General features: G+C 71.5%; 56 protein-coding genes (2 of these 56 running past the window's edge). 28 read left to right on the top strand and 28 right to left on the bottom strand.

Annotated elements, in window-relative coordinates:
- The 4 genes in view from FS532_RS05685 to FS532_RS05670 are tightly spaced (each overlapping or abutting the next) and all read right to left on the bottom strand, a layout consistent with a single transcriptional unit that may run on beyond the window.
- A protein-coding gene (locus FS532_RS05685) for an ABC transporter permease (protein WP_144751228.1) crosses the window boundary here: on the bottom strand, positions 1-328 show its 5' end (the start). 464 nt of this gene lie to the left of the window's left edge; only the first 328 of its 792 coding nucleotides appear in the window; the start codon lies at positions 326-328; the stop codon falls past the left edge of the window.
- Positions 325-1,146, bottom strand: coding sequence for a molybdate ABC transporter substrate-binding protein (gene modA / locus FS532_RS05680; RefSeq protein WP_144751226.1), 822 nt, complete (start codon positions 1,144-1,146; stop codon positions 325-327). Before modA ends, FS532_RS05685 begins: the two co-directional genes overlap by 4 nt.
- The gene (locus tag FS532_RS05675; protein WP_144751224.1) at positions 1,143-2,198 is read right to left on the bottom strand and encodes a HesA/MoeB/ThiF family protein; all 1,056 of its coding nucleotides are present in this window, start codon (positions 2,196-2,198) and stop codon (positions 1,143-1,145) included. Before FS532_RS05675 ends, modA begins: the two co-directional genes overlap by 4 nt.
- Positions 2,195-2,602 carry a TOBE domain-containing protein gene (locus FS532_RS05670; protein WP_144751222.1) on the bottom strand — a complete coding sequence of 136 codons (408 nt, stop codon included), beginning with the start codon at positions 2,600-2,602 and terminating at the stop codon, positions 2,195-2,197. Before FS532_RS05670 ends, FS532_RS05675 begins: the two co-directional genes overlap by 4 nt.
- A gap of 91 nt (positions 2,603-2,693) precedes the next feature.
- Here FS532_RS05670 and FS532_RS05665 point away from each other — a divergent pair, with 91 nt between their 5' ends.
- Positions 2,694-4,355 (top strand): glycosyltransferase family 39 protein, encoded by a 1,662-nt coding sequence (locus tag FS532_RS05665; RefSeq protein WP_186321929.1) that lies wholly within the window; start codon positions 2,694-2,696, stop codon positions 4,353-4,355.
- 20 nt (positions 4,356-4,375) lie between these two features.
- Here FS532_RS05665 and FS532_RS05660 read toward each other — a convergent pair whose 3' ends face one another.
- The 5 genes from FS532_RS05660 to FS532_RS05640 form a co-directional block, all read right to left on the bottom strand.
- A complete protein-coding gene (locus FS532_RS05660; protein WP_144751219.1) occupies positions 4,376-5,308 on the bottom strand; it encodes a 4-(cytidine 5'-diphospho)-2-C-methyl-D-erythritol kinase in 933 nt (310 codons plus the stop codon).
- 9 nt (positions 5,309-5,317) lie between these two features.
- Positions 5,318-6,667 (bottom strand): O-acetylhomoserine aminocarboxypropyltransferase/cysteine synthase family protein, encoded by a 1,350-nt coding sequence (locus FS532_RS05655; protein ID WP_144751217.1) that lies wholly within the window; start codon positions 6,665-6,667, stop codon positions 5,318-5,320.
- On the bottom strand, positions 6,667-7,719 hold the full coding sequence (locus FS532_RS05650) for an LLM class flavin-dependent oxidoreductase (protein ID WP_144751215.1): 1,053 nt from the start codon (positions 7,717-7,719) through the stop codon (positions 6,667-6,669). The genes FS532_RS05655 and FS532_RS05650 overlap by 1 nt, the downstream gene beginning before the upstream one ends.
- A gap of 108 nt (positions 7,720-7,827) precedes the next feature.
- Positions 7,828-8,817 (bottom strand): ATP-grasp domain-containing protein, encoded by a 990-nt coding sequence (locus tag FS532_RS05645; RefSeq protein WP_144751213.1) that lies wholly within the window; start codon positions 8,815-8,817, stop codon positions 7,828-7,830.
- A 67-nt stretch (positions 8,818-8,884) separates the two neighbouring features.
- Positions 8,885-9,727: a helix-turn-helix transcriptional regulator gene (locus FS532_RS05640; protein WP_144751211.1), complete on the bottom strand. Its 843-nt coding sequence runs from the start codon at positions 9,725-9,727 to the stop codon at positions 8,885-8,887.
- Positions 9,728-9,781: 54 nt separating this feature from the next.
- Between FS532_RS05640 and FS532_RS05635 the strand changes: the two genes are divergently transcribed.
- Positions 9,782-10,573: an SDR family oxidoreductase gene (locus FS532_RS05635; protein ID WP_260852581.1), complete on the top strand. Its 792-nt coding sequence runs from the start codon at positions 9,782-9,784 to the stop codon at positions 10,571-10,573.
- Between the two features lie 37 nt (positions 10,574-10,610).
- Here the strand turns inward: FS532_RS05635 and FS532_RS05630 are convergent, their stop codons facing one another.
- The 3 genes from FS532_RS05630 to FS532_RS05620 form a co-directional block, all read right to left on the bottom strand.
- On the bottom strand, positions 10,611-11,024 hold the full coding sequence (locus FS532_RS05630) for a hypothetical protein (RefSeq protein WP_144751207.1): 414 nt from the start codon (positions 11,022-11,024) through the stop codon (positions 10,611-10,613).
- A 64-nt stretch (positions 11,025-11,088) separates the two neighbouring features.
- Positions 11,089-11,628, bottom strand: a complete 540-nt coding sequence (locus FS532_RS05625; RefSeq protein ID WP_144751205.1) for a hypothetical protein — start codon at positions 11,626-11,628, stop codon at positions 11,089-11,091.
- Between the two features lie 46 nt (positions 11,629-11,674).
- Complete coding sequence (locus tag FS532_RS05620; protein ID WP_144751203.1) at positions 11,675-12,262, bottom strand: hypothetical protein; 588 nt, start codon at positions 12,260-12,262, stop codon at positions 11,675-11,677.
- A 336-nt stretch (positions 12,263-12,598) separates the two neighbouring features.
- Here FS532_RS05620 and FS532_RS05615 point away from each other — a divergent pair, with 336 nt between their 5' ends.
- Together FS532_RS05615 and FS532_RS05610 are read left to right on the top strand one after the other, a co-directional pair.
- On the top strand, positions 12,599-13,069 hold the full coding sequence (locus FS532_RS05615) for a YbaK/EbsC family protein (protein WP_144751201.1): 471 nt from the start codon (positions 12,599-12,601) through the stop codon (positions 13,067-13,069).
- Entirely contained in the window at positions 13,069-13,905 is an 837-nt protein-coding gene (locus tag FS532_RS05610; RefSeq protein ID WP_144751199.1) for a pentapeptide repeat-containing protein, read from the top strand. Before FS532_RS05615 ends, FS532_RS05610 begins: the two co-directional genes overlap by 1 nt.
- A 2-nt stretch (positions 13,906-13,907) precedes the next feature.
- On the opposite strand, the gene rsmA is transcribed toward FS532_RS05610, so the two are convergent.
- From rsmA to rsmI, 4 genes are all read right to left on the bottom strand, one after another.
- Positions 13,908-14,759 carry a 16S rRNA (adenine(1518)-N(6)/adenine(1519)-N(6))-dimethyltransferase RsmA gene (rsmA, locus tag FS532_RS05605; protein WP_144751197.1) on the bottom strand — a complete coding sequence of 284 codons (852 nt, stop codon included), beginning with the start codon at positions 14,757-14,759 and terminating at the stop codon, positions 13,908-13,910.
- A 2-nt stretch (positions 14,760-14,761) separates the two neighbouring features.
- On the bottom strand, positions 14,762-15,670 hold the full coding sequence (locus tag FS532_RS05600; RefSeq protein ID WP_144751195.1) for a TatD family hydrolase: 909 nt from the start codon (positions 15,668-15,670) through the stop codon (positions 14,762-14,764).
- On the bottom strand, positions 15,667-17,244 hold the full coding sequence (gene metG / locus FS532_RS05595; RefSeq protein ID WP_144751193.1) for a methionine--tRNA ligase: 1,578 nt from the start codon (positions 17,242-17,244) through the stop codon (positions 15,667-15,669). Before metG ends, FS532_RS05600 begins: the two co-directional genes overlap by 4 nt.
- 120 nt (positions 17,245-17,364) lie before the next feature.
- Positions 17,365-18,186 (bottom strand): 16S rRNA (cytidine(1402)-2'-O)-methyltransferase, encoded by an 822-nt coding sequence (gene rsmI / locus FS532_RS05590; RefSeq protein WP_144751191.1) that lies wholly within the window; start codon positions 18,184-18,186, stop codon positions 17,365-17,367.
- Between the two features lie 53 nt (positions 18,187-18,239).
- Between rsmI and FS532_RS05585 the strand changes: the two genes are divergently transcribed.
- Positions 18,240-19,871, top strand: a complete 1,632-nt coding sequence (locus FS532_RS05585; RefSeq protein ID WP_144751189.1) for a dolichyl-phosphate-mannose--protein mannosyltransferase — start codon at positions 18,240-18,242, stop codon at positions 19,869-19,871.
- Positions 19,872-19,877: 6 nt separating this feature from the next.
- On the opposite strand, the gene FS532_RS18640 is transcribed toward FS532_RS05585, so the two are convergent.
- Positions 19,878-20,525 carry a TetR/AcrR family transcriptional regulator gene (locus FS532_RS18640; RefSeq protein WP_186321928.1) on the bottom strand — a complete coding sequence of 216 codons (648 nt, stop codon included), beginning with the start codon at positions 20,523-20,525 and terminating at the stop codon, positions 19,878-19,880.
- Positions 20,526-20,705: 180 nt separating this feature from the next.
- Here FS532_RS18640 and FS532_RS05575 point away from each other — a divergent pair, with 180 nt between their 5' ends.
- The 8 genes from FS532_RS05575 to FS532_RS05540 all read left to right on the top strand — a co-directional run bounded on the left by FS532_RS05575 (position 20,706) and on the right by FS532_RS05540 (position 31,981).
- The gene (locus FS532_RS05575; RefSeq protein WP_079236916.1) at positions 20,706-22,247 is read left to right on the top strand and encodes an MFS transporter; all 1,542 of its coding nucleotides are present in this window, start codon (positions 20,706-20,708) and stop codon (positions 22,245-22,247) included.
- Positions 22,248-22,715: 468 nt separating this feature from the next.
- Complete coding sequence (locus FS532_RS05570) at positions 22,716-23,582, top strand: sulfurtransferase (protein ID WP_144751185.1); 867 nt, start codon at positions 22,716-22,718, stop codon at positions 23,580-23,582.
- A gap of 45 nt (positions 23,583-23,627) precedes the next feature.
- Positions 23,628-24,695 (top strand): NAD-dependent epimerase/dehydratase family protein, encoded by a 1,068-nt coding sequence (locus FS532_RS05565; RefSeq protein ID WP_144751183.1) that lies wholly within the window; start codon positions 23,628-23,630, stop codon positions 24,693-24,695.
- A 4-nt stretch (positions 24,696-24,699) separates the two neighbouring features.
- Positions 24,700-25,230: an ATPase gene (locus FS532_RS05560; protein ID WP_144751181.1), complete on the top strand. Its 531-nt coding sequence runs from the start codon at positions 24,700-24,702 to the stop codon at positions 25,228-25,230.
- Positions 25,227-27,059: a thioredoxin domain-containing protein gene (locus FS532_RS05555; protein ID WP_144751179.1), complete on the top strand. Its 1,833-nt coding sequence runs from the start codon at positions 25,227-25,229 to the stop codon at positions 27,057-27,059. Before FS532_RS05560 ends, FS532_RS05555 begins: the two co-directional genes overlap by 4 nt.
- A gap of 34 nt (positions 27,060-27,093) precedes the next feature.
- Entirely contained in the window at positions 27,094-30,957 is a 3,864-nt protein-coding gene (gene hrpA / locus FS532_RS05550) for an ATP-dependent RNA helicase HrpA (protein ID WP_144751177.1), read from the top strand.
- A gap of 19 nt (positions 30,958-30,976) precedes the next feature.
- Entirely contained in the window at positions 30,977-31,345 is a 369-nt protein-coding gene (locus FS532_RS05545; protein ID WP_186321927.1) for a VOC family protein, read from the top strand.
- 15 nt (positions 31,346-31,360) lie between these two features.
- Positions 31,361-31,981, top strand: a complete 621-nt coding sequence (locus FS532_RS05540) for an HAD family hydrolase (RefSeq protein WP_144751174.1) — start codon at positions 31,361-31,363, stop codon at positions 31,979-31,981.
- On the opposite strand, the gene FS532_RS05535 is transcribed toward FS532_RS05540, so the two are convergent.
- Positions 31,947-32,297: a hypothetical protein gene (locus tag FS532_RS05535; RefSeq protein WP_144751173.1), complete on the bottom strand. Its 351-nt coding sequence runs from the start codon at positions 32,295-32,297 to the stop codon at positions 31,947-31,949. The two genes, FS532_RS05540 and FS532_RS05535, sit on opposite strands and share 35 nt — an antisense overlap.
- Entirely contained in the window at positions 32,294-32,836 is a 543-nt protein-coding gene (locus FS532_RS05530) for a YbaK/EbsC family protein (protein WP_144751172.1), read from the bottom strand. The genes FS532_RS05535 and FS532_RS05530 overlap by 4 nt, the downstream gene beginning before the upstream one ends.
- 41 nt (positions 32,837-32,877) lie before the next feature.
- Here FS532_RS05530 and FS532_RS05525 point away from each other — a divergent pair, with 41 nt between their 5' ends.
- The 4 genes from FS532_RS05525 (at position 32,878) to FS532_RS05510 (ending at position 35,335) form a co-directional block, all read left to right on the top strand.
- A complete protein-coding gene (locus FS532_RS05525) occupies positions 32,878-33,561 on the top strand; it encodes a maleylpyruvate isomerase family mycothiol-dependent enzyme (protein WP_144751171.1) in 684 nt (227 codons plus the stop codon).
- Positions 33,558-34,214 (top strand): CatA-like O-acetyltransferase, encoded by a 657-nt coding sequence (locus FS532_RS05520; RefSeq protein ID WP_144751170.1) that lies wholly within the window; start codon positions 33,558-33,560, stop codon positions 34,212-34,214. The genes FS532_RS05525 and FS532_RS05520 overlap by 4 nt, the downstream gene beginning before the upstream one ends.
- Positions 34,211-34,729, top strand: a complete 519-nt coding sequence (locus FS532_RS05515; RefSeq protein WP_260852580.1) for a GNAT family N-acetyltransferase — start codon at positions 34,211-34,213, stop codon at positions 34,727-34,729. Before FS532_RS05520 ends, FS532_RS05515 begins: the two co-directional genes overlap by 4 nt.
- A gap of 132 nt (positions 34,730-34,861) precedes the next feature.
- Positions 34,862-35,335 (top strand): nucleoside deaminase, encoded by a 474-nt coding sequence (locus FS532_RS05510; protein WP_144751169.1) that lies wholly within the window; start codon positions 34,862-34,864, stop codon positions 35,333-35,335.
- 81 nt (positions 35,336-35,416) lie between these two features.
- Here FS532_RS05510 and FS532_RS05505 read toward each other — a convergent pair whose 3' ends face one another.
- From FS532_RS05505 to FS532_RS05495, 3 genes are read right to left on the bottom strand one after another with little or no spacing between them, the layout of a single operon-like run.
- Entirely contained in the window at positions 35,417-37,036 is a 1,620-nt protein-coding gene (locus tag FS532_RS05505) for a hypothetical protein (protein WP_144751168.1), read from the bottom strand.
- 2 nt (positions 37,037-37,038) lie between these two features.
- Positions 37,039-37,965, bottom strand: a complete 927-nt coding sequence (locus FS532_RS05500; protein ID WP_097180167.1) for a carbohydrate ABC transporter permease — start codon at positions 37,963-37,965, stop codon at positions 37,039-37,041.
- Positions 37,962-38,951 (bottom strand): ABC transporter permease, encoded by a 990-nt coding sequence (locus tag FS532_RS05495; RefSeq protein WP_260852579.1) that lies wholly within the window; start codon positions 38,949-38,951, stop codon positions 37,962-37,964. The genes FS532_RS05500 and FS532_RS05495 overlap by 4 nt, the downstream gene beginning before the upstream one ends.
- A gap of 284 nt (positions 38,952-39,235) precedes the next feature.
- Between FS532_RS05495 and FS532_RS05490 the strand changes: the two genes are divergently transcribed.
- From FS532_RS05490 to FS532_RS05475, 4 genes are read left to right on the top strand one after another with little or no spacing between them, the layout of a single operon-like run.
- Complete coding sequence (locus FS532_RS05490; RefSeq protein ID WP_186321926.1) at positions 39,236-41,401, top strand: acyltransferase family protein; 2,166 nt, start codon at positions 39,236-39,238, stop codon at positions 41,399-41,401.
- Positions 41,402-41,443: 42 nt separating this feature from the next.
- Complete coding sequence (locus FS532_RS05485; protein ID WP_144751166.1) at positions 41,444-42,175, top strand: class I SAM-dependent methyltransferase; 732 nt, start codon at positions 41,444-41,446, stop codon at positions 42,173-42,175.
- Positions 42,176-42,199: 24 nt separating this feature from the next.
- A complete protein-coding gene (locus FS532_RS05480; protein WP_144751165.1) occupies positions 42,200-43,207 on the top strand; it encodes a LacI family DNA-binding transcriptional regulator in 1,008 nt (335 codons plus the stop codon).
- 53 nt (positions 43,208-43,260) lie between these two features.
- Positions 43,261-43,647 (top strand): VOC family protein, encoded by a 387-nt coding sequence (locus FS532_RS05475; protein ID WP_260852578.1) that lies wholly within the window; start codon positions 43,261-43,263, stop codon positions 43,645-43,647.
- A 235-nt stretch (positions 43,648-43,882) separates the two neighbouring features.
- On the opposite strand, the gene FS532_RS05470 is transcribed toward FS532_RS05475, so the two are convergent.
- Positions 43,883-44,623 (bottom strand): esterase/lipase family protein, encoded by a 741-nt coding sequence (locus tag FS532_RS05470; RefSeq protein WP_260852577.1) that lies wholly within the window; start codon positions 44,621-44,623, stop codon positions 43,883-43,885.
- Positions 44,624-44,754: 131 nt separating this feature from the next.
- On the opposite strand from FS532_RS05470, the gene FS532_RS05465 reads away from it, so the two are divergent.
- The 3 genes from FS532_RS05465 to FS532_RS05455 all read left to right on the top strand — a co-directional run bounded on the left by FS532_RS05465 (position 44,755) and on the right by FS532_RS05455 (position 47,222).
- Entirely contained in the window at positions 44,755-45,264 is a 510-nt protein-coding gene (locus tag FS532_RS05465; RefSeq protein WP_144751163.1) for a hypothetical protein, read from the top strand.
- A 16-nt stretch (positions 45,265-45,280) separates the two neighbouring features.
- The gene (locus FS532_RS05460; RefSeq protein ID WP_144751161.1) at positions 45,281-45,829 is read left to right on the top strand and encodes a dihydrofolate reductase family protein; all 549 of its coding nucleotides are present in this window, start codon (positions 45,281-45,283) and stop codon (positions 45,827-45,829) included.
- Between the two features lie 94 nt (positions 45,830-45,923).
- Complete coding sequence (locus FS532_RS05455) at positions 45,924-47,222, top strand: NAD(P)/FAD-dependent oxidoreductase (RefSeq protein WP_144751159.1); 1,299 nt, start codon at positions 45,924-45,926, stop codon at positions 47,220-47,222.
- Positions 47,223-47,530: 308 nt separating this feature from the next.
- On the opposite strand, the gene FS532_RS05450 is transcribed toward FS532_RS05455, so the two are convergent.
- A complete protein-coding gene (locus FS532_RS05450) occupies positions 47,531-48,439 on the bottom strand; it encodes an SDR family oxidoreductase (protein ID WP_144751157.1) in 909 nt (302 codons plus the stop codon).
- Positions 48,440-48,534: 95 nt separating this feature from the next.
- Between FS532_RS05450 and FS532_RS05445 the strand changes: the two genes are divergently transcribed.
- The 3 genes from FS532_RS05445 to FS532_RS05435 all read left to right on the top strand — a co-directional run bounded on the left by FS532_RS05445 (position 48,535) and on the right by FS532_RS05435 (position 51,688).
- Positions 48,535-49,107, top strand: a complete 573-nt coding sequence (locus FS532_RS05445; protein WP_144751155.1) for a TetR/AcrR family transcriptional regulator — start codon at positions 48,535-48,537, stop codon at positions 49,105-49,107.
- 92 nt (positions 49,108-49,199) lie between these two features.
- Positions 49,200-50,411 (top strand): acyltransferase family protein, encoded by a 1,212-nt coding sequence (locus tag FS532_RS05440; RefSeq protein ID WP_186321925.1) that lies wholly within the window; start codon positions 49,200-49,202, stop codon positions 50,409-50,411.
- 125 nt (positions 50,412-50,536) lie between these two features.
- Positions 50,537-51,688: an FAD-dependent oxidoreductase gene (locus FS532_RS05435; RefSeq protein ID WP_144751150.1), complete on the top strand. Its 1,152-nt coding sequence runs from the start codon at positions 50,537-50,539 to the stop codon at positions 51,686-51,688.
- A 60-nt stretch (positions 51,689-51,748) separates the two neighbouring features.
- On the opposite strand, the gene FS532_RS05430 is transcribed toward FS532_RS05435, so the two are convergent.
- The 4 genes from FS532_RS05430 to FS532_RS05415 all read right to left on the bottom strand — a co-directional run bounded on the left by FS532_RS05430 (position 51,749) and on the right by FS532_RS05415 (position 56,116).
- Positions 51,749-52,618 (bottom strand): UbiA family prenyltransferase, encoded by an 870-nt coding sequence (locus tag FS532_RS05430; protein ID WP_144751148.1) that lies wholly within the window; start codon positions 52,616-52,618, stop codon positions 51,749-51,751.
- A 52-nt stretch (positions 52,619-52,670) separates the two neighbouring features.
- Positions 52,671-52,991 carry a GNAT family N-acetyltransferase gene (locus FS532_RS19020; RefSeq protein ID WP_260852576.1) on the bottom strand — a complete coding sequence of 107 codons (321 nt, stop codon included), beginning with the start codon at positions 52,989-52,991 and terminating at the stop codon, positions 52,671-52,673.
- A gap of 552 nt (positions 52,992-53,543) precedes the next feature.
- A complete protein-coding gene (locus tag FS532_RS05420) occupies positions 53,544-55,124 on the bottom strand; it encodes a long-chain-fatty-acid--CoA ligase (RefSeq protein WP_144752537.1) in 1,581 nt (526 codons plus the stop codon).
- A 59-nt stretch (positions 55,125-55,183) separates the two neighbouring features.
- Complete coding sequence (locus FS532_RS05415) at positions 55,184-56,116, bottom strand: DMT family transporter (RefSeq protein ID WP_144751146.1); 933 nt, start codon at positions 56,114-56,116, stop codon at positions 55,184-55,186.
- Positions 56,117-56,186: 70 nt separating this feature from the next.
- Between FS532_RS05415 and FS532_RS05410 the strand changes: the two genes are divergently transcribed.
- A protein-coding gene (locus FS532_RS05410; protein WP_144751144.1) for a LysR family transcriptional regulator crosses the window boundary here: on the top strand, positions 56,187-56,305 show its start. Its footprint extends 730 nt past the window's final position; the window shows 119 of its 849 coding nt (coding positions 1-119); the start codon lies at positions 56,187-56,189; its stop codon lies off the right edge, out of view.

Below are 56,305 nucleotides of genomic sequence, written 5' to 3'. Positions count from 1 at the left end.
CCGCGAGGAGCGCCAGCCCGCCCACGACCGGCGGCAGCACCAGGGGCAGCAGGACGAGCGCCCGGGCGACACCGACCCACCGCGAGGTCGAGCGCGCGAAGAGGACGGCGAGCGGGTAGCCGAGCACGAACGCGATGCCCGTCGCGGCCGCCGCGGTGCCCAGGCTCAGGCCGAGGGCGCTCAGGGACGCGGGCGACGTGACGAGCGCACCGAACGAACGCCAGTCGACGCGGCCGACCATCGCGAGCACGGGCACCACGACGAACAGGCCGCCGAGCACCGCCGGGACCGGGAGCCACCACGGCACCGGGGCCCGGCCACGGGTCACGGCGCCCCGAAGCCCGCGTCGGCGAGCACCTTCTGGCCGGCGTCCGACCGGACGTAGGCCGTGAACGCCGCCGCGAGCTCAGGGTTGCCCGCGTCCTTCAGCACGCCGATCGGGTAGGTGTTGACGGCCTTGCTCGAGGCGTCGAACGGGACACCGTCGACCTTGCCGTCGGCGCCCTTCACGTCCGTGACGTAGACGAGCCCGGCGTCGGCCTGCCCCGACTCGACCTTGCCGAGGACGTCGGTCACCGACTGCTCCTCGCTGACCGGTTTGAGGTCCACGCCGCTGGCCTGCTCCACCTTGGCGGTCGCGGCGCCGCACGGCACCGGTGCGGCGCACGTCACGAGCTGCACGTCGGACGACGTCAGGTCGTCGAGGTCGGTGATCCCCTTCGGATTGCCGGGAGCGACCGCGATCTCGAGGACGTTCGTGGCGAAGTCCTTCGGTGATCCCGGCGCGACGTCGGTCTTCACGATCTTGTCCATGTTCGCCTCGTCGGCGGAGGCGAACACGTCCGCCGGGGCACCGTTGCGGATCTGCGTGACGAGGTCGCTCGATCCGGCGAACGAGAACGTGATCGAGGTGCCGGGGTGGGCGTCCTCGTACTGCTTGCCGAGCGTCGTGAACGTCTGCTGCAGCGATGCCGCGGCGAACACGGTGATCTTCCCCGTCGGGCCGGTGGTGGCGCTGGCGGTGCCGGTCGTCGCGGTGGACTCGGCCGTCGCGCCCGATCCGGTCATCGAGCAGCCCGCGAGGCCGATCACTGCGAGTGCGGCTGCGGCGACGAGTAGCGTGACGTCCCGCTTGTGCGTCTTCATTCGGCGATTGTATCCGCGTGTGCGGATATCGCGCCGCCTTCTCGCCGCCAGGCCTCGATGCCGCCGTCGAGGACCGTCGCCGACCGACCCGCCGCACGAGCAGCTCGGGCCCAGGCGGTGGCGCGGACGCCGCTGGCACAGACGACCACCACCGGTGCGCTCGGGTCCGTCAGGTCCTCGGGCCGCAGGCTGCCCGGGATGGTCCCGGTGGCGAGTTCGCCCGGGGTCCGGACGTCGACCAGGAGCGGACGTCCGCGATCGTCGCGCAGCCGTTCGGCGAGCGCAGCCGGGGCGATCCGCGGCGGGGCGTCGTCGACCTGCGCAGCCGGGCGGCGGGACGCGGGCCCCCGGCGGAGGGTGCTCTCGGTCCAGCGCCACCGCCGGGCGTCGACGGTGAGGACCCGGCCGAGCAACGGCTCGCCGATCCCCGCGACGAGGGCGGTGACCTGTGCGGCCATCACCGAGCCGACCGCCCCGCACAGTGCGGGCAGCACGCCGTCGAGCGCGCAGGAGCCCTCGTCGGGCAGTGCGTCCGGGTGCAGGTCGTGGAAGTCGATCGGCTCCGAACCACTGTCATGGAAGACCGAGACCTGCCCGTCGAGCCCGAGCACCGTGCCCCACACGAACGGGATGCCGGCGCGGGAGCACGCGTCCGAGATCGCGCGTGTGACCTCGACGCTGTCCGCGGCGTCGACCACGACGTCGTGCCCGGTGACGTGGTCCGGCCGGAACGGCTCGGCGAGCGCGACGACCTCGAGCTCCGGGTCGACGCCACGCACCCGTTCCGCGGCGCACTCGGCCTTCGGGAGGCCGACGTCCGCCGCTGCGAAGAGGGTCTGCCGTGCGAGGTTCGACGTGTCGACGACGTCGTGGTCGACGATCGTGACCCGACGCAGCCCGGCGCCCGCGAGGTACGTCAGCACCGGCGCGCCGAGTCCACCGGCACCGACCACCAGGACGCTCGCGTCGGCGAGCGCTCGGACGGCCCGCTCCCCCGCGCCCTCGAGCGCAGCGGTCCGGGAGGTCAGGCGTCGCCGTGCGTCGCTCGTCACGGTGCGGGCTCCGCGGGGACCTCGACCGACACCATCGTCGCCTTCACCGAGGCCACCGCGACGGCGCCGACCTCGAGCCCCAGGTCGTGGACGGCTTCGGCGCTCATCAGCGAGACGACCCGGTGCGGACCGCTCTGCAGTTCCACCTGCGCCATCACGCCGTCGACCGTGAGCGCGGTGACGATGCCGACGAACCGGTTCCGGGCGGAGCTCCGCGTGCCGGACGGGTCGTCGAGCTGCTCGCCCCGACCGCGGATGTGGGCGGCGAGTTCCGCGCCGTCCACCACCGTCCGGCCGGAGGCGTCGACGTCCCGGGTGAAGGTCCCGCCGTCGACCAGTCGCCGGACGGTGTCGTCGCTGACGCCGAGGTACCGCGCGGCGTCGCGGATGCGGAGCTTCGTCATGGTGTTCGCACCATACCGGTATGTGGAACTCTCAGTGTCGGCAGGCCTCCTGCCGGGCACCTGTCCAGACGCCCCGGCTACCGTCCAGTCCGTGAGCACTCCCCGGACCGGCACCATCAGCGTCCCCCGCACGACGGGGCTCGCACCGGTCCGCACTCGTTCCCGACGGCTCGTGTCGAGCATCGGGCTCGCCGTCGTCCGCACGCCCGAGCTCACGATCGGTGCCCTCGGGGTGCTCGTCGCCGCGGCCTTCGCCTGGGTGCCGTCGCTCTGGTACGACGAGGCCGCCACGGTCACGAGTGCGCAGCGGACCTGGGCCCAGCTCTGGGCCGAACTCCACAGTGTCGACGCGGTGCACGGGCTCTACTACGCCCTGATGCACGTCTGGTTCTGGCTCGTCGGGTACACGCCGTTCACGCTGCGGTTCCCGAGTGCCCTCGCCGTGGGCGTCGCAGCCGGGCTCCTCGTGGCACTCGGACGACGACTCGGCGGACGCCGACTCGGGATCACCGCCGGCATCGTGTTCCTCGCGCTCCCCCGGGTGCAGTGGGCCGGGTCCGAGGGGCGTCCGTACGCGACGATCACGACGCTCGCGGTGTGCCTGACGCTCGTCGGGATGACCGCGGTGCGCCGGACCCGCACCGGCCGCAGCCTGCACTGGTGGGTGGCGTACGGCGCGCTCGCCCTCGTCGCCGTGACCTTCAACGTCTACCTGTCGCTCGCCGTCGTCGCGCACGCCGTCACGCTGCTCTGGACGATGCTCGCTCGACGGACGTCACTTCGCCGGGCGACGGTCTCCCGGTCGGCGCGCATCCCCGGTCCGCCGCTCGTGACGGGTGCCACCCTGGTGCGGTGGGCGGTCGCCGCCGGCATCGCCGCCGTGGTCGTGTCCCCCGTCGTGGTGGAGATCGCCTCGCAGTCCAAGCAGGTGGCGTGGATCGCCGGGATCGGGCAGCGCACCGGCGCGCAAGTGTTCGCGACCGCGTGGTTCGGCGGGGTCGACTGGTACGCCGCAGTCGCGTGGGCCCTCGTACTGCTCGGGGTCGTCGGCGGCCTGGTCGAGGCGCACCGCCGCTCCGCGACCGTCCGCTCGCTGCTCCGCGCCCAGGCCGTCCGCGTCGCACTCCCCCTCGTGGTGATCCCGACCGCGGCGCTCGTCCTCGCCACCGCGATGGGCAAGCACCTCTACTCCCCGAAGTACGCGACCCTGAGCCTGCCGTTCGTCGCGCTGCTCATCGCACTCGCGCTGACGATGATCCGGCCGAAGGCGCTGCTCGCCGCCGCGGTCGGGGTCGTCCTCGTCCTGTCGGTGCCGACCGCGGTCGCCGTGAAGGAACCGCTCGCGAAGCAGGACTCGACCTGGGCGCGCGCCGCGTCGATCATCGCCGCCGAGCGGAGCAGCAACCGCGTCGACGCCGACGAGGGCGTCGTGTTCGGCAGCGTGTACGGCCACCCGGGCACGACGGCCGACATCATCCGCGTCTCCTACCCCGATGCCTTCGCCGGCATGACCGACCTCGGCGTCCGGAAGAACGGTGCCGAGAGCGGGGTGCTCTGGAACCAGACCGGTGACCTCGCCACGACGATCCCGAGCCGCCTCGACGACATCGACACGGTGTGGTTCGTCGGCGGCACGGTGAAGGCGCGCAACATCGAGCCGGAGACGGCGTCGGTCCTCGCCGCACACGGGTTCACGGTGGAGGAGCACTGGAAGACCGGCACCGTGGTCATCACGGAGTACGTCCGCCGCTGACGAAGCGCGCGGGGCGACGCTCAGTGCACCACGCGGGCGCCGTGCACCGGTCCGGCTGCCCGGACGGCCACCATGCCCGCGGCACTCAGCTCGACCTGGACTTCGAGCGCGGCATCGCGGTCGGCGACGAGGAAGGCAACCGTCGGCCCGCTGCCGGAGACCAGCCCGGCGAGCGCACCGGCCTTCTCGCCGATCTCGAGCGTCGACGCGAGGCGCGGCTGCAGGCGCATGGCCGGCGCCTGCAGGTCGTTGTACAGGCAGTCCGCGAGCAGGTCCGGGTCGCCGGCACGCAGGGCCTGCAGCACGTTCGCCTCGACCACGGGGGTCGTCGGCGCCGGCGCGATGTCGGCACGGTAGCGCTCGCGGTGTTCGTCGAGCGCCCGGTACACGGCCGGGGTGGAGAGCCCGTCGTCGCTCAGGGCGAGCACCCACTGGAACTCGCCCTTCGCCAGCGCCGGGCTGAGCTCGTCGCCCCGGCCCGTGCCGACCGCGGTCCCGCCGGCGAAGGCGAACGGCACATCGGCGCCGAGCTGTGCGGCGAGCCGCAGGAGTTCCTCACGCCCGAGCGCCGTGCCCCAGAGCGTGTCGACGGCGAGCAGCGTCGCGGCCGCATCTGCCGATCCCCCGCCCATGCCGCCGGCCACCGGGACCTGCTTGTCGATGGTCAGCCGGACGCCACCGCGGTAGCCCGCAGCGTCCGCCACGAGCCGAGCGGCCCGGATGGCGAGGTTCGACTCGTCCACCGGCACACCGCTCGTGTCGATCGGCCCGGTGAAGGTGACCGAGAAGTCGTCCGCCGGCTCGGCCGAGACGTCCTCGTACAGCGAGACCGCCTGGTACGCCGTCGCCACGTCGTGGTAGCCGTCGTCCTGCAGCGCCCCGACGGACAGGTACACGTTGATCTTGCCGGGGGCGCGCGTCCGCACGCGGGTCGGAGCGGCCAGCGTGGTCATGCCCCCAACCTATCCCGACGTGGCGGGGCTGACGCCCGACGTGGCAGGGCTGACCCCCGATGTCGCCGCCGCGAAGCCCCGCGCCAGGTCGGCGAGGATGTCGTCGACGTGCTCGAGACCGATCGACAGCCGGATCAGGCCGTCTCCGACCCCCGCGGCCGCCCGCTCCGACGAGGTCATCTGCACGTGCGTGGTCGACGCCGGGTGCACCACGAGGGACCGCACGTCGCCGATGTTCGACACGTGGTCGAACAGCTCGAGCGCCGCGACGAACCGGCGCCCCGCGTCGACCCCGCCGTCGAGGTCGAACGCGAGCACCGCCGAGGGGCCGGCGGGCACGTAGCGCTGCTGCAGGTGGTGCCACGGCGACGAGGGCAGCCCCGCGTAGTGCACGCCGAGCACCTGGTCGTGGGCGTCGAGCCACGAGGCCACCGCCGCAGCGTTCGACACGTGCCGGTCCATCCGGAGCGACAGCGTCTGGATGCCCTGCAACACCAGGAACGCGGTGAAGGGTGCGATCGCCGGACCGAGGTCCGCCGACAGCTTCGAGCGGGTGCGCTGGATGAATGCGCGCCGCCCGAACTTCGAAGCGAAGTTCGTGTTCGCGAACCCGGACTCCTCGGTGGAGGCCAGCTGCGGGTACCGGTCGGCGTGCGCGGCCCAGTCGAAGTTCCCGCTGTCCACGATCAGCCCCGCGATGGCACTGCCGTGGCCGGCGAGGTACTTCGTCGCCGAGTGCACCACGATGTCCGCACCGTGCTCGATCGGTCGGACGAGGTACGGCGTCGCGATCGTGTTGTCCACGATGAGCGGGACACCGGCCTCGTGGGCGACCCCGGCCACCCCCGCGAAGTCCAGGACGTCGCCGCGCGGGTTCGGGATCGACTCGCCGAAGAACGCCTTCGTCTCCGGACGGACGGCAGCCGCCCACTCCTCCAGGTCCGTCGGGTCCTGCACGAACGTGAACGCGATGCCGAGGTCGCGCATGGTCGACGCGAACAGCGTGTACGTCGCGCCGTACAGCGACGCACTCGAGACGACGTGGTCGCCGGCGCGCGCGACGCCGAGCACGGCCAGCGTGGTCGCCGCCTGGCCGGAGGCGAGCGCGAGCGCACCGACGCCGCCCTCGAGGTCGGCGATGCGCCGCTCGAGCGCAGCGGCGGACGGGTTGTTCACGCGCGAGTACGTGTGCCCCGGCGCGTTGAGCATGAACCGGTCGGCCGCGTCCTCACCGGACGGGTAGACGAACGCCGCACTCTGGGCGATCGGCGGGACGTTGGCGCCCCAACCGGGATCGGACTTGAACCCGGCCCGGATCTGCCGGGTCTCGAACGCCCACTCCTCCTCGGTCGTGCCCATCAGACGGCCGCCCCGGACGCCACGGCCACCGACGGTCGCACCAGCGGGATGACCTGCTCACCGAACCGGTCCATCTCCTCGAGCTGCGGCGAGAACTGCAGCAGCAGCGTGTCCACCCCGGCGTCCTCGAACTCGCGGATCCGCGCCGCCACCTGCTCCGGCGTCCCGACGAACCCGGGGCGGAGGCCTCGGTTCGACACCGAGTAGTCCTCCAGCGAGGGCACGTGCTCGAGCTGCGACTTCGAGATGAAGTCCTGGTACGACTCGTACGCCTGCCCGTGCTGCACGTCGGTGATGCGCGCGAGCTCGGCCTGCGCCTCGTCCTCGGTCTCGCGGACGATGACGTACGCGGCCATGCCGAACGCCTCGAACGGCGGCAGCCCGGCGTCGACACGGCGCTGCTTCATCTCGGCGATCTTCGTCCGGAGTTCCTCGACCGTGCCGCCGTGGGTGACGTAGGCGTCGGCGTACCCCGTGATCGCCGCCTTGCCGGCCTCGCTCTCGCCGCCGGCGTAGATGCGGGGCGTCACGCGGGGCTTCGGCTCCAGGTGGGCGTTCTGGATGTCGTAGTACTCGCCCGAGAACGAGTACGGGGTCTCCCGCCACATCCCCTTCATGACCTCGACGAACTCAGCGGTGCGCTTGTACCGGTCGTCGTGCTCGGAGAAGATCCCGCCGTACTGCTTGGCTTCCTCCGCCCACCACGCGCTCACGACGTTGAACGTGAACCGGCCACCCGAGATGTCGTCGATGGTCGCCGCCTGCTTCGCCGTCACGGCCGGCAGGTGGTAGCCCGGGCGCATCGCCGCCATGATCTCGAGCCGCTCGGTCGTCGCCGCGATGGCCGCGGCGAGCGACCACGCCTCCAGCGACGGCGCCGCCGTGCCCTTGATGTCGTTGAGGTTGAGCTCCGGCACGAGCGTCAGGTCGAAGCCGATGCGCTCGGCGCGCTGCGCCAGGCGCTTCACGTAGTCGAAGGTGACCGGCATGTGCTCGTTCTCGACGTTGCGCAGCCAGCCGCCGAAGAGCGGGGTCCAGTATCCGAATCGCACGGGGTGAGTTCCTTGGGGAGGTGGGGAGTGCCCTGGAAGGGGCGCGGAACGGACGGGAGGCGCGGGGCGGGCCCGCCACGGGCCTCCAGTCCGGTGGTTCTTGCGTTCTCAGGCCGTGAGTTGCGCTGCGTACTGCGTCTCCAGCAGGCCACCGAGGTACCGCGCGATGGAGCGCGGGCCGGAGGCCGGCGCCGTCTCCTCGACGGCGGGGTTGTAGTTCGTGTTCGTGTTGATGTCGTAGACGACCGTGCGGCCGTCCGTGGTCTCCATGAACTCGACGCCCGCGATCTGGATGCGCTGGTCGGCCAGGAAGGTGCGGAGCTGCTGGACGAGCGGGTGCTCGGCCGTGACCTCGGTGCGGACTTCGAAGGCGTTGGGCTGGCCGGCGCCGGGTACGTCGCAGACGGCCCCGGCGATGACCTGCGGGACCTCGCACGCGTCCGCCGGGCACAGCTCGAAGCTGCCGGCGCTCGTGTCCACGCGGACGGCGTAGACGAACTCGCCGCCGACGAACTCGACGCGGGTGATGAACGGCTCGCGGGCCGTCAGGTACTCCTGCAGCAGGGTGATGCCGTCGACGGGCTCCTCGAACTCCGGGCTGTCGACGTAGGCGTCGAACTCGGCGAGCGAGTCGAAGCGACGGACGCCGAGGCCCTTGCCGCCCTGGTTGTGCTTCGTGATGAACGGGACGTCCTGGCCGTCCGTGAAGGTGCGCGCGGCCTGCTTGAGCGTCGTCGTGCCGAACACAGCGGTCGTGCGGGGCACGTCGAACCCGGCGTTCTTGAGCAAGCCGTGCTGGGCGACCTTCGAGACCTCGAGCTCGAGGACGTGGCTGCCGCCGACGACCTGGCGACCCGCTCGCTCGAGCCAGCCGAGGACCGCGCGGGTGTACTCCTTCGAGTGCTCGTGGCCGCGGGTGTGGCTCGACGCCGACATGCGGGACCAGTAGACGCCCGGTTCGGGATCGGCGGCGAGGTCGATCTGCCCCTCGGTCAGGAGGATCTCCTCGACGGGGACGCCCTCGGCCTCGAAGGCAGCGGCGAGCGGCGGGAACCACTCGGGGTTCTCGTGGATGACGTACACGCGCGGAGTGCTCACCTCGCCACCATAGGCAGGTCGTGGTGCGCGCGGCCAAGTGTGTGACGCGCTGTTGCTCGCTCGTGTTTCAGTGTGTGAAGGCCTGCTGACCGACGACGCCGAGGAGCTCGAGCTTCTGGGCGTCCTCGGTCCCCGCCGGTGCGGTGAAGAGCAGCAGCGCCTGGGTCTGGCTCGTCGTGTGGAGCACCTGGCAGTCCACGGTGATGCGGCCGAGCTCCGGGTGCACGAAGGTCTTGTGGTCCTCCCAGCGGCTGGCCACCTCATGCAGGGACCACAGTGCGCGGAACTCCTCGCTGTTCGCTTCGAGATCGGCGATGAGCTCGACGGCCCGTGAGTCCTTCGGGCCCGCGGCACCCACGGCAGCACGGAGCGACGCGACCTGTGCCCGCGCGAGACGATCGTGCTGCTCGGGGGCGTACTTGGCTCGCTCGTACTCATTCATGAACCAGCGCCACGGCTGGTACCGCTCGTTCCCCGGCAGATCTGTCGTCGTGCCGAGCAACGCCGCACCGAGCCGGTTCTCGACGAGGGTCTCACCGAGGTCGTTCACCACGATCGCCGGTGTGTCCTCGAGCCGGTCGAGCACCCGGAGGATCGCCGGGTCGACGTGGTCGGAGCGGTGCACGCGTGCCGGAGCGTTGTGCCCCGCGAGGCGGAACAGGTGGTCGCGCTCGTCGAGCGTGAACCGGAGCGCCCGGGCGATCGCCGCCACCATCTGCTCGGAGGGCTGTGGCCCACGCTGCTGCTCGAGCCGCGTGTAGTAGTCGGCGGACATGCCCGCGAGGGCCGCGACCTCCTCGCGCCGCAGCCCCGGCGTCCGTCGACGCTGCCCGGAGCCCAGCCCGACGTCCTCGGGGCGCAGCAGTTCGCGACGGCGGCGGAGGAAGTCGGCGAGCCCAGGGCGGTCCATGTCCCTCATCGTGCACCGCCGCGGACGTCCGTGCCAGGGATCGGCGGTCCCCCGATGACGGCGCTCTGGTTCGGACGGTCGGGTGGGCGGATCGTGGTCGACATGGACATCACGAACTCCACCGTCTTCATCCCCGGCGCGACCTCGGGCATCGGCCTCGGGCTCGCCCAGCGCCTGCAGGCCGCCGGCAGCACCGTCGTCATCGGTGGCCGACGCCGCGCACTGCTCGACTCGCTGCACGACGAGTACGGCTTCGACACCGTCGAGCTCGACGTCACCGACCCCGCGTCGATCACCGCAGCCGCGGCCTCCGTCATCGAGACCCATCCGACGCTCGACACGGTCATCACGATGTCGGGCATCATGCGCGCCGAGGACCTCCGCTCGTCGGAGCACCTCACGGACGCCGTCGCCACCGTCGAGACCAACCTGCTCGGCACCATCCGCCTCATCGACGCGTTCCTGCCGCACCTGCTCAGCCGCCCGGCGTCGACCATCGTCACCGTGTCGTCCGGGCTCGCCTACACGCCGCTCGCCGCGACCCCGACGTACAGCGCCACCAAGGCGGCCGTGCACTCGTACACACAGTCCCTCCGCCAGCAGCTGACCGACTCGTCCGTGGCTGTGCTCGAGCTCGTGCCACCGGCGGTCGCCACGGACCTGATGGGCGAGGGCGTGGACTTCGGCGGGATGCCGCTCGACGACTTCCTGACCGAGGTGGTCTCGCTGCTGCAGTCCGGTGCTGCGCCGGAGATCCTCGTGCAGAACGTCCTGCCGCTGCGCTGGTCCGAACGGGACGGGAAGCAGCAGGAGCTCATCGAGATGCTGGCGGCCCGTCGGCACTGACGGCCCGCGACCGGCTCAGTCGGCGGCGCCGTCCGTTTCAGTCGGCGGCGCCGTCCGGTTCGCCGCGGGCCTCGCGCCGCCGGATGACGCCGTCGAGGAACCGGTTGACGAGGCGCCAGGCCGGCCACGTGAGGGCGCCCACGAGGGCGGTGTCGACCGGACGGCCGATGGCGCGGATCACCACGTAGGCGCCCGTCGCTGCCATGACAGTCGACAGGACGCCGGTGACGCGGCGCCGGTCGTGGTCGTCCTGGTCCTCGTCGTCGTCGGGGATTCGGTCGAACGCGATCCCCCACGCGACGAACAGGACACCCAGCAGGACAGCCACCCACGCGGCGTCGTCGGACGGATCGCGGAGCAGCGCCCGCACGGCGAAGACCACGATGGCGCACCCCGCGACCACTGCCGTCAGCAGGACGATCAGCGAGGCACGGGAGCGAGGTGCAGACACCCGTCGGAGCCTAGGGCCGAAAGACCGGTCCGCGCGCGCCCCCGTTCGCGTGGTCACGCGCCGGTCAGAGCCCGGCGAGCAAGCCCTGGAGTTCCGCCTTGGCGTCCGGCATGCGCTCCGGCCCGGTGAGGCGTTCGCGCTGCACCGCGATCCGGACGGTGTCCGCGCGGGAACCGTCCTCGGTGTTGAGGAGCACTGACTCGCGGTCGGGGAACGTCCACCGGGCCGACGGACGCTTCCCGCCCCGGCTCTCCGAGGTCGGAGGGAAACCGAACGCCTCCGTGAACACCGGCACGATGCCGTCGAGGACTGCCTCACGCTCGCCGGGCACCTGCCGGGACGCCGACACCGCGAAGGAGCCGTCGGACCGTTGCCCCGGGATCCGCAGCCCCCGAGCCTGCTCGTACCCGATGGTGACGCCCTGCGCCCACCACGAGTCGACGCCCTGGTCGACGAGCCAGGTCACGATCGCCGGGTGACCGATCGTCCGTCCGTCGGCCGCGTCGATGCGGGCGTACCAGTCCTCCGGGGTCCTCCCCGTGGCGGCCAGGACCTTGTCGGCGGCCATACCCTGCGCGTGCGATCGCACCGTCCCGTCGGTCATGCCGTCATCGTAGGGGCGGTGCGATCGCATCGCGCTCGTGGTCCCTTCAGGATCCGGACCAGCCGCTCGATCGTCGGCGTGCGCGGGTACCGCGCACGAACTGCTGCGGCGTGAAGATCGGCAGCAACGACGGATCGACCGCGCCGAACACCTGGTCGACCGTCGCGATGCCGTCGGCACCGGACGCCATCACCATCGCAGCGTGCACCGAGTCGAGCGCGGGCAGTCCGAAGCGCTCCCGGTAGTACATGACGTCCTCGAGCAACGGTGTGAGCTCGACGTAGACCGCATCGGTCAGTGTGATCAGCGCCTGCCACCGTGCGAGCATCTCCCTCGCCAACTCCGACACGGAGGGTTCCGAGCGCGTGCCTGCACCGCGCACCTGCCGTACGGCGAGGTCGAACGCGACGTCCTGGAGCTGCAACTCGAGCACGTCGTTGAAGAACACCGTGGTGTCCGCCGCGACCATCCGCTCCAGGAAAGCGGCAGCAGCGTCGTGTCCCGGCGCGCTGCGTTCCAGCGCAGCGAGCACGAAACTCCGTTCGAGCACGACGGCCGCCGGCATGGTCGTGGTCTCCTCCATCGGGAAGACCCGGCAGGGCTCGTCGATGGGGGCGGACTCGATGGGTGCCACTGTCAGACGCCCTGCCACGGCCGGCCGACGGGGCGTGGCGCAACTGTGAACGTCGAGGCGCTGAGGATCTGTCGGACACGCTTCGCTCGCTCGTCGGCGCTGCCGCTCGGTCGTACCCGGCGCGCCTCGATCTCCGCCGGTGTGAGGGTTCGAGGTGTGAACGATTCCGAGTGCTGGAGGCGTTCGAGTTGACGATGGGCGCTGTTCATGGTTGCTCCTCTTGGTTCGTGCTGCGACCGTAGATCGGCACGATCGCAGTGGGCAAACATGTTGTATTTCTTGCACAGGCTGACGACACTCGCGCGCGGACGGCGGATCGGGAGAGGATGGGCCGTGATGAACGACCGCCTCGCCACCGTCCAGCGCATCGTCGCCGAAGCCGGCATCGACTCCACCGCCCGCGAACTGCCCGACTCGACGCACAGCGCCGCGCAGGCCGCCGCCGCGCTCGGTACCGAGCCGGGCGCTATCGCGAGCAGCCTGCTGTTCCTGGCCGACGGCGAACCGCTGCTCGCGATGACGTCCGGGCGCCACCGGGTCGACACGGATCTGCTCGCCGGCCAGCTCGGCGTCACCGAACTCACCATGGCCACCGCGAAGCAGGTCCGGGAGGTCACGGGGCAGCCCATCGGCGGCGTCTCCCCCGTCGGGCACCCGGCACCGATCCGGACCGTGGTCGACGAGGCCCTCCGCGAGTACGACGTCGTCTGGTCGGCGGCAGGGACCGCGAACAGCGTGCTCCCCCTGACCTTCGACCAGCTGCTGACCCTGACGAGCGGGACCGTGGTCCGGGTCAACGAGCACTGATGGCGGCGCGGACGCGGGTCGAGCTGGGGCGACGGGAGGACCTCGGAGCCGACTGCGCGAACTGCTTCGGCCTGTGCTGCGTCGCGCTGGCGTTCGCGAGGTCCGCGGACTTTCCCTTCGACAAGGACGCCGGCGACCCGTGCACCAACCTCGACGAGGCAGACGGCTGCCGCATCCACCCACACCTGCGCGAACGAGGATTCTCCGGCTGCACGGTGTTCGACTGCTCCGGTGCAGGCCAGAAGGTCTCCCAGCACACCTTCGCGGGCCGGTCGTGGCGGGACGACGCCGAGACGCAGCGGTCGATGTTCGCCACGTTCCCGATCGTGCGCCGGCTCCACGACCTCCTGCGGTACCTCGACGAGGCGATCACGCTCGTGCGTCGGACGGACGACGAGACTCGGTGGGTCACGGCGTTCGAGCGCGTCCGATCACTCAGCGACGGGACACCAGGCGAGCTCGCGACCCTCGACGTCGACGCGGAGTACGACCACGCCCGCCCGCTCCTGCTCGAGGCGAGTGCGATCGCCCGCGCGCGGGGCCCGCTCGGCGCCGATCACCGGAAGGTTGGTCCGGGGGCGGACCTCGTCGGCGCGGACCTGCGCGGCGCGGACCTCCGCGGAACGACACTGCGCGGTTCCCTCGCGATCGCGGCGGACCTCCGGCGCGCTCTGCTGGAGCGCTGCGACGTGCTCGGCGTGGACCTCCGCGATGCCGATCTGCGGGGTACCGACCTCCGCGGTGCGGTGTTCCTCACCCAGATGCAGGTCAACGCGGCGAAGGGCGACGCGGCCACGCTCCTGCCAGGAGGGTTCCAGCGGCCGGGCCACTGGTGAGTTCAGTCCGCCGCGGCGAGGACCGTCCGGCCGAGGCGTACGAAGTCGTCGGTGCTGAGCATCTCGCCACGTGCGGTCGGGTCGATCCCGCCGGCGGTGAGGAGTTCGGACGCACGAGCACTGCTGCCGAGGACGCCGGACAGGCTCTGACGGAGCATCTTCCGACGCTGCTGGAACGCCCCGTCGACGAGCGCGAACACCTGCGCACGGAGCGCTTCGTCGCCCGGCTGATCGTGCCGGTCGAACCCGACGAGCACGCTGTCGACGTTCGGCACCGGCCAGAACACCTGCCGGCTGACCTGCCCGGCGATCGACCACGAGCCGTACCAGGCGGCCTTCACGCTCGGGGCGCCGTAGACCTTGCTGCCCGGCCCCGCCGCGATGCGGTAGCCGACCTCGGCCTGCACCATCACGAGTGCTCGCTCGATCGACGGGAACGTGGCGAGCAGGTGCAGCAGGACGGGCACGGAGACGTTGTAGGGCAGGTTCGCGACGACGTGGGTCGGCGCTTCCGGCAGATCGTCCGCCGCAACGGCGAGGGCGTCCTGGTGCACGACGCGGAGCCGGGCCGAGGGCTGCATCGTCGACACGGTCGTCGGGAGCTGCGCCGCCAACCGGCCGTCGATCTCCACCGCGGTGACGGATGCGCCGGTCTCGGTCAGCCCGAGGGTCAGCGAGCCCAGGCCCGGGCCGATCTCGAGCACCTTCGAGTCGCCGGTCACGCGGCCGGACGCGACGATGCGTCGGACGGTGTTGGCGTCGTGCACGAAGTTCTGGCCGAGCTTCTTCGTCGGGGTGACGTCGAGCTTGGCAGCGAGGTCCCGGATCTCCGCCGGGCCGAGGAGCGACGCCACGACTACCCGTCCACCGTCACGGGCTCGGCGTCCCAGGCGCCGTAGACGAGCTCGGTGTTCGAGGCGATCTGCGCCGCGAGCATCGAGGCGTCCGTGCCGAGGGTCTCCGCCATCGAGCGCAGCGTGAGCGGGATGAGGTACGGCGCGTTCGGTCGCCCGCGGAACGGCGTCGGCGTGAGGTACGGCGCGTCCGTCTCGACCATGATCAGGTGACGCGGCGCGACCTCGAGGGCCTGGCGGAGGGGTGCCGCGTTCTTGAACGTGACGGTGCCGGCGAAGGACATGTACCAGCCCCGCTCGGCGCAGAGACGGGCGAGGTCCGGCCCGCCGGAGAAGCAGTGGAACACGGTCTTCTCGGGAGCGCCGACACGGTCGAGGACCTCGACCACGGCGTCGTGCGCGTCGCGGTCGTGGATCGTCAGCGCGAGGTCGTGCGCCTTCGCGATGCGGATGTGTTCCTCGAAGGAGCGGACCTGGGCGTCGCGGCCGTCCTCACCCGTGCGGAAGAAGTCGAGGCCGGTCTCGCCGATCGCCCGGACCCGGGGCAGCGCCGCGAGCCGATCGATGCCGGCGAGGTGCTCGTCGAGCAGGCCCTGCTCCTGCAGCGAGGGCGCCTCGTTCGGGTGCAGCGCCACGGCAGCGAGGACCCGGGGCTCACGGGCGGCGATGGCCGCCGACCACTCCGACGTCGCCAGGTCGGTGCCGACCTGCACGACGCCGCGGACACCGACGCTCGACGCCCGGTCGAGGTGCTCCCGGTAGTCGAGTGCGCCGTCACCACCGTCGGCGATCTCCATGTGGGTGTGGTTGTCGTAGACCGGGACGACGAGTGCCTCGGGCATCGGCGGGTAGGTCAGGTCCCGCTTGGAACCGTCCCCGTCGCCACGGGAGCGGAGGTGGGCGTCGGTCACGCTGCGCCCTGCTCCGTCTGTTCGATGCGCGGGAAGAGTCCGGTCTCGAGCGGGACGACGGCCGACGCGCCCTGCCATTCCCAGGCACGGTCCACGCGCTGCTCGGCGATGGAACCGCCGGCACCGATCGAGGTCCAGAGCTTCTCGGTCGCCTTCGGCATGACCGGCGACACGAGCACGGCGACCGTGCCGAGTCCGCGGAGCGCCGTGGCGAGCACGGTGCCGAGCCGCTCACGCTGGGCGTCGTCCTTCGCGAGCGCCCACGGCTGCTGCTCGGTGATGTACCCGTTCAGGGCGTCGACGAGCTCCCAGACGGTCGCGATCGCCTCGTGCGGCGCGAACGCCGCGATGGCAGCGTCGGCACGCTCGGTGACGGAGACCGCGAGGGCGTCCACGGCTTCGTCGGACGAGGTCAGTGCCCCGCGCGTCGGGACCGCGCCGTCGAAGTACTTCTGCAGCATCGCGACGAGCCGGGACGCCAGGTTGCCGAAGCCGTTGGCGAGTTCGGCCTGGTAGCGGGCGGAGATGTCCTCCCAGCTGAAGTTGCCGTCCTGCCCGAAGGTGATCGCGCGGAGGAAGTAGTACCGGAACGCGTCCGACCCGAACGTGTCGGTGATCTCGGACGGCGCGATGCCGGTGAGCTTCGACTTGGACATCTTCTCGCCGCCGACGAGGAGCCAGCCGTGCCCGAACACGCGCTTCGGGACCGGCAGGCCCGCAGCCATGAGCATGGCCGGCCAGATCACCGCGTGGAAGCGGGCGATGTCCTTACCGACGATGTGCACGCTCGGCCAGAGCCGCTGGAACGCCTCGTCGTCGTCGCTGCCGTAGCCGAGCGCCGTGACGTAGTTGAGCAGGGCGTCGAACCAGACGTAGAGGACGTGGTCGCTGTCCCACGGGATCTTGATGCCCCAGTCGAAGCTCGACCGCGAGATCGACAGGTCGCGCAGCCCCTGCTTCACGAACGAGATGATCTCGTTGCGGACGCTCTCGGGCTGGATGAACTGCGGGTTCGAGTCGTACAGGTCGAGCAGACGCTGCTCGAAGTCCGACATCCGGAAGAAGTAGTTGCGCTCGGACAGCACCTCGACCGGGATCGAGTGGATCGCGCAGACCTGCTGCCCCTCGTACGCACCGGTCCCGGGGACGAGGTCGCTCGGCTGCTTGTACTCCTCGCAGCCCACGCAGTAGAAGCCCTCGAACTCGCCGGCGTAGATGTAGCCGTCGTCGTAGAGCTTCTGCAGGAACGCCGTGACGCCCCGCTCGTGCCGTTCGTCCGTGGTGCGGATGAAGTCGTCGTTCGCCACGTCCACCGTGTCGAGGAGCGGCTTCCACGCCTCGGTCACGAGCCGGTCCGCCCACTCCTTCGGGGTGACCTCGTTCGCGCTGGCGGTGCGCAGGATCTTCTGGCCGTGCTCGTCGGTGCCGGTCAGGAGCCACGTGTCGTCGCCGCGCTGACGGTGCCAGCGCGCGAGGACGTCCGCGGCGACCTCGGTGTACGCGTGCCCGATGTGGGGCACGTCGTTCACGTAGAAGATCGGCGTGGTGATGCTGAACGAGGACCCGTCGGACATGCGGACCATCCTACGGGCGAGCGGGGGCCGCATGACGCGCCCTGCGCGCAGCCTGTGGAGAACCGGCCTGGAGGCACGTGGCGGCGCCGCCACGTGCCTCCAGGCCGCCTGGCGAGACTGTTACCGCGCCGCCAGCGCGCCCTCGTAGAGGTCGCGTTTCGACAGTCCCGTCGCGTCCGCGACGGCCGCCGCGGCCTCCTTCATGCGGGAGCCGGCGGCGACCCGCTCGAGCACCAGCCGGACGCCGTCCTCGATGGTCGTGACGTCGAGCGCCCCGGTCGACCCCTCGACGACGATGCAGATCTCACCACGGACGCCCTCGGCCGCCCACGTCGCGAGTTCGGCGAGGGGTCCGCGACGGACCTCCTCGTGCAGCTTCGTGAGCTCGCGGCACACGACTGCTCGTCGGTCGTCACCGAAGCCCGCGGCCATGTCCGCCAGCGTGTCCGCCAGCCGGTGCGGGGACTCGAAGAACACCATGGTGCGCTGCTCGCCGGAGAGCGACGAGAAGAGCCGACGGCGTTCCCCGCCCTTGCGTGTCGGGAAGCCCTCGAAGCTGAAGCGGTCCGTCGGCAGGCCGGAGACGGCGAGCGCCATGAGCACGGCGGACGGGCCGGGGAGCGCTGTGACGGTCACACCGGCAGCAGCAGCGGCCTCGACGAGGGGGAAGCCCGGGTCGCTGATCGCGGGCATGCCGGCGTCGGTGAGGACCACGACGTCCTCGTCCCGAGCGAGCTCCACCACCTCGGCGGCCTTGGCGCGTTCGTTGTGCTCGTGCAGGGCGATGAGCCTCGGACGGTTCTCGATCCCGAGCGCACGCATCAGGTGGATCGCGGTGCGGGTGTCCTCGGCGGCCACCACGCTCGCGTTCGAGAGCGTCTCGATCAACCTCCGGGAGGCGTCGCCGAGGTTGCCGATGGGCGTTGCTGCGAGGACGATCACGACACCATTGTGGTGGCAGGTGCGTCTTGGGAGCGATCCGTAGGATGCTGCCGATGACCAGCGAGCTGACCGACGACCGCACCGCCGTCCCCGACGGGCCGGTCGGCTCCCGTCTCGACGACTGGTGGGGGCGTGTCCTCTCCGTGGGCTGGCGGGTCGCCGCGTGGCGCTGGGCGGGGCCGCTCGCCGTCACGCTGCTGGCCGCCGTGCTCCGTCTCGTGAACCTCGGGCACCCGCACTCGCTGGTGTTCGACGAGACCTACTACGTCAAGGACGGCTGGTCGATCGTGCACCTCGGGTACGAGGGCACCTGGCCGGGCAACCCGAACGACGACTCGCTCCCGACGACCGACGAGCGCTTCGCGTCCGGTGAGACGTCGCTGTTCACGAGCGCCGCGGAGTTCATCGCGCACCCGCCGCTCGGCAAGTACCTCATCGGGCTCGGCATGCTCCTGTTCGGTGCGGACAACTCCTTCGGGTGGCGGTTCGCGGTCGCCGTGCTCGGCATCGCGACCGTGTTCCTGACCGCCGTGATCGCCCGGTCACTGTTCCGCTCGACCCTCGTCGGCACGCTCGCGGGGTTCCTGCTCGCTGTCGACGGACAGGCGATCGTGATGTCCCGCGTGACCCTGCTGGACGGGATCCTGACCTTCTTCGTGGTGCTCGGGTTCGGCGCACTGCTGCTCGACCGACGCTGGACGTCCCGGCGGCTCGACACCTGGGTGGCACGCCGAGCGGCCGCGGGCAAGGACACGCTCTGGGGGCCGGTGCTCTGGTGGCGGCCCTGGCTGCTCGCGATGGGCCTGGCGCTCGGGCTCGCGACGGCGACGAAGTGGTCCGGCATGTACTTCCTGGCGTTCTTCGCGGTGTACTCCGTGCTCTCGGACATGGTCCTGCGTCGCCGAGCCGGCATCGAGTTCTGGTCCTCGAGCGCGCTGTTGCAGCAGGCACCGGTGTCGTTCCTGCTCACCGTCCCGATCGCCGCGGCGACCTACCTGGCGTCGTGGACCGGCTGGTTCGTGTCGAAGGGCGGCTGGGACCGCGACTGGATCGCGTCCGGCGGGCAGCGGTGGACCGGGATCCTGTCGTGGGTGCCCGACAGCCTGCAGAACTGGTGGCACTACCAGTCCGAGATCTACGGGTTCAACATCGGGCTGCACACCCCGCACTCGTACCAGGCGAACCCGCTGCTCTGGCTGCTCATGCAGCGCCCCACGTCGATGTACTACGTCGGCACGAACGCCGGACAGGACGGCTGCGCGGCGACGCGCTGCGGGGAGGCGATCACCGGCATCGCGAACCCGTTCATCTGGTACGCCGCGGTGATCGCGACCGTGGCACTCCTCGTGCTCTGGATCACGCGCCGGAAGTGGGAGTACGGCCTCGTCCTGATGGGCATCGCGGCGGGGTACCTGCCGTGGCTGCTGTACGTGAACCGGACGGTGTTCCAGTTCTACACGATTGCGTTCGAGCCCTTCATGGTGATGGCGCTGGCCGCGGCGATCGGACTGGTACTCGGGTCGCGGAACGATCCACGACCACGACGGACCCGGGCCGTGGTGTGGGTCGGCGTGTACCTCGGGGTCGTCGTCCTGGCGTCGGCGTACTGGTTCCCGATTTGGACCGGACTGCAGATGCCGTGGGACTTCATCCGGTCGCACTACTGGCTGCCGAGCTGGTTGTAGCGCGCGCTAGTTCTGGGCGTGCAGGGCGCGTTCGATGGACTCGCGGTCGAGCGGGGTGCCGAGCATCGGCGCTTCCGTGCCCCCGGGCAGGACACCCTCGATGAGGACCTCGGCGTAGCGGCGCCAGGCGTTCGGGTCGTGTGCGCGGGTGGAGTCCGCCACGGCGCCGACCATCGAGGTCAGCATCGGGAGGTCGCGGTAGTCGAAGCCGGCACGGACGACCCCGGCCGTCTCGGCGCGTTCGATGATCGCGCTGACCTGGGTCTCGAGGCGATCGCGTTCCTGCACGATGGACGGACGCGCCTTGCCGGCTCGGACGATGGCGTCGGCCAGGGCGCGGTCGCGGGCGCGGAACTCGAACACGCCCATCAGGTAGACGCGGAGCGCCTCGCGCGGATCGATCTCGTCCGCCGCACGGGCCGCGGCCTCGTTCATCGCCTCGAACTTGGTGGCGAGGAGTGCCTCGATCAGGGAGTCCTTGTCGGCGAACCGGCGGTAGACCGTCCCGACGCCGACACCGGCCTCGTGCGCGATGTCGTTGAGCGTGACCGAGAGCCCGCGTTCGGCGAAGCACTTGCGGGCCGTCTGCAGGATCAGCTCGCGGTTGCGTGCGGCGTCCGCGCGGAGGGGACGCTCGAGGTCGGTGGTGCTCACGCTCCTGACGGTAGTTGAACTTTCTGGGAATAAGTGGATGCGGACCTTCCGTTTCGGTCTACACTGGTCACAACCGGATGCCGCGCATCCGTTTTGGTTCCTTCGTGAACAGCCCCTCCCCTTGAAGTGCCCGACGGCGCGCGCTTCGCCATCCCTCCCACCTTCTCGAAGGAGGCTGCCGTGACGGCAGAACAGACCGTGCCGACCCCCACCGGGGCCGCACCCACGACTTCGGGCTCCGCGCCCGCCAAGGCCAACCACCGCTGGATCGCCCTGGCGGTCATCGCCCTCGCCCAGCTCATGGTGGTGCTCGACGCCACCATCGTGAACATCGCCCTCCCCTCGGCCCAAGCGGACCTCGGGTTCGGCACCGACCAGCGCCAGTGGATCGTCACCGCGTACTCGCTCGCGTTCGGTTCGCTCCTGCTCCTCGGCGGGCGACTCGGTGACCTCTTCGGTCGCAAGAACACCTTCATCATCGGGCTCGTCGGCTTCGCGGTCGCGTCGGTCCTCGGCGGCCTGGCGGACTCCTTCGGGCTGCTCGTCGCCGCCCGTGCGCTGCAGGGTGTGTTCGGCGCGCTGCTCGCCCCGTCCGCGCTCGGCATGCTGACCACGACGTTCCGTGACCCCAAGGAACGCGGTCGCGCGTTCGGCATCTTCGGCTCGATCGCCGGCTCCGGTGCGGCCATCGGCCTGCTCCTCGGCGGCGTCCTCACCGAGTACGCGTCGTGGCGCTGGTGCCTCTACGTCAACGTCGTCTTCGCCGTCCTCGGCGTGATCGGCGCCCTCGTGTTCATGGCGAAGCCGCCGAAGGTCGAGCGTCCACGCATCGACGTCGCCGGTGTCATCACGATCACCGCTGGTCTGGTCGGTGTCGTCTACGGCTTCTCGAACGCCGAGACGAACGGCTGGGACTCCCCGCTCACGATCGTGATGCTGGCCGCAGGCGTGGTGCTCATCGCCGCGTTCGTGTTCATCGAGACGCGTGTCGCGCACCCGCTGCTGCCCCTGCGCGTCGTCCTCGACCGTGACCGCGGTGGCTCGTTCATCGCGATCGGCCTCGTCGCGATCGGCATGTTCGGCATCTTCCTGTTCCTGACCTACTACCTCGAGCAGACCCTCGGGTTCAGCTCGCTGCAGACGGGTCTCGCGTTCCTGCCGATGCCGCTGTCGATCATGATCTCGGCGACGCAGATCGGTGGTCGTCTGCTGCCCCGCGTCGGCCCGAAGGTCCTCATCTTCGCCGGTGGCCTCGTCGCCGCGATCGGTCTGCTGCTGCTCCTCCGCACGGACCTCGACAGCTCCTACGCAGGTACCGTCCTGCCGGCGCTGATCGTCATCGGCCTCGGTATGGGCACGATCTTCTCGTCCGCGATGAACACCGCGACGACGGGGGTCGCCCGTGCGGATGCCGGCGTGGCCTCGGCGACGGTGAACACGATGCAGCAGATCGGTGGCTCGATCGGCACCGCCCTCCTGTCGACGATCTTCGCGGACGTCGTTAAGAACAGCCTCACCGGGCTGTCCGCGGCGCCGACGAAGCTCCAGCAGGCACAGGCGGTCCTCGACGGCTACCACGTGGCGTTCGGCATCTCGGCGGGCGTGCTCGTCCTGGTCGCCCTCGCCGGCGGGCTCCTCATCAACCGCCAGTCGGTGCGGCTCGACAAGCTCGCACACGCCAGCGCTGCGACGACCGGGAGCATCCCGACCGCCGCGCACTGACGCACTGTACGCAGAACGGCCCGCCCTGGATTCCGGGGCGGGCCGTTCTGCGTGCGCGAGGTCCGGGAAGCACGCGTGTTTCGACATCGGACCTGTCGATCGACTCGCGTGGTGTCGGATGTCGCGCGCGAACCGGGGCAGACCCGGGGCCGCGCCGCCACGCCTGCCCCGGTGCGGACTCGGAACGACGAAGTCGATGTCGTACGACAACGGCTTCGTCGTTCGGTGCACGCGCGGGTTGTTGCCGGCGCGCGGCTGCGACAGGACCGATGTCGTACGACGACCGCGATGTCGTTCCGAGTCCGCACCGCCCGCCGCCCGCCGCGCCGCCCGCACCGCCCGCCGCGCCGCCGCCCCCACCGCCGCACCACACCCCCGCCCCGAATCTCCTTCGCCAGACCCCCCACCGGTTGCGCAGTGTGTCGGTTTCCCTCGCACACGTCAGGGGTCTCGATTACCGTGTGCGCCATGGCCCCCGTCCTGACCTCGCCGCTCGTGTCGACGCAGTGGCTCGCAGACCACCTCGGTGCTGACGAGCTCGTCGTGCTCGACGCCTCCGTGCACACGGTGGGGACCGGTCTCGCGACGATGTGGCACACCGCGAAGGACTCCTACGAACAGCGCGGGCACGTCCCCGGTGCGCGGTACGCCGACCTGGTCGAGGCGTTCTCCACGCACGACACCGACGTGCCCTTCACCCGCCCCGGCGCCGAACAGTTCGAGGCCGCGGCGCAGGAGCTCGGCGTGACGAACACCTCGACCGTGGTGGTCTACGACGACAACGTCGGCGAGTGGTCGGCACGCCTGTGGTGGATCTTCCGGTCGTTCGGCTTCGACTCCGTCGCGGTCCTCGACGGCGGCTTCACGAAGTGGCGCGACGAGGGCCGTCCGGTCCGGGTCGGCGCCCTCCGAGTAGTCCCCTCCCCGACCCCGGACGCGGGCACGGCGTTCCGCGCGGGTGAGGAGCGTCCGCTGTGGGCCGACCACGCACGCGTCCTTCGAGCGGTCTCGGGTGAGCAGCCCGCGTCCCTGGTGTTCGCGGCGCCGGAGTCCGCCCTCGGCGAGGACCACCCGCCGATCGTCCCGGGCAGCACCCCGATCGCCGTCGACACGATCGTCGATCCGGACACGAACGCGTACCTGCGCGGTGCGGCACTCGAGCGGGCGTTCGCCGAGGTGCTCGACTCGGAGGAGATCGTGACGTACTGCGGCGTGGGCAGCGCCGCGTGCGTGGACGCCCTCGCGCTCACGGTGCTCGGTCACGAGAAGGTCCGGGTCTACGACGGCTCCCTGCTGGACTGGTGGCGACGCGAGCCGGAGGCGATCGCGTCCTGACCAACGCGCCGAAGAGCGGAGCGCCCCGCGGACTACCGTTGACGCATGAGCACCAGACGCGCGGTCGTCCTCGGCGGTACCGGCGGGATCGGTTCGGCCGTCGCGCGTGAGCTCCTCGACGCCTCCGGCCGCGGGCGCGACGACTGGCAGGTCGACGTCGTGGCCCGGCACGGCAGCGCCACCGCCGACGCACTGACGGCGGCCGGCGCGACGTTCGTCCCCGGTGACCGCCGCGACACCACGGTGCTCCGCGAGCTGCTCCGCCCCGGCGCGGACCTGCTCGTCGACACCGTCGGGCTGACCCGCGACGACGCCCTCCAGCTCCGGCCGTTCCTCGACGACGTCGGCTCCACCGTGTTCGTGTCGTCGAAGGCCGTGTACGTCGACGAGCAGGGACGCCACGCGAACTCCACCGAGAAGCCGGTGTTCGGCGGTGCCGTGACCGAGCTGCAGCCGACGGTGGCCGCGGCTGACGGCGACCCGACGAGCCGCGACGGCTACGGTGCCGCGAAGGTCGCCGCCGAGCAGGTCCTCCTCGACCACGGCGCCCCGGTCACGGTGCTCCGACCGTCGAAGGTGTACGGACCGGGCATCGGCCGACCCCGCGAGTGGTTCGTCGTCCGACGTGCGCTGGACGGCCGGGAGCGCATCCTGCTCGCCGACCACGGTCGCGGGGTCGACCACACGACGGCGGCGAGCGGCATCGCCTCCCTGGTCCGGCTCGTCGCCGACGCCCCGGACCGCCGCATCCTCAACGTCGCCGACGACGCGGCACCGAGCGTGCTCGAGATCGTCCGCACGATCGCCGGACACATGGACCACGCGTTCGACGAGGTCCTGCTCGACGCCGACGCCCCGGCCTTCGTGGGCACCACACCCTGGTCGTCGCCGACGCCGTTCGTCCTCGACACCTCGGCCGCACGGACCCTCGGGTGGGAGCCGCCGACGTTCGCCACCGCGGTCCGACCGGAGCTCGACTGGCTCGTCGAGACGGCGCACGCGACCCCCGCGGACGGCGACGTCCCGTGGGCCGCGGACCCGTTCTGGGAGCGCCTGTTCGACTACGGCCCCGAGGACGCCGCCCTCGCACTGCTCTCCCTGAGCGGGAACTGACGCAGTGCCCCGCTCCGAGGTCCTGTTCATCGGGGGCCGGTCCGGTGTGGGCAAGTCGACCGCTGCCGAGGCCCTGCACGACCTCCTCGTCGCCGCCGACGTCCGGCACGCCGTGATCGAGGGCGACCTGCTCGACCTCGCCCACCCGGCACCGCACGTCGAGTTCCCCGAGGCGCACCTCGCCGAGCGCAACCTCGCAGCGATGTGGTCCGCGTACCGCGAGCTCGGCTACCACCGGCTGGTCTACACGAACACGGTGGCGGTGCTCGAACAGGACGCGCTGGCCGCTGCGATGGGCGACGACCCCGTCGTGACCGCGGTCCTGCTCCGCGCCGGGGACCAGGCGACGGCGGACCGCCTGCGCCGTCGATCGGGTGGTCACCTGCCCGAGGCGCAGCTGGCGCACAGCACGCGGACGGCCGGGAGGCTCGACGCGGCTGCCCGGGACGCCGTCACCCGGGTGGACACGGACTCCCTCGCCCCGCCCGAGGTGGCCGTGCGGCTCGCGTCGCTCACGGGTTGGCTGGACGCATGACCGACAACCGCCTCGGCTCCGCCGTCAGCCCGTACCTCCGTCAGCACGCGGGGAACCCGGTGGACTGGCGTGAGTGGGGACCGGAGGCCTTCACCGAGGCCCGGGACCGGGGCGTGCCCGTGATGGTCTCGGTGGGCTACGCCACGTGCCACTGGTGTCACGTCATGGCACGCGAGAGCTTCTCCGACCCCGAGGTCGGCGCGCTGCTCCGCCGGGACGTCGTCGCGGTCAAGGTCGACCGCGAGGAACGTCCGGACGTGGACGCCAGCCTGATGGCCGCGGCGAGCGCCTTCACGCAGCAGCTCGGCTGGCCGCTGACGACGTTCCTCACGCCGGACGGGCACGTGTTCTTCGCGGGCACGTACTTCCCGCCCACGCCGGTCGGGCAGGTGCCGTCGTTCCGGCAGATCCTCGCGGCGGTCGTCGACGCGTGGACCGAGCGACGGCACGAGGTGGACGCGAACGCGAGTGCGATCGCGACGGCGATCCGGCAGGGCGCCGAGGCGGACGCGACCGCCCGCTCGGGTGCCGACGGAGGCGGGGCCGAGCCGCGCCTCCCGGCAGTCGACAGCATCCGGGCCGTCACCGACCTGCTCTCGCGTGGGGAGGACACCACCTACGGTGGTTTCGGCGGCGCACCGAAGTTCCCGAGCGCGCCCCTGCTGGAGTTCCTGTCCGACGCCGCGGCCGACGGCGACGACCAGGCGGACGGCCTGCTCGACCGCTCCCTGCGCGCGATCCGCACCAGCGAGCTGACCGACGCCGACGGCGGCGTCTTCCGGTACGCGACCAAGCGGGACTGGAGCGTGCCGCACTACGAGCGCATGCTCTACGACAACGGCGGCCTGCTCGCCGTCGCGGGCGCCGAACAGGCGCGGGGCATCGCGGACTTCCTGCGGGACACCCTCCGACGACCGGACGGCGCGTTCGTCGCCGCGCAGGACAGCGAGTCGACGATCGACGGCCAGCGCGTCGAGGGCGAGTGGTACCGGCTGCCACTCGACGAACGCGGGCGACTCGACCCGCCGCCGCTCGACGACCAGGTGCTCACCGGTTGGAACGGCCTTGCCATCCGAGGCCTCGCGATCGCGGGCGCACGGCACGCGGACGACGAGATGGTCGCGCTCGCCCGCGGAGCCGCCGATGCACTGCTGGCCACGCACCTCGAAGACGGCCACGTCACGGTCCGCTCGAGCACTCCGCGTGGGGTGTCGAGCGCGCCGCCGACCATCGAGGACGTCGGACTCCTCGCCGAGGGGCTGCTCGAACTCGCGCTCGTGACGGGCGAGGTGTCGTACGCGGTGGCCGCACGTGGGCTCGTCGACGACGGCCTGGCCGGACGCTTCGTGGTCGACCCGGTACTGGCCGCTGCCGGTACGGCGACGGGCGAGCAGCCGCAGACGGCGATGCGATCGGGCACCGTCGCACTCGCGGCGGCGGCAGCGGTCCTCGCCGCGCTCACCGGCGATGCGACGTACCGGGCGGCCGCCGCGCGGCTCGTCGCGGACCGTGCCGCCACCGGCACCGAGCAGCCGCTCGGGCACGCGGACGCCCTCGGTGTCGCGCTCGCGCTGCAGCGGCCGTCGCGCGAGGTCGTCGTCGTGGCGTCCGATCCGACCGACCCGCTCCGGACGACGGCGCGCGACGCTCGTCGACCGGGGACGGTGCTCGCGCTCGTGACGCCCGACCAGGCGGTGGCTTGGACCGAGGCCGGGTTCGAACTGTTCGAGGGCCGGGACACCCTCGACCCCGCCGGCTACGTCTGTCACGACCGGGTGTGCGCGCTCCCCGCGCGGACCGGCGATGAGCTCTTCACGCAACTGGCCTGACCGGCGCCGCCCGCGGCTGTAGGCTGGAATGCTCATGTCGACCACGCCCGTCATCACGTACCCGCCCGAACTGCCGGTGTCGCAGCGGCGGGACGACATCGCGGCTGCCATCCGGGACAGCCAGGTGGTCATCGTCGCCGGCGCGACCGGGTCGGGCAAGACGACGCAGCTGCCGAAGATCTGCCTCGAACTCGGGCGCGAGCACATCGGCCACACCCAGCCCCGACGCATCGCCGCACGGACCATCGCCGAACGCGTGTCCGAGGAGCTCGGCGGCGAACTCGGCGGACTCGTCGGCTACCAGGTGCGCTTCACCGATCGAGTGAGCTCGGACACCCGCGTCAAGGTGATGACCGACGGCATCCTGCTCAACGAGATCCACTTCGACCGCGACCTGAAGCGGTACGACACGATCATCATCGACGAGGCGCACGAGCGCTCCCTGACGATCGACTTCCTGCTCGGGTACCTCAAGCGGCTGCTCGTCCGACGCCCCGACCTCAAGCTCATCATCACGAGTGCGACCATCGACCCGGAGTCGTTCTCGAAGCACTTCGGCGACGCCCCGATCATCGAGGTCTCCGGCCGCACGTACCCGGTGGAGATCCGGTACCGGCCGCTGGTGGCGGACGCCGCTGACGACGGCGACGAGACGAACGGGACCGACGACACCGACCCGCGGACGGACGACAGCGGCCGCGGCGGGTCCCCCGACGACCGCGACACCATGCAGGGCATCACCGACGCGCTCGACGAGCTCTCGCGGGAGGACCCGGGCGACGTGCTCGTGTTCCTGTCCGGCGAGAACGAGATCCGCGACGCGCAGGACGCCATCGAGGGCAAGCGCTACCCGGGCACCGAGGTCCTCCCCCTGTACGGACGCCTGTCCGCAGCCGACCAGCACCGGGTCTTCGAGCGTCGGCACACCCCGGGCATCCGTCGCCGCGTGGTGCTCGCCACGAACGTCGCCGAGACGTCGCTGACCGTCCCCGGCATCAAGTACGTCATCGACGTCGGGACCGCGCGCATCTCCCGGTACTCGCCGCGCGCCAAGGTGCAGCGCCTGCCGATCGAAGCGGTCTCGCAGGCGTCCGCCAACCAGCGTTCGGGTCGAGCGGGCCGCACGAGTGCCGGCATCGCGATCCGGCTCTACTCCGAGGACGACTTCGAGCGACGTCCCGAGTTCACCGACCCGGAGATCCTCCGCACGAACCTCGCCGCGGTGATCCTGCAGATGATCTCCCTCGGCTTCGGGGACATCGAGTCGTTCCCGTTCCTGCAGCCGCCGGACTCCCGCGGCGTGAAGGACGGCCTCGACCTGCTCCGGGAACTCCGCGCCGTCGACACCGACGGCCGGATCACGAAGACCGGCAAGCAGCTCACCCGACTCCCGATCGACCCGCGACTCGGCCGGATGGTCCTCGAGGCCGGACGACAGGGCGTCGGTCGCGAGGTCATCGCCGTCGTCAGTGCCCTGAGCATCCAGGACCCCCGCGAACGTCCCCTCGAGAAGCGGGCGCACGCCGATCAACTGCACGCCCGGTTCGCCGACCCGACGAGCGACTTCCTGACGCTGCTCAACCTCTGGAACCACATCGAGGACAAGCAGGACGAGCTGTCGTCGAGTGCCTTCCGCCGCCTGTGCAAGGCCGAGTTCCTCAACTACCTCCGCATCCGCGAGTGGCAGGACCTGTACCGGCAGCTGTCCCGCGCCGCGAAGCAGGTCGACGTCCGGGTCGGGCAGTCCCGCTCCGACGACGGCGACGCCGTGCACCGGTCGCTCCTCGCCGGGCTCCTCAGCCAGATCGGGCTGCGCGACAAGGAGAAGCGCGACTACCTCGGGTCCCGGAACACCCGGTTCGTCGTGTTCCCGGGCAGCGTCCTGGCGAAGAAGCAGCCCGACGCCGTGATGGCCGCCGAGCTCGTCGAGACCAGCCGGCTGTTCGCCCGCACGGTCGGGCGGATCGACCCCGCCTGGGTCGAGCCGCTCGCCGGCGACCTCCTCAAGCGCACCCACGGTGAACCGCACTGGGAGAAGAAGCAGGGCGCGGCCGTCGCCTACGAGCGGGTCACCCTGTTCGGCGTCCCGATCGTCCAGCGGCGCCGCGTGCAGTACACGCGCATCGACCCGGAGCACTCCCGCGAGCTCTTCATCCGGCACGCCCTGGTCGAGGGCGAGTGGGACTCGCAGCAGCAGTTCGACCGCGACAACCGTCGCCTGCGCAAGGACCTCGAGCAGCTCGAGGAACGCACCCGCCGCCGCGACATCCTGTTCGACGACGAGCGCATCGTCGAGTTCTACGACGCCCGCATCCCCGCGGACGTCGCCACGACCCGCGACTTCGAGGGGTGGTGGCGGAAGGCGAGGCGCGACCAACCGGACCTGCTCACGATGCGCAGGTCGGACCTCCTGGCAGAAGACGCCGCGTCGGTGGCGGAAGATGACGTGGAGTACCCGACCCAGTGGCGGAGCGGCGACCAGCGCCTCGCCATCAAGTACCGGTTCGAGCCGGGCGCGCAGGACGACGGCGTGAGCGTGCAGGTCCCCCTGGCGCTGCTCCCCCGCATGCGCGAGGAGGGTTTCGACTGGCAGGTGCGCGGTCTCCGGAAGGAGCTCGTCACCGCCCTCATCAAGTCGTTGCCGAAGCAGATCCGCAAGAACGTCGTGCCCGCTGCCGACTGGGCGGAGAAGATCGTCGCCGAGCTGCCCGACGACGCCCCGACCGAGCCCACCGAGTCGTTCCGAGCCACGCTCGCCAAGGCGATCCAGCGGCTGACCTACGTGCCCGTCACCGAGTCCGACTTCGACCTCGCCCGCGTCCCGTCGCACCTGCTGCCCACGTGGGCGGTCGTCGACGAACGGGGGCGCCGGGTCGAGGCCGGCAAGGACCTGTCGGTCCTGCAGACGAAGCTCAAGGACCGGACCCAGCAGAGCGTCGCCTCCGCCACGGAGCGGGCTGCCAAGCGGCCTGGAGGCGCGGCTCGCGTCGCGTCCGCCGGTAGCGGTCAGCAGGTGGAACGGTCCGGATTGACCGCCTGGCCCGACACGGACCTGCCGGAGACGCTCGACACCAAGCAAGCCGGCGGCGTCATCCGCGCCTACCCGGCGCTCGTGGAAGAGGGCACCGGGCCGAAGGCGACCGTCGGTGTCCAGTTGCTCGCGACCCCGTCCGACCGTGCAGTCCGGATGCCCGCGGGCGTCCGCCGGCTCGTCATGCACGCCGTGCCGTCGCCCGTGTCGTACATCCAGTCGCACCTCACCGCGCAGGAGAAGCTCGCACTCGCTGCCAGCCCGTACCCGTCGACGGCGGCGCTCTTCGACGACGTGCTGGCGGCGGTCGTCGACGCCGGGATCCGCCGGGCGCACCCTGACGGACTCGTCTTCACGAAGTCGGCGTTCGAGGCCGTCCGCGACACCGTCTCCGCCTCGGTGGTGGACACGATGTTCACGGCCGTGTCCGAGGTCGCCGCGGTCCTCGCCGCACACCGGGCAGCGGAACGGTCCCTCAAGCAGGCGAACTCGATGTCGCTGCTGGCCGCACTGACCGACATGCGCCAGCAGATGGAGCGACTGGTGTTCCCCGGGTTCGTCTCGGTGGCGGGGCTCGACCGGCTCCGGCGCATCCGGGTGTACCTGCAGGGGGTGGACGCCCGCGTGCAGAAGCTCCTGCAGAACCCCGGGCGCGACGCCACGTGGATGCGCGAGGTCACCGTCGCGACCGATCGCTACGTCGACGCGGGCGGGCAGTTCCCCCCGGCCGTCGGTGCGCACCCGGAGCTCGTGCACGCGCGGTGGATGCTCGAGGAGTTCCGCCTCAGTCTCTTCGCGCAGGAACTGGGGACCGCCGAGACGGTGTCGTTGCAGCGGATCACGAAGGCCCTGACGGCCGCGCGCTGATCGGTCTAGCGTGTCGGCCATGATCGGCACACTCGACGTCGTCGTCCTGGACTGCCCGGACCCGCGCGCCATCGCCCGCTTCTACGTGGAACTGCTCGGCGGCGAGATCGTCGCGTTCGACGAGGACTGGGCCGAGATCGCACTGCCCTTCACCGACCACCGGCCGATCCTCGCCTTCCAGCAGGTGGCGGAGTACCGCGCACCGGAGTGGCCCGGGCAGGACGTCCCCCAGCAGAGCCACCTCGACGTGAAGGTCGACGACCTCGACGCCGGCGAGACCGCGGTCCTGGCGATCGGCGCGACGGCGACCGGTTCGGGGACGGACACCTTCCGGGTCTACCTCGACCCCGCCGGGCACCCGTTCTGCCTGATCCGCCCGAACGACTGACCCGCGGCGACGGAGATCCGTGCGGTCCTGTTCGACCTGGACGGGGTGATCCGGCACTTCCACCCGGAGCACGTCGCGAGGATCGAACGTGAACACGCCCTGACCCCCGGGGCGATCGAGGCGTTCGCGTTCTCCCCGCCTGTGATCGACGACGTGACCACCGGCCGGATCACCCGCGCCGAGTGGGTCCGTGCGATCGGCGAACACCTCGCCGCGCCGGCGGCGGCCGAGGCCTGGGGACGGCAACCGTTCACGCCCGACGACGCCGTGCTCGAACTCGTCGACGAGCTCCGCGCCGCCGGGTACACGACCGCCGTGCTCACGAACGGCACAGACGGTGTCCCGGGCGAGGTCGCGTCGTTCGGGTTGCCCGACCGCGTCGACGCGGTGTTCAGTTCGCACGCGATCGGGTTCACGAAGCCCGATGTCCGGGCGTTCCGCCACGTGCTCGACGCGCTCGGCCTCGAGGGTCCGGAGGTGTTCTTCACCGACGACTCTGCAGCGAAACTCGCCGGGGCGGTCGAACTCGGGATGACCGTCCACCACTACACGAGCGTCGCAGCGCTCCGAACGGCACTCGGTGCCGCAGGGGTGCGCCCCGTCACCGAAGCATCGACAGGACGTGGGATCCGATGAGCTGGCCGTTCGTCAGCACGGCGATCGCGAGCACCACGAGCGCGGCGATCGTCCCCACGATCGAGTAGTGCTCGTCGTACCGACGGATGGCGAGCTGCACGACCAGGACCAAGGCGGAGACGAGCACGGGCAGAGCGGCTGCTCCGAGGTACCAGCCGAGCGTGGCGCCGTCACTGAGCCGGTCGTCGCCCTGCCCGACCTCGGCGCGGATGTACACGACCAGGTCGATCAACCAGCACACCACCAGCGTGCCCGGCAGCAGGACCGCGATCGCGACGCCGGTACCGACACCGGTGGTCCGGTCGTACTCGCTCACGCGACCGCTACGGCCAGGCCCTCGACGACCTGCACGTGCGGCAGCGCGCCCAGCACCGAGCCCGGCAGGAACAACTTCGCGGCGCGGCGTCCGGCGCCGATGACCGCGTCGGGGGCGCCCAGCACGCGCGAGTCGACGTACACCGGCCACGCAGCTGGCAGACCGATCGGAGTGATCCCGCCGTACTCCATGCCGGTGAGTTCCACGGCCTGGTCCATCGGCGCGAAGCTGGCCTTCCGGACGTCGAGGAGCTTCTTCACCGTGCGGTTGACGTCGAGCTTCGTGGACGCGAGCACCACACACGCGGCGAAGCGGACGTCCTCCCCGCGCTTGCCCGCGACGACGATGCAGTTCGCGCCGCCGTCGAGCGGGAAGCCGTAGGCATCCGAGAAGGCCGCGGTGTCGGCCAGCTCCGGGTCGATCGGTGCGGCCTCGATCCGGTCGGACAGGTCCGGGGGCAGCTCGGCCAGCGCCGATGCCACGGGAGCGGCCAGCAGTTCGGGGGCGGTCAGGGCGGGAACCCGTTCGAGCGTCGGCATGCCGTCCAGCCTAGGGAGCACCCCGCCACCATGCTGAGGACATGTCGACGTACGACGGACACCTCACCGCGCTCGCGGACGCGGCCGACCGGTTCGACGCCGCGCTCCGGACCGGCGACCGCACTGCTCCCGTGCCATCGTGCCCCGGCTGGACCGTCGTGGACCTCGGCGAGCACCTGACGGACGTGCACCGCTGGGCCCTCGGACAGCTGACCGGCGAGGAGCAGGAGCCGCTCGCGCATGCCGACTTGGCAGACCGCTTCCGTGCCGGCGCCGACGAGTTGATCGGTGCACTCCGCACACGAACGGCGGACACCGCGTGCATGGCGATCTACCCACCCGACACCGCCGCGACCTGGGCGCGGCGGCAGGCGCACGAGACGGCGATCCACCTGTGGGACGCGCAGCGGGCGCTGGGAGGCGATCCGCGCCTCCAGGCAGAGCTGGCGACCGACGGCGTCCGTGAGGTGGTGGACGACCTGTACCCGCGACAGGTGCGGCTGGGCCGCGTCGAGCCGCTGACGGAACCGGTCGTCTTCGCGTTCACCGACGCGCCCGGCGAAGCCGTGCTCTGCGGTGGCGAGCCCGCCGTCCGCGTCACGGGACGTGCTGGGGACCTGCTCCTCGTCCTGTGGGGACGGCGGACACCCGAAATGGTGCACCTCACGGTGGAAGGCGATCGCGGAGCACTCGACCGCGCGCTCGGGACCAAACTGGTGCCATGACGCAACTTCGCCCCCTCGACATCGAGCACTGGCCACGCCGCGAGCACTTCGAGCACTACCGCGACCGGGTGCCGTGCACGTGGGAGATGACCGTCGAGCTCGACGTCACCGACTTCGCCGAGACCGTGCGCGCGACGGACCGGCGGACCTACGCGTCGCAGATCTGGGCGATCGCGAGCGTGGTGAACCGGCACGCCGAGTTCCGGATGCAGCTGCTCGACGACGGGTCGCCCGCGGTCTGGGACGTGGTGCACCCGATGTTCACGGTGTTCCACCCCGACACCGAGACGTTCTCCGTCCTGGTCGTCCCGTACGACGAGGACCCCGCCCGGTTCCACGCTGCCGCCGTCGCGACGATCGAGCGGTACCGGGACGACCACCGGATGTTCCCGCAGGAGGACCGCCCCAGGAACGTGTTCGACATCTCGACGCTGCCGGGGACGTCCTTCACCGGGTTCGCGTTGCACGTGCGGGACGGCTGGGACCACCTCCTACCGATCTTCACGATCGGTCGGTACCGGTTCGTGGAGGGGCGCACGGTCATGCCCCTCGTCGTGCAGATGAACCACGCGGTCGCCGACGGGTTCCACGGGTCGAGGCTCGTCGACGAGCTCCAGACCGTGTTCGCCGAGGCGGGTTGGGTCCGGAGGTGAGCGGAGAGATCACGGTCCGACCGGCCGTCCCGAGCGACGCGGCGGCGATGGCACAGGTGCACGTCGCCTCGTGGCGGTCGACGTACCGCGGGCTGATGCCGGACGCGATGCTGGACGACCCGGGGTTCGTGGCCCGACGCGAAGGGTTCTGGACGACGGCGCTGACCGACGAACGCTTCGCCGCGAACCGGATCGCGGTGGCGGAGCAGGACGGCGAGGTGGTCGGGATCGCGATGTCCGGGCCGGTCGCGAACGCCGAACCCGGGGTCCTGCACCTGTACGTCCTGTACCTGCTCGACGGGCACCACGGTTCCGGAGCGGGCAGTGCCCTGCTCGATGCGGTGATCTCGCCGGCGGAGCCCGCTGTGCTGTGGGTGGCCGACCCGAACCCACGGGCGCAGGCGTTCTACCGGAAGCGCGGGTTCGTGGCGGACGGGGTCGAGCAGGTCGAGGACGGCGTGCGCGAGATCCGCATGGCGCGCGCGCCGGGACCACCGGTTCCGCCGCGCGATTGACCGTCCCGGTGCACGGATCGCGGGACGCGTGAACCGGAACGGTCAATCGCGAAACAGAACGTACGGTCCTTCCACGTGCCTCGTCCCCCGGTCGCCCACCGGTCCGGAAGTCGGCGCGAGCAGGCTGGATCGATGAACGACACCGAACTCACCGAACGAGCCGTCAGCAGTGCCCTCGACAACGTGGCGGACGGCGGCAAGCCCTTCGCCTGCCTCATCGTCCGGGACGGCGAGGTCGTCGTCGAGGCGGTGAACCACGTCGCACAGACGGGCGACCCGACGGCACACGCCGAGATCCGCGCGATCCGGGCCGCGGCGGAGCAGGGCATCACCGACCTCGGCGAGTACGACGTCTTCGTCACCGCCTACCCGTGCCCGATGTGCCTCGGTGCGCTGTACTACGCGCAGCCGGGCCGTGTGGTCTACGCGGCGACCCGGGAGCAGGAGGGCGAGCACTACGAGGACGGCAACCGCCTGATGACCCTCGCCACGTTCTACGACGAGTACGCCAAGCCCGTCGAGGAGCGCGCGTTGCGCGCCGAACAGGGGCACGTCGACGACCCCACCGCTCCGTTCCGGGAGTGGACGGCCCGACACGCGGGCTGACGATCGTCGGGACCGCCATCGGACTGGAGGCGCGGGGCGGTCCCGCACCGTGCCTCCAGTCCGATGGCGCGCACCTCGCGGTCAGGAGGCGCGCGCCTCCAGCGCCTGCTCGTACTCGCGCCGGACGGCGTCGCCGCCCCGGCGGCGCCAGTCACGCACCGTCGCCTTCCAGGACGACACCTTCGCCCGCCCGAGCAGCACGTCGTTGATCGCGTTCGTCGCGAACGTGCCGATCGCCGGTCCCTTCGTCGAGTTCGTCGGCGAGTACAGGCCGTAGACGGGGTTCGGCAGACCGCTGTCCAGCCACGAGGCGAGCGACTCGTAGACGGTGTCCGTCATCGTCGGGTTGCCCGCGTAGTAGAGCGGCAGCGGGCACTCGGTGAAGTACTGCAGCGGGAACTCGCCGAGGCCCGTCTCGCTGTTCCCCGTCTTCGTCAGCACGGGAGCTCCGTCGCGGTACTCGAAGTCGCGGCCCTCGATGCCGAACTTGCGGTAGGTCCAGGCCTCGGTGCCGAACGGTGACGCGCACCAGTTCAGGACCTCGAGGAGCATCCGCACGCGGGACTCCGAGCCTGCCGCGACCGATGTGATCGTGTTGTTCGGGTCGCCCAACCAGGGCTTCGCGGTGGCGCCCGACGGCCCGACGAACGGGGCGATGGTCAGCTCGAACCCGGAGCCGGGCGTCGCCTGCTGCAGGAGTCCGGGGATCGCGCTGTAGGTGTCGGACAGCATGAGCGCGGAGCCCTGCACGAACCAGACCTTGCCGTTGTAGGCGGTGATGCTGTCCGGGTGGACGAGGTCCTCGGCGATGAGCCGGCGGGAGACGTCGAGGAGCTCCTGGTACTCCTCGAGCTCGTACATGTGGGTGAGCCGCCCGCCCTGCTGCTGCCACTGGTTTGGCAACCCGAGCATCGGCCCGAGGATGTTCGTCGGCACCGAGGCGAGGGCCCAGCGGTTCGCGTGCGGGTCGGAGACCTGCCGGCAGAGCTGCACGAACTCGTCGACGCTCGAGAACGACGGGTCGACGCCGAGCTGCTCGAAGACGTCCTGGCGTCGGTGCAGCGCCTGCGAGGTCAGCGGCCCGCGCGGCACCGGGACGCCGTAGATGCCGCCCGAGAAGACCGTCCCGCGCCACGACGCGGTGGGCAGGTTCGCCAGGTACGGGTAGTCGCGGACGCCGCTGCCGGACAGGTACGGGCTGAGGTCGGCGGCCTTCGCCTCGAGGAACTGCGGCAGGTACGAGAACGCCTGGTTGATGGTGAACACGTCGCCGAGGGTGTCGCCGGCGACCTGCGTGGCGAACTTGTTCCCGAAGTCCGCGTTCGGGGTGATCGTCAGGTCGAGGTCGATCCCCATCCGCTCGTCGAGCCCCTGCCAGTACGGGTTGCTGCCCTTCGACGGCGGGACGGGCGAGTTCGTGGGGACGCTGCCGTGCACGGTGGACCCGTCGCCGGGCTTGCCCTTCGTCGGCACGAGGGTCGCCGGGATCTTCCGGAACGCGCTCGGCATCAGCGGGCTGGTCTTCGGCAGCACCGGTTCCGGTCCGCCGGTCCACGGCGCGTAGTCCGGCAGCTGCACGGCCTTGTTGATCGCCTTCACGTCGGTCGAGCGGGTCACGGTGGAGCAGCTGGCCAACAGACTGGTGGCCGCGATGCCGATCCCGCCCGCGATGAGCGTGCGGCGACTGAACGAGGAGGTCATGGTCAGCCCTTCACCGCGCCGGTCAGGACACCCTTGGCGAAGTGCCGCTGCAGGAACGGGTAGACGATGAGGATCGGCACGATCGAGACGACGAGGATCGCCATCTGGATCGACGCCTGCGGGGGCAGCGCGTCGGAGGACGTGCCGAGGTCGGCACCACCGAGCTGCGCGTTGTTGATGACGTACGTCCGGAGCACGAGCTGCAGGGGCCACTTCGCGGTGTCGTTGATGTAGAGCAGGGCGTTGAAGAACGCGTTCCAGTAGCCGACCGCGTAGAACAGGCCGATCACCGCGAGCACGGCCTTCGACAGCGGGAGCACGATCCGCCAGAACACGGCGAAGTCCCCGGCGCCGTCGATGCGCGCGGACTCGAGAAGCTCCTTCGGGATCGCCATGAAGAACGACCGCATGACGATGACGTTGAACGCGCTGAGGGCCGTCGGCAGGATCAGCGCCCAGTAGGAGTCGAGCAGGCCGAACTGCTTCACGACGAGGTAGTTCGGGATGAGTCCGGGTGCGAACAGCAGGCTGACGAGCACCAGGCTCAGCACGAACCCGGAGCCGTAGGACCCCGGCCGGCTCAGGGCGTAGGCGAGCATCGCGCTCACGAACAGGCTGATGAGTGTGCCGACGACCGTGATGCCGATGCTGACGAGCATGGCGCGGGTGACGACACCGCCGGCGAAGATGCTCTCGTACGCACCGAGGTCGACCCCCTTCGGCCACATCACGAACCCGCCGGCGTCGTTCACCTGGGCGACGGGCGCGAGGCTGGTCGACACGATGCCGACGAACGGCAGGATCACGACGAGGCAGATCACGAGCAGGACGAACCCGGTCAGCAGCCGCCCGGGCAGCGGCGGAGCGTCCGGTCCCCCGCGCTTCCGCTTCCGCGGACCGGGCACGGTGACGGTGTGCGTGGCGGTCACTTCGACTCCTTCTGGTAGACGCCCGCTTCGCCGAAGACGTGCGCGAGCTTGTTGGCGCCGAGGACGAGCAGGACGCCGACGACGCCCTTGACGAGGCCGACCGCGGCGGCGACGCCCCACTGCCCGCCGAGCACGCCGTTGTTGTAGACGTAGGTGTCGAGGACCTCGCTCGCGGCACGACCGACGGCCTGCTGCTGGAGGAGGATCTGCTCGAACCCGACGGTCAGGGAGTCACCGAGCCGGAGGATGAGCAGCAGGATGATGATCCCGCGCATGCCCGGCAGGGTGACGTGCCAGAGCTGCCGCCAGCGGGAGGCGCCGTCCATCTTCGCCGCCTCGTACAGGCTGGCGTCGATCGAGCTGAGGACCGCGAGGAACAGGATCGTCGCCCAGCCGGTGTCCTTCCAGATCACCTGGCTGGTGAGCAGGGCGATGAAGCCGTTCGGGTTGCCGAGGAAGTCGATGGCGTCGCCGCCGGCCGCACGGATGGCGTTGTTGACGAGCCCGGATCCGCCGAGGATCTGCTGGAAGACCGCGACGACGATCACCCACGACAGGAAGTGCGGCAGGTAGAGGACCGACTGCACGACCTGCTTGATCCGCTCGGAGAGCAGCGAGTTGAGCATGAGCGCGAGGATGATCGGCGCCGGGAACACGAAGACGACCTGCACGAGGGTGATGAGCAGCGTGTTGCCGAGCGCTCGGAGGAACTCGGGGTCTCCGTTGAAGATCACCGCGAAGTTCTCCACGCCGACCCACGGGCTGCGGCCGAGCGGCACGAACGGCAGGTACTCCTGGAACGCGATGAGGTTGCCGAGCAGCGGCAGGTAGTGGAACGCGAGCAGCAGCGCGACGCCCGGGAGGCCCATGAGGAGCAATACCCGGTCGCGCCGGATCCGCTGCCACGTGCTGCGGCGGCGGAGCCCGGGATCGGGCGGTGGTGCGGTGTGCGCTGTGGTCGTCGCGCGGACGTCGAGCTTCGTCACTCGTGGGGCCTCCTCCGTTGGATTCCTGGAGCGACCCTCGCGTCGGTGGCAATGTTGCGGCAACCCGTTGCCACAATTTTCCATCGTTGTAACGGTCCATCGTCGTCGGGATCACGTCGGCGACCGATCACCGGACTGGAGGCACGTGGCGGGCCCGCCCCGCGCCTCCAGGATTCGTGTCGTCGCCTCGCGACGCGGTAGATTCCAAGCGCGCGCCGCAGCCGCGCATCGCGCAGCAGGGGGGACTTTTCGTGACCGTCGCGCCACAGGTGCCTCGTCACCACGTGCCCGCTGCCCGCCACCGGGCCGGACGGACGACACGGCACCCCGGCACCGCGGCCTCGACGAAGCACCTGCGCCTCGAGATCCAGGCCGTCCGCGCGGTCGCGATCGCCGCGGTCGTGCTCTACCACCTGTTCCCCGGTGTCCTGCCCGGCGGCTACGTCGGCGTCGACGTCTTCTTCGTGATCTCCGGGTTCCTCATCACGGCGCACATCGCGAAGCCGCTCGCCACCGGCCGGTTCAGCTTCCGCGTGTTCTACGCGCGACGTGCGTGGCGGTTGTTGCCCGCCTCGCTGGCGACCCTCCTGGTGACGGTCGTACTCACCGCGGTGTTCGTCCCCCGGACGCTGTGGAAGGACTTCACCGAGCAGATCATCGCGAGCGCGCTGTACGTCGAGAACTGGGCGCTCGCCGCCAACTCCGTGGACTACTCGGCGCTGGCGTCCGACTCGAGCATCGTGCAGCACTTCTGGTCGCTGTCCACCGAGGAGCAGTTCTACGCCCTGTGGCCGCTCGTGCTCTGGTTCTGCGCGTACCTCCGCTACCGTCGTCGCCGGCGCAGCGGGGTCTCGCTCGCCCCGGCCATCGCCATCGCGCTCGGCGCCGTGTTCGTGCTCTCGCTCGCGTACTCGATCTGGTTCACCGGCGTGTCCTCGGCGGCGTACTTCACCACGACGACCCGCGCGTGGGAGTTCGCCGCGGGCGGGCTGCTCTGGCTCGGGCTGCAGCGGGTCCGGATCCCCGACGCCCTCGCCGCGACGATGAGCTGGGCCGGGCTCGCGGTCATCGCGGCGACGGTCCTGACGTTCGACGCCTCGACGCCGTTCCCCGGGTGGACCGCGCTCCTGCCGATCACCGGTGCCGCGCTCGTGATCGCCGGTGCGATGCCCGACGCCCGCTGGGGACCGGCGTTCCTGTACCGGCTCCGGCCGGTGCAGTGGCTCGGCGACGTGTCGTACTCGCTCTACCTCTGGCACTGGCCGCTGCTCATCGTGATGCCCTTCGTCATCGGGCTCGCCAGCGGCGTGGCGACGCCGCTCTGGGCGAAGGGCCTCGTGCTCGCGATCGCCCTCGTGCTCGCGCACTTCTCCCGTCGCCTCGTCGAGCTCCCCGTGATCGCCTTCTCCACGGAGCGGATGCGTGCTCCCCGTCCGCGCCACCGCGGCGTCCTGGTGCTCGCCGTCGCGGGCATGCTCGTGGTCGCCCTGCCGGCCGCCGGCATGTACGGCTCGGCTGCGCGGGAGGAGGCCGCGGCGAGCGCCACCGTCGGCGTGACCATCGCCGCCGACGGCACCCTCACCGTCCCCGCCTGCCACGGCGCCGCTGCGATGCAGGACGGTGCCGACTGCCCACAGGTCGACCCGGACGACATCGCGCCGAGTCCGGTCCAGGCCGCGTCCGACGACTTCGCCGACCAGGCCGGCGCCGGCTGCCAGATCGCGGGCACCGACACCACCGTGAAGGGGTGCGAGGTCGGCGATCCCGACGGCACCGTCCGGCTGGCCGTCGTCGGCGACTCGCACGCCTCGAACTACGTCCCCGCACTGCAGCTCATCGCGAAGGCGCACCACTGGAGCCTGACGACCTACCTGCACTCCGGCTGCCCGCTGACCCGTGCGTCCATCGCCGCGGCGTGCAACGAGTGGAAGGCGGACACGCTCGAGAAGCTGCGGCAGGAGCGGTACGACGTCGTGTTCGTCGCGGCGATGTCCCGGACCCCGTGGCCCAGCGGCATGGTCCGGCACGCCGACGACCTCACACCGGCGATCCGCGACAAGGCGGCAGCCGGGTACACCTCGGCGTGGGAGCAGCTGCAGCAGGCCGGGTCCGCGGTCGTCGCGCTGCGCGACAACCCCGACCCGAGCATCGGCGGCGTGCCCGACGTCCCGAGCTGCGTCGAGCAGTCCGGCGACGGCGCCGACTGCGACTTCAGCGAGGCGGCCGGACTCCTCGACGACCCGGTGGCGCAGGCGGCGAGGACCACGCCGGGTGTCCGGCTCATCGACTCGACCGCGATGTTCTGCGCCGACGGCACGTGCCCGGCGGTGATCGGCGGCGTGGTCGTGTACCGGCAGCTGCAGCACGTCACGCAGACGTACTCGCGGTCGATGGCGCCGTTCCTCGAGCCCGAGGTCGCGGCGGCCGTCGAGGCGGCCACGACCGGCTGACCGGTTCGCAGCCCTCGGGCGGCCGTGCGGCATGCTGGGGGCATGACCTTCGAGCAGCACGCACAGTTGTTCGGAGCGGCAGCCGACGCCTACGAGCACGGTCGCCCCGGCTACCCGTCGGCAGTCGCCGGCTGGCTCTTCCCGGGCGGGGCCCGGCTCGTCGCCGACGTCGGCGCGGGGACCGGGAAGTTCACCCGCACGCTGGTCGACCACGCGGAGGAGGTCGTCGCCGTCGAACCGGACGCGGCCATGCGTTCGCGGCTGCAGACCGCGCTGCCGGACGTCCGGGCACTCGACGGGACGGGCGAGTCGATCCCGCTCGGGGACGGCGTCGCCGACGGTGTGACGTTCGCCCAGGCGTGGCACTGGGTCGACCCGGTACGAGGTGCCGCCGAGGTGGCCCGGGTCCTTCGACCCGGCGGTGTGTTCGGGCTGGTCTGGAACGTCCGCGACGAGACGAAGCCCTGGTCCGCAAGACTCGGAGCGCTCATGAAGCAGCCCGAGTCCCGGGTGATGGACTACGGCGCACCCGTCGTGGGCGCCCCGTTCGGCGAGGGCGAGTACGAGCAGTTCTCCTGGGTCCACGAGCAGGACCGCTCGGCGTTCCTCGACATGGTCGCCTCGCGGAGCTACGTCATCGTCCGACCCGAGTCGGAGCGGACCGCGCTGCTCGACGCCGTGCAGCGACTGCTCGACGAGGACCCGGAGACCACCGGGCGACCGACCGTCCCCGTCGAGTACACGACGTACGTGCACAAGTACGTCCGACCCTGACCCGACACCGCTACGCTCGACCCGATGCGCGCAACCGTGCGGGACGTGGCCGCCCTCGCCGGGGTGTCGCCGAAGACCGTCTCCAACGTCATCAACGGCGGCGTCGTGGTGCGCCCGGAGACACGGGAGCGCGTGGAGCAGGCCCTCGCCGAGCTCGACTACGTGCCGAACCTGTCCGCCCGCGGGCTGCGCAACGGCCGCTCCGGCGCGATCGCGCTGACCCTGCCGGAGATGGCCAGCGCCTACTCGGCCGAACTCGCGCAGTGGTTCGTGGAACTCGCCCGCGAGCGCGGGTGGACCGTGCAGCTCGACCAGACCGGCAACGAGCCGACCCGCGAGCGTGACCTGGTCTCCCGCGCGCGGGCGCACCTCGTCGACGGACTCATCCTGAACCCGGTGTCGCTCAGCGCGAGCGTTCTGGCCTCGACCGAGGGGCTCCCGCCGACGGTCGTGATCGGCGAGGTCGAACCCGAGCACGTCGACCAGGTGCACGTGGACAGTCGCGCGGCGGCCGAGCAGGTCACGGCCTACCTGCTGTCCCGAGGGCACCGTCGGATCGCGATCGTCGGCGCGGCGCGGGCCACGGCAGCGACGGCCACGAGCGAGCTCCGGGAGCGCGGGTACCTCGCCGCACTGTCGGCCGCGGGCATCGAGTCCGATCCGGCACTCCGCGTCCCGCTGCCCTCGTGGACCACCAGTTCCGCGGCGGAGGCGTTCGCGGCGTGGCTCGACGAGCACCCGCTGCCCGACGCGGTCTTCGCCTTCACCGACTCGATCGCGTTCGGGGTGCTCCACGTCCTCGCCGCCCGGGGCGTCCGGGTGCCCGAGCAGGTGAGCGTCATCGGGTTCGACGACGTGGACGGCGCCGCCTACGCGATCCCGGCACTCAGCACGGTGTCGTTCGACCGACGGGCCTTCGCGACGGCCGCCCTCGACCTGCTCACCCGGCGGATCGCCGAGCGCGACGCCGCCCCCGAGACGGTCGTCATCCCGCACCGGATCGTCGAGCGCGCGAGCGTCGCCGACCGCTGAGTCCTGCTCGTCCAGGGCACCGCCGCGGCCCGGCTCGGCGTACGCTCCCGCGCATGACCGCTGCTGACCCGTCGATGCCGACGCTCGCCGCCACCGTCCTGCAGTCCCCCGAGCCGCTCGCGCTCGCCCGGTTCTACGGCGCACTCACGGGTTGGACCGTCCACGAGGACGACCCGACCTGGGCCCGCATCCGCCCCGCGGACGGACCGGGCCTCTCCGTGCAGTACGAACCCGCCTACGTGGCACCGACCTGGCCCGGGACCGAGGACGCTCCGGGCATGCAGCTGCACCTCGACTTCCAGGTCGAGGACCTGCCGGCGGCGGTCGCCCGCGCCGAAGGGCTCGGAGCCCGGCAGGCCGAGTTCCAGCCGCAGGACGACGTCCGGGTGCTGCTCGACCCGGACGGCCACCCGTTCTGCCTGTTCCTGCCCGGCGCCTGATCCCGCCCGCCCGGCGCACCTCGGACCGTGCGAGCCCGATGGCGTCCGGCGACGTCCGGCGACGTCCGGCGGCGTCCGGCGTCGTCCGGCGTCGTCCGGCGTCGTCCGGCGTCGTCGGTGCGAGGTTCCGGACACGGTGCGAGGTTCGCCGGCCCGCACGGTGCGCGGAACCTCGCACACTGCAGCCCGCCCCGTCCCGCACCCGCGCCCGCGCCCGCGCCCGACCGCCCGCCCGTCAGCCCGGCAGGTCCCCCGCCGCCCGCAGCACGGCGGCCGTGGTCCTGGGATCGCCGAGGATCCGGAAGTGGCCGCCGACGGGCACCCGCACGTTCGTGGCCCCGGCGAGCGCACTCCCCTCCGGGATGAGCGTGTCGAACACCCCGTACACCGACGTGATCCGCGCGTTGGCGTCGAGCTCCCGCGCGAGGCCGGCGAGCACCGGGTCGCCGGACCGGAACGCCCGGAGGTGTCGGACCGGCGCGAGCCGCGCGTACCCCGAGCCTCCGAAGGGGGTCGACACCGCCACCATCCGGTCGATCCTCCCGTGGTCGTCGAGTCGCGTCATCGCGTACTTGCCGATGAGTCCGCCCTTGCTGTGCGTCACGAGCAGGACGTCGCTCAGGTCGTGGCACTCCAGGTACGCGAGCACCGCCCGCGCCGACTCCGGCACGGGGCGCAGGTTGTGCCGGAGCACCGAGAGCACGTGCACCGGGTGGCCGCGGTCGTGCAGCGCCTCCATCAGCGGCCGCATGAAGTGCCAGGTCTCGTAGACACCGGGGACCACGACGACGGGCTGTCCGTCGCCGGTCCGGTAGTCGTCGGCCGTGGTCGGCCCGAAGCTCCGCAGCTGCCACCGGATCGCGTACCACCAGTCGAGTGCGGCCCACCATCCGCGACGCACCAGCGAGATCCGGACGGGAGGCGCGGTGCGGTCCGTGCGCGTCGGCCCGGGTCCGGACGTGGTCGCCTCGGTCATCGCTGGCCCTCCGCCGTCACACGCACGACCCGAGGCTACGCGGCACGCCTGGCGGACCGTCGGCGCAGTGCACAGAGACGCGTCAGCCCGGTCATCGGCCGCACACAAGGAACCGGTGTGCACTCGTCTCCATGAGCGACACCACCCCCACGAACCCCGGCGACCCGACGCAGCGCACCGACGCGCACCCGACGGCCGCGCAGCCCACCACCGCGTACCCGAGCAGCCCCGCGGGCTGGGGAGCGGCTCCGACACCGACCTCCACCGCAACGCTCGACGCACCCGCCGCACCCGCCGCACCTCCCGCCGGCCCGTACGCTCAGCACCCGTACGGCGCGACCCCCTGGTACGGGAACGCCGCCGCGACTCCCGCCGGGAAGCGCCGCGGTGGGCCGAAGCCGCCGTGGTTCTGGCCGATCGTCGCCGTGGCCGTCGGGCTCGCGGCGCTCCTCGTCGGCGGCGGCATCGGGTTCGCGATCGGTCACGCCATCGGCGGCGGCACGAGCCAGTCCACGACGCAGGTGCCCGGGAGCGGCACGAACGGCTTCCCCAGCGGCGGGACCAACGGCGGGACGAACGGCGGGACGAACGGCGGGACGAACCAGTTCCCCGGCACGAGCGGTTCCTCCTCGAACAGCTGAGGGCTACGCTCCGACCATGCGCAAGGTGACGGCAGGGCTGTTCGCGTCGGTCGACGGCGTCGTGCAGGACCCGTACGAGTTCCAGTACGACTCCTTCGACGACGAACTCGGAGCGGGCATGGGCGCCTTCATGGCCCGCACCGACACCGTCCTGCTCGGGAGGAACAGCTACCTGGAGTGGGCCGAGTGGTGGCCCGCCCACGCCGACGACCCCTTCGGCCAGTGGATCAACCCGATCGAGAAGCACGTGGCCTCGACCACGCTCGGCGACGACCTGGCGTGGGAGAACAGCACCCGGATCCAGGGCGACGTTCCCGCGTTCGTCCGCGGGCTGCAGCAACAGGAGGGCGCCGACATCGCCGTGTGCGGCAGCGTCACGCTCGTCCGCAGCCTGCTGTTCGCGGGGGTCCTCGACGAGCTGCAGCTCATGGTGCACCCGGCGATCGCCGGGTCGGGCCGCAAGCTCTTCGAGCCGACGGACCCGCCCACGCGCCTGCGTCTGGTCGACAGCACCGTGACGAGCAAGGGGAACGTCGTGAGCACCTACGCGAGGCTCGACGCCTGACGGACGTCAGCCGAGCCTCCAGGTCAAACGGCCCGCTGAACCGCGCGTACCCTCGGTGGTGATCATCTCACCATCCGAGGAAGCCGGAGTCAGCATGCCCCAGGACACCCGCCCGCACGTCGTCATCGTCGGCGGTGGATTCGCCGGTGTCGCCGCCATGCGCGAGCTCGCCGACGCGCCGGTGCGGGTGACCCTGGTCGACCGCCACGTCTACAACATGTTCCAGCCGCTCATGTACCAGGTGGCGACGGGCGGGCTGAACGCCGGCGACGTGACGTACTTCCTCCGGAGCCTCCGCGCGAAGCAGAGCAACGCCGAGTTCCGGCACGGGCTGCTCACCGGCATCGACCCGGTCGAGCGGATCGCCGAGATGTCCGACGGCGAGCACCTGCACTACGACTGGCTCATCCTGGCCAACGGCGTGAACACGAGCTACTTCGGCACACCGGGGGCGTACGAGTACGCGTACTCGATGTACTCCCGCTCGCAGGCGCTCCGCATCCGCGACGAGCTGTTCACCCGCCTCGAGGAAGCAGCCGCCAACCAGGGCCCCGACGAGATCAAGATCGTCATCGTGGGCGGCGGCGCGACCGGCGTGGAGATGGCCGGCGCGCTCGCCGAGCTCCGTGACCAGGCCCTCGAAGGCGCCTACCCCGAGCTGGACAAGGGTGCCATCACGATCACCCTCGTGCACCGGAGCGGTGAGCTCCTCAAGCCGTTCGCCCCGCGTCTGCGTCGGTACGCGGCGAAGGTCCTGCGCAAGCGCGGTGTCGTGCTGCGCCTCAACACCGGCGTCTCCGAGGTGAAGCCGGACGGCGTGATGACGGCCGAGGGCGAGTTCATCCCGGCCTCGCAGGTCATCTGGGCGACGGGTGTGGCCGCGCACAAGGAGGTCTCCGGCTGGGGCATGCCGCAGACCCACGGCGGACGCATCCAGGTGAACGACGACCTCAGCGTGAAGGGCGTCGAGCGGATCTTCTCCGCCGGCGACATCGCGGCGCAGGACGACGCCCTCGCGCAGCTCGCCCAGCCGGCACTGCAGGGCGGCCGGCACTCGGCGCGGCAGATCAAGCGCCTGCTCGAGGGCAAGGCGACCGAGCACTTCAAGTACTTCGACAAGGGCACGATGGCCACGATCGGTACGAACGCCGCGGTCGCCCAGCTCCGCGGCGGCATCACCATGGTCGGGCCGGTCGCGTGGGCGGCCTGGGTCGCGGTGCACATCGCGTCGCTGCTCGGCAACGGCAACCGGCTGTCGACGCTGTCGCACTTCTTCGTGCGGTACCTGTGGTTCATGCGGAAGCGGGCGATCCCGATCGTCGGCGACGTCCGGCCTGTGCGGCCGAACGGCGACCGCGAGCCCGAGCCGTGGCAGATGCAGAAGGCGGAGTAGGCGCGCGGGGCGCGCGCGCTCGTTCAGTGAGCAGAAATGGTCGGGTCCGGAGACGGGACCCGACCATTTCTGCTCACTCGATGCGGTGGTCCGGACCGGCGACGGCCTGGAGGCGCGGGGCGGGGTCGCCACGCGCCTCCAGGCCGGTGGGCGGTCGCGTGGGGCTGGCGCCGCGCGCGGACCGACTCCGTACGACAACGTGGACGTCGTACGACAGCGACTTCGTCGCTGCTCGCGCGGCGCGGTCTCCCGCGCGCGCAACGAACGACAGGACCGACGTCGTACGACGTCGGTCCTGTCGTTCCGGGTCAGCGCCGCGCGGCCACCTCGAAGTAGGCGCCGGCGGCGATGTCCTCGAGCAGCCCCGGGCCGGTGGGCTCCCAGCCGAGGAGCTCCCGCGTCGCGTCCGAGGTCGCGGACATCTCCATGCCGAAGAACTGCCCGATGAACCCGAAGTGGGACACCGCGTCGGCCGTGTCGACCGAGGTCACGGGCAGCCCGAGCCCTTCGCCGATGGCCTCGGCGATCGCCCGGGTCGGGATCGCGGTCTCGGCGACGGCGTGCAGCTTCGTGCCGGCGGGTGCCTGCTCGAGGCCGAGTCGGACGAGTCGTGCGGCGTCGGTGACGTGCACGGCGGCCCAGCTGTTCGTGCCCTCGCCGATGTAGCCGGAAACCCCGGTGCGCTGTGCGGCGCCGACGATCGCGGCGATGAACCCGTGGTCGCCCGTGCCGTGGGTGGTCGGGCTGAAGCGGGCCGCGATGGTCCGGACGCCCTGGTCGACGAAGTCGAAGCCGCGGTTCTCGCTGCCGCCGCGCATGCTCTCCGGGCCGACGAACGGGTTCGGGTCCGACTCGGTCGAGGGGCGGCCCTGTGCGAGTCCGGCGACGCCCGAGGCGAGGACGAACGGGCGGTCGGTGCCGACGAGTGCCTCGCCGATCGTCTCGACCGCGGCACGCTCGCTGGCGTTCGTGGCGGCGGGGTTCGCCCAGTCGTGCTTGTTCGCGAGGTGCAGGACGCCCTCGGACTCGGCGGCTCCGCGACGGATGGCGTCGAGGTCGTCGAGGTCGCCCCGGAGGACGGTGACGCCCTTCGCCTCGAGCGCTGCGGCGGAGGCGTCGGAGCGTGCGAGGCCGGTGACGGTGTGGCCGGCGGCGAGGAGGTCGTCGACGGTGTGGGAGCCGATCCAGCCGGAGGCCCCGGTGACGAACACGTGCATGTGTCTTCCCTTCACAGGTGTCCACGGCGGTGATGTCATGAACTGACATCACCGTAGCACTCGATGTCAGCCGCTGTCATCAGTAGACTGCGGACATGGCCCGATGGCAACCCGGAACCCGTGGACGTCTGCAGACGACCGCGCTGCAGCTCTTCGCGGAGCAGGGCTACGACCAGACGACCGTCGCCGGCATCGCTGCCGCGGCCGAGGTCACCGAGCGCACCTTCTTCCGGCACTTCGCCGACAAGCGCGAGGTCCTGTTCGCCGGGCAGGACGACTTCCTCGGGATGTTCACCACCCCGATCGAGGCAGCACCGGCGGACGCGGCCCCGTTCGACCTCGTCCGGCGAGCGCTGGAGGCCGCCGGTGCGTTCTTCCCGGAGGAACGCCGTCCGTGGTCGCGCACACGCCAGGGCATCATCGACGGGAACCCGGCTCTCGGCGAGCGGGAGCTCGGCAAGCTCGCGACCCTGAAGGTCCGGCTCGGCGAGGTCCTGCGCGACCGCGGTGTACCCGAACCGGCCGCGACGATCGCCGCCGAGACCGCCGTGACGGTGTTCCACCTGTCGTTCGCCCAGTGGATCGCCGACGACGAGGACCGCCCGTTCGCCGAGATCGCACACGAACGATTCGACGCCCTGACGAGCCTGGTGCACCCCGGTCGTTGAGACCGCTCTTACGTTCCGCGAGCATCCTGTAACGGAATGGTCACGACCCGACGGTCAGTGGCCCCCGCAACCCGATCTCGCAGGAGGCGTCCGTGGCGACCACCACGCTCACGCCGGAGCGGACCCGCACCACATCCGCACCGGCCGACACCGACGGCAGGGCCGCACGACCGACGCCCCCGCCGCCGCTGACCCACCGGGCCCCGGCGCTCGACGGCCTCCGCACGGTGGCGATCCTGATCGTGATCCTGTACCACCTGCACGTGCCGCAGTTCGAGGGCGGGTTCATCGGCGTGACGGTGTTCTTCGTGCTCTCCGGGTTCCTCATCACGACCCTGCTGCTCGGCGAGAAGCGTCGCACCGGTCGCATCCGACTCGGCTCGTTCTGGACGAAGCGGCTCCTGCGGCTCTACCCCGCCCTGCTCGCGCTCGTCGTCGTGGGGCTCGCCCTCTGGAACTGGGTCGGCGACTACAAGGGCGCCTCGTTCTCCCCCGGTGAGGCCGCGTTCATCGCGCTGAGCTACACCGGCAACCTCTTCCGCTCCTACTGGGACACCACGCAGGGGGTCTTCGCGCACACGTGGAGCCTGTCCATGGAGGAGCAGTTCTACCTCGTCTGGCCGCCGGTCCTCGTGTTGCTGTTCGCCCTGCGCTCCCGCCGTCGCTGGCTGATGACCGGCCTCGGCGTGGTCATCGTCGGCGCGGCTGCGGCATCGTGGCTGAGCTACCGCGCCCCGAACGCCGGCGCGACGCCGGACGTGTACTTCTCCCCCGTGCTCGGCGTCGTGCCGCTGGCGACCGGGTGCCTGCTCGCCCTGCTCCTGGACGACGAACGCATCCGGGCCTGGGCGTCCGGGATCGCCGGGCACGTCGGCACCTGGGTCGGCATCGGGTTGCTCGCCGGGGTGCAGTTCTGGATCGACGACGACTGGACGCAGCACGCGTGGTCCTTCGGCGTGGTGCTCCCCGTCACCGGGCTCATCTCGGCGCTGCTCATCGGCGGCCTGGTGTCCGTCCGCTCCCCGCTGTCGGCGGCACTCGCGTGGACGCCGGTCTCCTGGTTCGGCCGACGCGTGTCGTACTCGGCGTACCTGTGGCACCCACTCGTGATCGCCCTGCTCGGCACGTACGCGATCGGCGCCTGGGGCACGGTGTGGCTCGTCGGAGCCGCGCTCCTCGTCGCCGTCGGCGCTGCCTACGCGATCGAGGTGCCGGTCGAGAAGGCACGGAAGCGGTTCCGCGAGGCGCGGCGCCTGATGGCCGCGGACCGGTCCGCGCGCGACACGGCCGACGCGGCCGTCTGACGCGACCACGCTGCGGACTGGAGGCACGGGTCGGGCCCGCCCCGCGCCTCCAGTCCGGAACGACGCCGGATCCGGGCCCGGCCCGCCTGGGCGACCACCGTGCCGCCCGTCCGTAGGCTCGGCACGTGACCACGGAGCGCGTCGACGTCCTCGTCGTCGGCGGCGGACCCGTCGGCCTCTTCGCCGCGGCGCTCCTCGCGGCGCGGGGTGTCCGCGTCGCCGTGTGGGAACGCCGCACGGCCGATCCGACCGGCTCCCGCGCGATCGGCATCCACCCGCCCTCCCTCGACGCGTTCGCCGCGATCGGCCTGGACGGACCGGTACTCGCCGAGGCCACCCGGGTCCGCACCGGCGTCGCCCGGAGCCGCGGGCGCGACCTCGGCACCCTGACCTTCGACCGGGTGTCGGCCACGCACCCGTACGTCGTCACGCTCGACCAGCACCGGACCGAAGCCCTGCTGCGCGACCGTCTCGCCGACCTCGCACCAGGCGCGCTGCGGACCGGCACAGCCCTCACCGGACTCGAGCGGCACCCGGACCACGTCGACGCGTTCGGCACCGGACCAGACGGCGACAACGCGTCCGTCCGGGCATCGTTCGTCGTCGGGGCGGACGGCGCCCGGAGCGTCACCCGCGGCCTGCTCGGCATCGGGACCACCGGACGGGACTACCCGGACCACTACGTCATGGGCGACTTCGCGGACGTCGAGGGCACGGCCGCCCGGTCCGCGGCGATCGTCGACGTCGGACCCGCGGGGGTCGTCGAGTCCTTCCCCCTGCCGCGGGGCCGGCGCCGCTACGTCGTCCTGGTCCCGGACGGATCAGCGGTGGACGCGCCCCGGCTCGCCTCGATCGTCGCCGAGCGCACCGGCACCTCGCCGGACGGTGCGAGCTGCACGATGCTCAGCGGATTCCGGGTCCGGCGACGCGAGGCGGACCGGGTCGGGGTCGGTCGTGTGGTCCTCGTCGGCGACGCCGCGCACGAGATCAGCCCGATCGGCGGGCAGGGCATGAACCTCGGGTGGCTCGACGCCGCCGAACTCGCGCCGCTGCTCGCGGAGGCCGTCGCGACCGGCGCGCCCGGCCCGTGGCCGCACTACGCCCGTCGGCGCCAGGCGGTGGCCCGCCGGGCCGCGCGGCAGGCAGAGGTCAACATGGCACTCGGCCGTCCGCTGGGCGGGTGGGCAACGGTCGGCCGGGAGGCACTGCTCCGGTCGGTCCTGTCCCTCCCGACCGCGGACGGGCTGGCCGGGATCTACGCGATGCGCTGGGCGTGACGGGTCGCGGCTCGCTGCTGGCCGCTGCTGCTTGCTGCTTCCCGCTTGCTGTCTGCTGGGTCACGCCACCAGGCGGGCGCCGGCGAGGCCGAGTTCGACGACCAGCACGAGCGACGACGCGATCACCAGACGGAACAGTGTCCTCGAGGCCAGCCCCAGCACAACGAGTCTGACCCCCGCCGCTGCGAGGGCGATCACCACGACCGCGCCCAGTACCGCCAGCACCACCCCGGCACCGCCGACGGCGTCGTCACCGAGCACCTGCCCGCCGAGCACGAGCAGCGCGGCGACGACGAGCGCACCGAACGCCGTGACCCCGGCACCGCGGAGCCCCAGCCGGTGCGGGAATCCGCGGACCCCGGTGGCCGCGTCGTCGACCAGGTCCGGCAGCACGTTCGTGCAGTGGATCGCGACGCCGAACACGGCCCCCGTCGCGATCGCCCACCACGCCGGCCAGTCGCCGTCGGGTCCGGCCGAGACCGCCACGACCGGGAGCAGCCCGAACGCGACCACGAACGGCACGACCGACCACACCGTCCGCTTCAGGCCCGCGTCGTAGGCCCACCCCGCGGCGACGAGCACGAGGTGCGCGACGGCGGCGACCGGCCCGAGGAACACCGAGAGCAGGACCGCGACGCCGGCGGTGACGAACGCCGCGGTCCGGACCGTGCCGACGGCGATCAGGCCCTGGGCCACGGGCTTGTCCGAGCGCCCCACCGTCCGGTCGCGATCCGCGTCGATCCAGTCGTTGGCGAGCCCGATCGACAGCTGCCCGGCGACCACGGTGAGCGCCACGAGGACGACCAGCCACGCCGGGTGCCCGACGGCGGCGGCGATGACCGCGGCGAGCACCGTCACGGTGACGGTCGGGCCGGGGTGCGACGACGCGAACAGCAGCCGGGCGGTCGAGGGTCGGTGGCTGGGGGTCACACCGTCAGCGTACGGACGAGGTGCTGCGCGGGGAGCCTGCGCACCGGTCGCGTCACCGCGTCCTGACGCAGTCGAGCCGTTCCGGGAGCGCGGCGAACCCGGCGGACCGGTAGGTCGCGACGGCGCTGTCGAGGTCGCGCGGGGTGCAGACCCACGCGATCGACGCTCCCAGTTCACGGAGGAGGGCGGCGGCCGCGACGCAGATCGCCGTCCCGTGCCCCTTGCCCCGGTGGTCGGCGTGGACGCCCAGCGGCTCGATGAGTCCGGGACGGCCGGGGCCCGCCGACCAGACGGTGATCCCGGCGACCGGGACTCCCGCGTCGTCCCTGCCGAGCAGGCAGCGAGCCTCGGCGAACGGTGTGCCGGCGGACATCTCGGTCCAGCGCTGGTCCGTGAAGGACCCGTTGTCCCAGGCCGAACGGTGGACCGCCGTGAAGTCCGACGTGTCACCCGGCGGACGACCTCGACGTGCAGTGCCGACCCGCGCGCCACGACCGGCTCGGACAGGTCGCGGGACAACGGCGACCAGGCCTCGCCGGCGCCCCATCCCGCCGCGTGCAGTGCTTCCCGCAGCGCGGTGCCGTCCGGGACCTCGATCGCAGCAGGGCCGCTCGGGAGCACGCCGGTGCTCGGGTCGGAGGCGTCGGCGGTCAGGGCGCGCGCGAGATCCGGGTCCGTCCAACTCTCCGGCGCCACCGTCATGCGGAGCGTGCTCGGTCCGTCGAGGAAGCCGATGGCGACGACCTGCCCGTCGTCCTCCCAGGTGCGGACTGCACGCGCGACCGCGTCCGGCCCGTGGCGCCAGGCCCACCCGAGGTCACCGGGGTGGAGCTGCACGACGGCATCGTCACGCTGCCATGACCGCAGCGTCCAGACCACCGCGCCGAGTTCCGACACCGTCGGCGTGGACACCGCGACGGTCACGTCACCCCACCGCGCCGAACCGTTCGACGAGCTCGCGCTTGAGCACCTTCCCGCTCGGCCCCAGCGGCAGCGCGTCGAGCACGTGCACGGCCCGCGGGTACTTGTACGCGGCGATCTCCGCGGCGACGAAGTCGATCAGCTCCTGCGGGGTCGCCGTGCCCTCGGCACGCAGGACCACGGCGGCCTCGATCTCCTGGCCGTGCACCTCGTGCGGCACCCCGAACACCGCGGCCATCGCCACGTCCGGGTGGGTGGCGAGGACCTCTTCGACCTGCCGCGGGTACACGTTGTAGCCGTTGCGGATGATCATGTCCTTCGTCCGGTCGACGATCGTCAGGTAGCCGTCGTCGTCCTTCGTGCCGAGGTCGCCGGTGCGGAACCAGCCGTCGACGATCGCCGCCGAGGTGTCCTCCGGACGGTCCAGGTACCCGTTCATCAGGTTGTGGCCGCGGATCACGAGCTCACCGATCTCGCCGTGCGGCAGCAGGGCGATCCGGTCGGGCACCTCCGGGTCGGCGATCTCGACGTCCACACCCCAGACGGGCGTGCCGATCGTGCCGGGACGCGGCGGGGTCCCCACGTGGTTGAACGTCGCGACGGGCGAGGTCTCGGTGAGGCCGTAACCCTCGTGGATCGGCGCGTCGTACACCTGCTGGAACCGCTCGAGGACGGCCAGGGGCAGCGAGGCGCCGCCGGAGATGGCGTAGCGCAGCGAGGGTCGGGCGTCGGAGCGGGTCGCCGCGTCGAGGAGTGCCATGTACATCGTGGGGACGCCCATGAAGACCCCGCACCCGTGCTCGACCATCGCGGCGAGCGCCGAGTCCCCGTCGAACTTCGGCAGCATGACGATCGTCGCGCCGACCCGGAACCCGGTGTTCATCGTGCAGGTCTGTCCGAACGTGTGGAACAGCGGCAGTGCCCCGAGCAGCACGTCGCCGCGGTGCATGTCGAACGTCGTCATGAGGTTCGTGTTCACCTGCTCGAGCAGCGCGAAGTGCGAGCCCTCGGCGCCCTTCGGCTTGCCGGTGGTGCCGCTGGTGTACAGGATCGTGGCGGTGTCGAACGGGTCGCGGGGCTCGTACGTCCGGAGCGGTTCGGCCTGCTGCGCGAGGTCCTCGAGCCGGTCACGGCCGGTCTCCGCCTCGTCCGGCGCGAGCACCGTCACGACGTCGACCCCCGCGAGGTCGGCACCCGCCGCTCCCTCGGCGAGCAGCGGTGCGGCGCAGACGAGCAGGGTCGCCCCGCTGTCGCGCAGGACGTACTCGATCTCGCGACGCTTCAGCAGGGCGTGCACGGGCACGGCGACGGCGCCGAGTGCGAGCGTCGCGTAGTAGACGCGGGGGAAGTCCTCGACGTTCGGCACGAGCATCGCGACGCGGTCGCCCTCCTGCACGCCTCCAGCACGGAGCGCCCCGGCGTAGGCGAGGGTCTGCGACCAGAGTTCGGCGTAGGTGGTGCGACGGTCGCCCACGATGACCGCGACGTCGTCCGGGTACCGCGCTGCGGACTCGGCGAGGATCGCCGCGACGGAGGCGGTGGCGTGCGTCCGTCGCGTGGTGCTGGACTGCTGGGTGGACGACATGCCGGTCTCCGTCTCCGTTGACGAGTACATGTCGCGATCCTAGGACGCCGCCCTCCTCGTCAGCCGTGACGGACTGTCCCCAGTACGGGATCCGGGGTGCCCGACGCCGCGCGACGGCGCCCGATGACCCCCGAGGCCAGGGCGATCCCGAGCAACACCACGAGTCCGCCGACCGGCTCGTTCCACCGCACGTGCTCGCCGAGGACGAGCACGCCGAGCACCACCCCGACCACGGGCGTCAGGTAGGTGACCGTCGAGGCGCGGCCTGCACCCCACGCCTGCACCAGCCGCGTGTTCCAGGCGTAGGCCAGCCCCGTGCCGACGCAGCCCAGCGCTGCCATCGCGGCCACGATCCTCCAGTCCAACTGCACCGGACCGGTGGCGATGACGGGCGCGACGACCAGGAGCAGTCCGGAGGCCAGCGTCAGCTGGACCGTCGCGAGCGTGACCGGGTCATACGCGCTGCCGACCGCCGCCCGCCGCAGGTACGCGAGTCCGATGCCGTAGCAGGCGGTCATCCCGAGCAGCGCGACCTGCCCCGGGACGCTCGCCAGCACGGCCGGGTCGCCGACGATGTTCCACGGTCCGACCAGTACGAGCACCCCGACGATGCCGAGCACGATCCCGAGCACCTGCCGCCCGCGGAGCCTCTCGGACGGTACGAGCACGGCGAGCGCGGCCATCGTCATGATCGGCGTCGTCGCGTTGTAGATGCTCGCGAGGCCGGACGGCACCGTCTGCTCCGCCCACGCCATGAGCGAGGACGGCACGGCGTTGAGGAACACCGACACGACGAGCAGGTGTCCCCAGACGCGCGGTTCGCGGGGCCAGCGACGACGTGTCACGAGCAGGACGACGACGAGCGTGATGGCTCCGAGGACCGTGCGGACGGTGGCGACCTGCTGCGGAGCGAGTCCGTCCAGGCCGATCTTCGCGAAGAGGAAGCTCGAGCCCCAGGTCAGTGCCACGAGGAGGTAGAGGACCGCGTTCATGTGGCCTAGTGTCGACATCCTCAACGCATGCGGCAAACGCATGCGACTCATGATCGGATGAGGAAGACGCATGACCGTCTCGGTGCCGCAGCTCCGCGCGTTCGTCGCGACCGTCGACGCTGGCTCCTTCACCAACGCCGCCGTCGCCCTCGGTGTCGGCCAGTCCGCCGTGTCGCACGCCGTCGCCGG

Source organism: Curtobacterium pusillum, assembly GCF_007673235.1.
Classification (GTDB): domain Bacteria; phylum Actinomycetota; class Actinomycetes; order Actinomycetales; family Microbacteriaceae; genus Curtobacterium; species Curtobacterium pusillum_C.
Note: the sequence above shows the minus strand (reverse complement) of the source record. Positions and strands in the feature narration are given on the sequence as shown.

What these genes read in the sequence shown, in the direction of transcription:
- FS532_RS05520 (WP_144751170.1), top strand. Translation starts at nt 33,558, where the DNA reads ATGACGCAACTTCGCCCCCTCGACATCGAGCACTGGCCACGCCGCGAG.
- FS532_RS05570 (WP_144751185.1), top strand. Translation starts at nt 22,716, where the DNA reads ATGGCCCCCGTCCTGACCTCGCCGCTCGTGTCGACGCAGTGGCTCGCA.
- FS532_RS05505 (WP_144751168.1), bottom strand. Translation starts at nt 37,036, where the DNA reads ATGACCTCCTCGTTCAGTCGCCGCACGCTCATCGCGGGCGGGATCGGC.
- FS532_RS05670 (WP_144751222.1), bottom strand. Translation starts at nt 2,602, where the DNA reads ATGACGAAGCTCCGCATCCGCGACGCCGCGCGGTACCTCGGCGTCAGC.
- modA (WP_144751226.1), bottom strand. Translation starts at nt 1,146, where the DNA reads ATGAAGACGCACAAGCGGGACGTCACGCTACTCGTCGCCGCAGCCGCA.
- FS532_RS05660 (WP_144751219.1), bottom strand. Translation starts at nt 5,308, where the DNA reads ATGACCACGCTGGCCGCTCCGACCCGCGTGCGGACGCGCGCCCCCGGC.
- FS532_RS05420 (WP_144752537.1), bottom strand. Translation starts at nt 55,124, where the DNA reads ATGTCGTCCACCCAGCAGTCCAGCACCACGCGACGGACGCACGCCACC.
- FS532_RS05470 (WP_260852577.1), bottom strand. Translation starts at nt 44,623, where the DNA reads ATGACCGAGGCGACCACGTCCGGACCCGGGCCGACGCGCACGGACCGC.
- FS532_RS05530 (WP_144751172.1), bottom strand. Translation starts at nt 32,836, where the DNA reads ATGCCGACGCTCGAACGGGTTCCCGCCCTGACCGCCCCCGAACTGCTG.
- FS532_RS05455 (WP_144751159.1), top strand. Translation starts at nt 45,924, where the DNA reads ATGCCCCAGGACACCCGCCCGCACGTCGTCATCGTCGGCGGTGGATTC.
- FS532_RS05510 (WP_144751169.1), top strand. Translation starts at nt 34,862, where the DNA reads ATGAACGACACCGAACTCACCGAACGAGCCGTCAGCAGTGCCCTCGAC.
- FS532_RS05625 (WP_144751205.1), bottom strand. Translation starts at nt 11,628, where the DNA reads ATGACCGACGGGACGGTGCGATCGCACGCGCAGGGTATGGCCGCCGAC.
- FS532_RS05585 (WP_144751189.1), top strand. Translation starts at nt 18,240, where the DNA reads ATGACCAGCGAGCTGACCGACGACCGCACCGCCGTCCCCGACGGGCCG.
- FS532_RS05635 (WP_260852581.1), top strand. Translation starts at nt 9,782, where the DNA reads ATGACGGCGCTCTGGTTCGGACGGTCGGGTGGGCGGATCGTGGTCGAC.
- FS532_RS05450 (WP_144751157.1), bottom strand. Translation starts at nt 48,439, where the DNA reads ATGCACGTGTTCGTCACCGGGGCCTCCGGCTGGATCGGCTCCCACACC.
- FS532_RS05475 (WP_260852578.1), top strand. Translation starts at nt 43,261, where the DNA reads ATGACCGCTGCTGACCCGTCGATGCCGACGCTCGCCGCCACCGTCCTG.
- FS532_RS05565 (WP_144751183.1), top strand. Translation starts at nt 23,628, where the DNA reads ATGAGCACCAGACGCGCGGTCGTCCTCGGCGGTACCGGCGGGATCGGT.
- FS532_RS05460 (WP_144751161.1), top strand. Translation starts at nt 45,281, where the DNA reads ATGCGCAAGGTGACGGCAGGGCTGTTCGCGTCGGTCGACGGCGTCGTG.
- FS532_RS05655 (WP_144751217.1), bottom strand. Translation starts at nt 6,667, where the DNA reads ATGGGCACGACCGAGGAGGAGTGGGCGTTCGAGACCCGGCAGATCCGG.
- FS532_RS05485 (WP_144751166.1), top strand. Translation starts at nt 41,444, where the DNA reads ATGACCTTCGAGCAGCACGCACAGTTGTTCGGAGCGGCAGCCGACGCC.
- FS532_RS05615 (WP_144751201.1), top strand. Translation starts at nt 12,599, where the DNA reads ATGAACGACCGCCTCGCCACCGTCCAGCGCATCGTCGCCGAAGCCGGC.
- FS532_RS05525 (WP_144751171.1), top strand. Translation starts at nt 32,878, where the DNA reads ATGTCGACGTACGACGGACACCTCACCGCGCTCGCGGACGCGGCCGAC.
- FS532_RS05445 (WP_144751155.1), top strand. Translation starts at nt 48,535, where the DNA reads ATGGCCCGATGGCAACCCGGAACCCGTGGACGTCTGCAGACGACCGCG.
- FS532_RS05555 (WP_144751179.1), top strand. Translation starts at nt 25,227, where the DNA reads ATGACCGACAACCGCCTCGGCTCCGCCGTCAGCCCGTACCTCCGTCAG.
- FS532_RS05610 (WP_144751199.1), top strand. Translation starts at nt 13,069, where the DNA reads ATGGCGGCGCGGACGCGGGTCGAGCTGGGGCGACGGGAGGACCTCGGA.
- FS532_RS05545 (WP_186321927.1), top strand. Translation starts at nt 30,977, where the DNA reads ATGATCGGCACACTCGACGTCGTCGTCCTGGACTGCCCGGACCCGCGC.
- metG (WP_144751193.1), bottom strand. Translation starts at nt 17,244, where the DNA reads ATGTCCGACGGGTCCTCGTTCAGCATCACCACGCCGATCTTCTACGTG.
- FS532_RS05465 (WP_144751163.1), top strand. Translation starts at nt 44,755, where the DNA reads ATGAGCGACACCACCCCCACGAACCCCGGCGACCCGACGCAGCGCACC.
- FS532_RS05640 (WP_144751211.1), bottom strand. Translation starts at nt 9,727, where the DNA reads ATGGACCGCCCTGGGCTCGCCGACTTCCTCCGCCGCCGTCGCGAACTG.
- FS532_RS05480 (WP_144751165.1), top strand. Translation starts at nt 42,200, where the DNA reads ATGCGCGCAACCGTGCGGGACGTGGCCGCCCTCGCCGGGGTGTCGCCG.
- FS532_RS19020 (WP_260852576.1), bottom strand. Translation starts at nt 52,991, where the DNA reads ATGTCCGCCGGCACACCGTTCGCCGAGGCTCGCTGCCTGCTCGGCAGG.
- hrpA (WP_144751177.1), top strand. Translation starts at nt 27,094, where the DNA reads ATGTCGACCACGCCCGTCATCACGTACCCGCCCGAACTGCCGGTGTCG.
- FS532_RS05415 (WP_144751146.1), bottom strand. Translation starts at nt 56,116, where the DNA reads ATGAACGCGGTCCTCTACCTCCTCGTGGCACTGACCTGGGGCTCGAGC.